This window comes from Aeromonas sp. 11P, assembly GCF_051920165.1.
Classification (GTDB): Bacteria; Pseudomonadota; Gammaproteobacteria; order Enterobacterales; family Aeromonadaceae; genus Aeromonas; species Aeromonas veronii.
Window position 1 is genome coordinate 286,889 of the sequence record NZ_JBQBDJ010000004.1, and the last position, 57,671, is coordinate 344,559.

Below are 57,671 nucleotides of genomic sequence, written 5' to 3' on the forward strand. Positions count from 1 at the left end.
GCCGATAAAGCAGCCGGTGCAGGGGAGGGATCACTGGGCATGACCAGTGGCGGGCACTTTTGGCCAGTCGCCATACCCGGCGGGCCAGTGGCGTCTCCCCCTGTTTGGCCCAGCTTTTCATCCGGTGCAGGTTGATGGTGTTCATGGCGGCCTCTCCCTCTGGTGCAGTCCGTTGCTCGCTATGCAGAAAGCAGGGATCGGGCCAACAGGACGACCCCAGCTAGATCGGGCCAAATGGGGCTAAGAGGAGGGGCAGATTGCGCCGGTCGGTGCAATTTGCAGCCAGCGTTGTGCAAAACGCAAATGCCAGTCTCATTCTGGGCTTGTTCAGGCCGGTTAAGCCGCACAGAGAGGCTATCGCTTCAGGGCGGGAGTGAGTGGCGTGGGCTTTGCATTAGCGGTAGCTGACCCGGAGCAGGATGCTTCGGGTGGCTGGGAGGCCCTATGAAACTTGGTGTGAACCAGATTGCCATGCTCTATTACGCCGGCGGCTTGCTCCTGATGAAGGGGATCTCCCTGCTGATGTTGCCAGTATTGACCCATCAGCTGCTGCCTCGTGAATACGGTCAGCTGGAGGTGCTGCTCACCCTTATCAATCTGGGCTCCCTGATCCTTGGCTTCGGGCTGGTGGATGCCCTCTACCGCTTTGCCGGACTGGCGAAAGATGAGCAGGAGCGCCAGCAGGTGGTGGCCCGCATGTTTGGTCTGGTCTGGCTGATTGCCCTGGCCAGTCTGGTGCTGCTCTGGCTGCTGGCACCTGTGGTGCAAGCCTGGCTACCGGTGGAAACCCGTCTTGCGGATGTGCGCTGGGTGCTCTGCGCCCTGCCGTTTGAAGGGGTGATCGGCGTGCCGCTGGCATGGCTGCGGATGCGCAATCAGGCGCGCCTCTTCTTTGCCGCGACCGCAGGCAAGGCGGTGATCCAGTCCCTGCTGACCGGCTGGTGGCTCTGGCTCGGCTGGGGCGTGAGCGGGGTGCTGGCCTCCGGCACCCTGACCTGCATCGTTCTGGCGCTGCTGCTGAGCCTCTTGCAGTGGCGAGATAGCGGGATCCGCTTTGACTGGCAGCACTATCGGCCGCTGCTGCGCTATGGATTGCCCCTGGTGGTGAGCGGGCTGGCAGGCTTTGCCCTGAGCGGACTGGATCGCTGGCTGCTGGCCGATGTGGTGGGGGAGGCGCTGCTTGCCTACTACGCCGTAGCGGGCAAGCTGGCGCTGGCGGTGGGGTTGTTGCTGCAACCCTTTGCCCTCTGGTGGTATCCCCGCCGTTTCATGCTGCTGCGCGAGCCGGATGGACTGCGACTCAATGCCCACTACAGCGTGATGGGGTCGGTACTGGGGTTTGTCACCGCGGGGATTGTCGGGCTCACCGCTCCCTTGCTCATTCGCTGGTTGACCCCGGAGAGCTATCACGGGGCGATCGCCTATATTCCACTGCTGGTGTTGGGTATGGCGGTGCGCAATGTCTCAGATCTGCTCAATGTTGGCTGCTTTAGCGGTGAGAAGAGCAATGCCCAGATGGTGATCAATCTGGGCTGCAGCGCTCTTGGGGTCGCAGGCTTTCTGCTCGCCATCCCCCCCTTCGGGGTTGCCGGGGTGATCTGGACCCTGCTGCTGGTCTATCTGGTACGGGCGCTGGCCTTTTATCTGGTAAGCCAGCGGTTGCTGCCGCTGCCGTATCGCCTCTCGACCCTCTGGGCCAGTTCGCTCGGGGCGCTGGCGATGGTCTGGCTCGGCCAATGGTGGGCAGGATCATGGCTCGTCTAACGCCAGCCGTCTGGGCAAGCACCATCTGTCTGGTGCTGGCCCTGCTCTGGTGGCTGCTTCCCCATCCCTTGCTGCTGCCGGTGCTCGGCCTTGCCATTCCCGCCATCTGGTTTGCCCTGCGCTGGCCCTTTTTGATGGTGCTGGGGTTTGTCACCTTCTCCTTCTTTCGGCTGCATGAGGTGTTCCCCCAGCTCTATCCCCTCAAGATCCCGCTGCTCTTCTCGCTGGCCGCCATCGGTGCGCTGGGCTGGCACATTTTGTTGACCGGCCGGATCAAGCCCTACTGGAGTCCAGCCCTGAGCTGGCTGACGGCCTTCTTTGTGATGGTCTCCATCGGTGTGCTGTTTGCCAGCAACCGGGGCGAGGCGATCGCCACCTGGACCGGCAGCTACAGCAAGATCTATCTGATGACCCTGGCCACCGCCTGGCTGGTGCGCACCCCGGGGGATTTTGCGCTGGCGGTGCGTACCTTCGTGGTAGCGGGCTGTCTGGTGGCGCTGGTGGCCCTCTACAACAAGGCGAGCGGGATCGGGCTGGTGGAGGGGACCCGGGTGACCATAGGGCGCGAGCTGGGCTCTGTGCTGGGGGATCCCAACGATCTGGCGCTGGTGCTGCTCTTTCCTGCCGGTTTTTCGCTGAGCTTGCTGCTCAATCAGGGCAATGGGGTGGGGGGGCGTTTACTGGGGGGGCTCGGCTTTGCGTTGACTGCCGCCGCCATTATCGCCACCCAGAGCCGCGGTGGCTTGCTTGGCGTGTGTGCGGTCAGCGGCCTGTTTGCCTGGCAGCGGGTGAAATCCAAAGCCTTGCTGATGATGGTGGGCGGGTTGGCGCTCAGTGTGCTGTTTGTTGCGGCCGGGATCAGCGACCGGGCATCTGGCGGTGCCGCCGAGAGCGGGGTCGATGCCTCGGCCATGGGACGGATCTACGCCTGGCAAGCGGCCTGGGGCATGGCACTGGGCCATCCGCTGGTGGGGGTGGGCCTGTCCAATTTCTATTACAACTACTTCTTCTACAGCCCCCATTGGGATGGACTCAATCATGCGGTGCACTCCACCTGGTTCGGGGTGCTGGCTGAAACCGGCTTTGTCGGGTTGGCGTTGTTTATCGGCATGGTGACGGTGACCCTGCGCAGTTGCTGGCGTTGCCAGCTCGCTGGCATGCCTCCTGCAGTGATCACGGCGATGCAGGGGGTGATGGCCAGCATGGTGGGGTTTGTGATTTCGGGATCCTTCCTGACCCAGGGGTTTACCTGGCCCATCTATCTGGAGTTGGCGCTGGCTGTCGCCGCCATCAAGTACGTGCAGCAGGCGGCCACAGAGGTGAAGGCCACCGCTGAGGATCATCAGGAGGCAACCCGGTTGCCGGCAGTGCCACCAAAGGGAGCAAGAGGATGAACGCAACCCCTGTTTTGCTGGTTCACTACGGAGAAGACTGGATCCGCGGCAGCGAACGCTGCCTGCTGGATCTGCTGGCCCACCTCGATCGCAGCCGGTTTACGTCGTTGCTCTGGTGCAATAGCCCGGCTCTGGCTGCAGAGGCGGCCACCCTGGGGGTCGAAACCATGGTCGAGCCGTTCAGCCTGCTGTTGGGATGGCAGGCGCCCCGTTTTGATCTTGCGGCCCATCGGCGCCTCTCCCGGCGAGCCAGAGAGCTCATCACCGAGCGGCAGATTGGGCTGGTGCATGCCAACAGCGCGGCCCCTTGTCAGTGGCTGGCGGGTGTCTGTCGGGCGTTGCAGGTACCGCTGGTGTGCCACCTCCATGCCCGTTACCAGCCCAGAGACAGATTCAGCCTGCGGGTCCATCAGGCAAGCGTACTAATTGGGGTGAGCGAGCCGGTGTTGACCGGCTGGCGCCAGGATGGTTGCGCGGCCGAGCGGTTGATCCGGGTACCCAACGGGGTGGATGCCGCTCGTCTGAATGCGGGGGCTCACTGGCCGGTCGTCGGCATGCTGGGCTTGCCCCCGGGAGATATGATCATCGCAACCGTCGGCTCCCTGATCAAACGCAAGGGGATTGATCTGCTGATCCGCTCGCTGGCTGCCCTGATGGCATCGGGGGAGGAGGCTCAGTTGCTGATCATTGGCAGCGGCCCGGAGCGGGAAGCACTGATGGCGTTGGCTGTCGAGCTCGGGGTGGCCGAGCGTGTCCACTTTTTGGGCGAGCGGCCGGACAGCGCTGCTATCTTGCGGGGCGGGGTGGATCTGCTGGTCTCCGGCGCCCGTGAGGAGGTGTTTGGTCTGACGTTGGCGGAGGCGGGCATGTTGGGGATGCCGGTCAGTGCCTATCGGGTGGGCGGCATCCCCGAAGTGGTGGAGGAGGGGGTGACCGGCTTGCTGGCAACCCCGGGGGATTGGGCCGAGATGGCTGATCACTGGCGGCAATTGAGCAATCCGCAACGCCGATGTGAAATGGGGCGGGCCGCTCAGCTGCGTGCCGCGCAACTGTTCACGGTGGTGCGTTATGTCGACGGAATCACGGTGGTGTGGGACGCCGCTTTGGCTGGTCGTTGGCACGCCACGGCCCCCACATCCTTCCGACCATTCATTCATTGGGCGGGGCAACGACTCCTTGCCAGAGGTCGCAATATGCTGGCGAGTGGGATAGCAAGAGTGGCGCAAAAAGTGCAACTGGGGTTTGGCCGCAGCAAGGTGCCAGAGTAAGGGAGCAGCAAGATGAGCATGCAAACTGAGCCGGTGTTTGGAAAGATCATCGTCGTGGATCCCATCTCGTTTCGCGGGGGCTCCAAGGTTGCGACCGAAGTGCTGCTTGATGAGTTGGCCAAGCGGATGCCCGAGCTCACATGCCATGTGTTGACTCAGGATCCCGACTCCTGGCCCCGTTGCCAGCATCATCCTCTTTGGCTGCCCCACATATTGAAGGGGCGGGAGTCCGGCATCGGCTATCTGCTCAAACAGGGGTGGCAGACCCTGCTGATCCTCTGGCTGGTGTTGCGTCTGGGGCAGGTGAAGTGCCTGGTGGCGGCGTCCGGGCCGGGGGTGGATCTCTGTTGTTACTGGGCGGCCCGCTGGTTGCGGTGCCGGGTAGTTCAGCTGATCCATGGCCCTGTGGGGTGCTCGGGGCTCTCTGCCAGAGCCCTGCAACGGGCGAGTTTTGTATTTTATCTCGAATCGACCCGCAGCTCCCTGGCGGCGTTGCTGGCCCGGCTTGGCGAGACCGAGTTCCCGTCACACTGGCAGCCATTTACCAACGGTTTGAGCGAGATTGATTGGCCCAAAGCGACCCTGGGTGGGCCCCGCATTTTGTGGGCGGCCTCGTTGCTGCGCTGGAAAGGGCTGGAGACCATGCTTGCCGCCCATCAACTGATCCCTGACGCTCGCCCCGAGCTGATGGTGTGCTATCTGCAGCCCAAGGGCACGCTGCAACCCTGCAGCCAGCCTCAGCCACAGCTGCCAGATACACACTGGTATGCCAATCCCGCCAATCTTGGCGAGATCCGATCTCAATGCGGCATTTTTGTCTCCACCAGTCATCAGGAACCGTTTGGCCTCTCCATTCTGGAGGCCATGGCGGCAGGATTATGTGTAGTGATCCCGGCCGATGGCGCCTGGTGGGATCGACACCTCACCGATGATGTGAATTGCCGCAAATATCAGCCAAACGATCCCGGCGATCTGGCGCGGGTGCTGGCCAGCCTCAATGCCATGCCCGACATGGTCAAGCGACTTGGCTATCATGCCCGCCTGCATGCCATGGCCCATTACAACGCGGCGGATACCTACCAAAGCACACTGGATCAGTGGGAAGGTATGTTGCGATGGGATGCGTTGAGCCTTGCCGTGCATGGTTAGCGCGCAGTGGTTCCCCGTGGGGGGGATGGGGCGTATGAGGGACTTATGGGCAGACTGGTTGCGGGAGGCTGGGTGACTCCGCCACTCTGATGCAGTTACGGCCGGATGATTTGGCTGCGTAGAGTGCAGCATCAGCAAGTTTTACCAGTTCAGACGGCTGCCGGTGACTCGATGGTCTGAGGCAGGCAACACCCATGCTAACGGTCACCAGGCCGGTGCCATTCTGTGCGTGTGGCTGCGCGAGTGCAAAAATCAGCCGCTGGATATGTTGGGCAATTTCATAGGCGGATTGACGCTCGACATGTGGCAACAGGATGACAAATTCCTCTCCGCCGTAGCGGGCCACCAACTCTCCCGAGCGGCGCCCGGATTGCGCCAGGGTATGGGCCAGCAATCGAAGGCACTCGTCACCGGCAACGTGGCCATAGAGATCGTTGAACTGCTTGAAATGATCGATGTCGAGCATGATGAGCGCAATTGGCATCTCGGTATGCAGGCACCGCTCCCACGCCTGATGCAATGAGTTGTCGAACAGACGGCGGTTGCCGATATTGGTGAGCCCGTCGGTATTGCTGAGTGCTTCCAGTTTCCGGTTCGCTTCGGCCAGCTCTTTGGTTCTGAGCTCGATAATCAGCTCCAGCTCATGCTGGCGCTCCTCCAGATTGGTCATCGGATAAATTTCGTTCTCGCGAGCCAGACCGTAAGGGATGGAGATGCTGCTGTGAGCAATTTTCCACTCTATGGCTTCATGCCGAAACATCAGCACCAGTCTGGCAGTTTGCCGAGACAGGATAGGTTCTGATTTCGGTAGATGGATATGGAAGAAGGCGGTGACAGCCACCACGTCAGCGGCCAGATCTTGCAGGCTTACATCGAGTATTTCCAGGTGGATTCTGTCCGTGATCTGGGCAAAATCGCGGCGGGTTATCCGGATCCACTCATCCCTATCGGTAACCAGAACATCACTGCTGCCGGCAAAACCGCTGAAATTGTCGCTAAACCGAGTTGTGAGCCGATCATCCCGTGATGAATACATCTCGATGTACTCATCAAACAGTGAGCGGATCAACGGTTCCCGTTCAGTGGTCATTGCGCTGGGCCCATGTGAAGTGGTCACGTTTTTAAAACGTTCGATTGAACTATAGTCAATTATGTCATTTCATTTGGCTATCTATCTTGATTTTTATTGTTTTTTGTTCGATTACCGCACTTGGCAAGTGTCCGTAAGGTCAGTCAGAACAAGGTGCCATGGAGAGGATTAACATGGCTGTCCGGTGCATATCCTCCCCATCTCTATTGCGCATTGGGTTGACCACCGGTGACAAGACGGCGGGTCTGCATGCAGATCCCCAGACTGCAGGCATCAGGTAGCCCAGAGTGCCTCGCGGCGATCAATGGCTGGCGAGATAGGGGCTGATATCCACCTCGTCAATGAGCTCCGGGCTCATGTAACGCTTGGCATAGCGCAGGTAGACGCCAGAGCGGAGAAAGAGCGCAAACAGCTCGGGATCGATATGGTGATCCTGTTGCATGAATCCCATGATGCGGATGGCCTCCGAAAGAGATTTGGCTTTCTTGTAGGGGCGATCGCCGGCCGTCAGCGCCTCGAAGATATCGGCGATGGCCATCATCCGGGCAGGGATGCTCATCTCGTCCCGTTTCAGCCGCTTGGGATAACCGGTGCCATCCATCTTCTCATGGTGTCCCCCTGCGATTTCCGGCACCTGTTTCAGGTTGGCGGGGAAGGGGAGTTTTTCGAGCATGATGATGGTCTGGATCATGTGCTCGTTGATCTTGTAGCGCTCCTCATCTGTGAGGGTGCCCCGGCGGATGGAGAGGTTGTAGAGCTCGCCGCGGTTATAGAGGTATTCGGGCGTGTTGACCTGAAATCCCCAAGGGTTGTCAGGGGCAAGGCGGTCGCGGTTGCTGCGGGTGAAGAGGTGATCCGGGCGATCGGCCAACAAGGGTTCGGTGACCGGCAGCGGTGACTCCGCGGCCCGCTGTTTGCGCGCCAGTTCATCTTGAGAGATCCCAATCCGATCGGAGAGCGTGCGCTGCCAGGTGCGGCCCGCAATCTGCTGCAGTCTTGAAATATCCTCTGTGGCCATAAATTCGCCCCCTTCGTTGCAACGGGCGATAAAGGCAAACTCCTCATCCAGCTGTTGCCACTGCTGTTGCAGCGTGGCCTGTAACGTGGCCTCATCACCCCCGTGGAGACGTGCCTGCCAGTAGGCAATCTCGGCATCCCGTTTCAGCACTTCAAAACGCATCCTGACCTCGTGAATGCGATCGCACAGGGTTTCCAGCTTGGTGGCCTTGTCGACCACAAACTCCGGGGTGGTGACTTTGCCGCAATCGTGCAGCCAGGCCGCGATATGTATTGCTTCCCACTGTTTTTCATCGAGCGAGAAGTGTTGGAAGGGGCCCTCCTTGGCATCACATGCCGCTTCTGCCAGCATCTTGGTCAGTTCGGGGACTCGCTGACAGTGGCCACCGGTATAGGGACTCTTTGCATCGATGGCCCCTGCGATGAGCTGGATAAAGGCTTCCAGCAGATTGCGCTGCTCCTCCAGCAGCCGCTGGGTGGTGAGTGCCACGGCGGCGGTGGAAGAGAGCGCGTTGACAAATGCCATCCGCTGCGGGGTCAGGGACTTCTTCCGTTCATCGATCAAAAACACCAGGGTGCCGAGCAGTTGGCCATCACGGTTTTTCAGGCCAATCGGCCAGAAGGTCAGCGGCGTGTCGCTCTCCTCAATGTAGGGAAACAGGATCTGCAATTCGCTGGTGACCAACGCAACGGGTTCCAGTTCTACTCCTTGCAAGCTCTGGAACAGTGGGTGTTTTGGCTGATTGAGGGTTCCGATACTGTGGATCGGCGTTTGCTCCTGCACCTCGCCATTCCAGCACAACCCTGCCAGAGACAGCGTCTTGTTGCCGCTATCGGAGAGGTAGAGCATGCAGCCTGTTGCACCGGTCAGTTGCTGCATTTCGGTGAGCAGCCGCACCAGCAAGCGGGGGAAACTGGTCTCGCTGGAGAGGGAGGTGGAAAGCTGCAAAAAGCGCTGGATGGTCGATTTCATGTCGCCCATGGCCTGGGAGAGATCGATGATTTCAGCAATATAGGAGTTGACCCTGATCGGATCGTTAAAGTCGAAGTGGGCGATTTTTCCTGCTTCTTCTGTCAGATCATCAAGGGGCCTGGCGGCGGTTCTGGCCAGCTTGATGGCCGCGAACAGGGCAAAGATCAGGAAGATGCCCGACAGAAGGAAGGTCTGATTGCGAATGGTGATGACCTTGGCCAGCAGTTCATCGACAGGCGCCGCAATCCAGAGTGATTGTCGTGACTCATCCGCTTCCGGCAGCTCAATATGCATACCTTGCCAATCTCGACCGTCTGATTGGAACGTCAGTTTATCGATCTTCTGGCGTTGGCTGGCATCGATGAGCCGTGGAAGCATCGGAAGGTCGGCCTCCACTATCTTGGCCAGTCGAAAGGTGCCGTTCTCACCGTGAATGATCATCCCGCCCTTATGGCTGGTCATCAGTTCTCCCCGATCATTGACAATAGCCAGCCGCATATTGGGGGTGATCATGGCGGACTTGAGCAGGCGTTCGATGGAGCGAAGGCTCATATCTACCCCGATGACGCCAGCCCCGTTTTGCATCGGTTTGGCAACACTCACGTTGACTTCCCGGGTATCGAGCGTGATGTAGGGGGGGGTCTGAACCAGTCGCCCGGCCTGCTTGGCCTGAATAAACCAGGGGCGCTCTCTGGCATCAAAGAGCTGCCCTGATACCTGTTGATGCTCGATGACGGTGAGGTTGTCGGCCAGCGCGAAGATATCGGTGAGTGTGGTTGCCTCCTGATGCCGAACGCTTTTGACGATCCAGCGGGTATTGGCAGGGGGAGTCAGATGTTGCACCTCGGTGTCGGCAGGCCAGCGCATCAGCCGGAACACATCGCCGTTGTTGTAACCGGCATAGACCCTGTTGGCCGAGGGCAGCCCTGTTAACAGGGTCGCCATATAGGGGATGTTGGCCATGCGGTCTGCCAGGGTTGTGGCCTTGGTCAAGCGCTGCTGGGCGAGCAGATTGACACTCAGGGCCGAGGAGCTAAACAGCCCTTCCAGCTCCTGGGTCGTGAGTTGGCCAATCAGGCTGAATCTCTCTTCCGCCTCTTTCATCAACATGGTTTTGGTCTGCCGATATTGGTGACCAAGGGTGATCAGGGCAAACACCAGCAGCAAGCCCAGAAACAGGTGGGCAATATGAACATACAAGGGGATAACGCGGCGAATGAGACTCATGTTATCTCCTTAATGGATGGGTTTGTTGAGTGGGGTATAAATGAGATAACCCAACAGGATAATGGGTAGCTTCATGGTGTTCGCCCTTGCTGCTTGCATTAAAGAGACCCCGTTGCGTAAACCACCAGATGACGATAAATGGAAAGGGGTGATAAATCCTTTTTAATTCACCCATCGCAGTAGCCAAAAATGATCCACGGCGATGTTACCGCTGAGTGCTGTGATCGTGATTTTTTTCACTCTGGATATGGATTGAAACCCTCTTTTTGAGGGAAGTGCGCCGAGATATTCAGCAACCTGGTCTCTTCATCCAGCGATACAGTAACGGTGGCGCCATGGGCTTCCAGCATGATTTTGCCATGATAGCCATTGTGACTGTGTGCTTCTTTGTTGTTATTAGAGGATGGGAATCTGTCGAACAGAGAGAGGACATTGTTGATATCCAGCAAGGTCGAGCTATCAATATTTAAAATAATGCTGTCGGGGTATTTCAGACAGACAATTTCCACGCAGGAGGAGGGCGCCGCATGCTCACAAGCGAGCCGTGTCAATATTTGAAACGCGGAATAACAGAGAAATTCGTCACCTGCGATGAATAGCTCGTCATAGAGGTAATTTTTGGGTTTGGTCAGCTTGATATCGAGCTTTTTCCCGGCATAGAGATTTTTGAATTGCACCGAAAGCCGATTGAAAATATTAAAGAGCTGGACTTTACCCGCTTTCAACACAAAGGTGCCGGTTTCAATCTGGTAAATCTCGCTGGCCAGCCGGGTCAACGCCAGCGCATCGCCTACAGATTTTCTGGTGATGGATAGCTGGGTTTTTTGGAGCATGTTGAGCGATGAGTCGGCCGCCAGCTCTTCCAGCAGGTGTAGCGCATTGAGCAGGGGCTCCCGAATTTCATAGCGGATATTGAACTCGAGGCTCTCTTTGAGCGCGTTGAGCTCAAGCATCTGATCGAACTCTTTTTGCAGATCTCTTCTGGCATGCACCAGCCGCATCAGATTGGCAATGCGAAAACGCAGCATCTCGATGTCGATCGGCTTGGTGATAAAATCGACAGCTCCGAGTTTCATCGCCCGTTTACGGGAATAGATATCATCCAGTGCCGTCATAAAGACGATGGGGATGTGCTCTGAGTGGGGATGTTCACGCAAAATTCTGGCGACATCGAATCCGTTCAGGTTGGGCATCATGATATCGAGCAGCACCAGATCGGGTGGATTATCCGATTGGCAGATCCTGATCGCTTTTTCGCCATCCTTGACCAGCTTGAGATGAAACTCTTTGCGAAATACCGAGGTGATCAGCATCAAATTATCTGGAACATCGTCAACCACCAGAATGGTAGGACTATCCTGATTGCTGGCGACCAGATCGCTGTTGGAAAAACGGTGCAAACGACCGAATTCAAATTGTGAAAGTGGGGGCTGCGACTGGCTGGTTGCCAACAGCAGCCGATTGATCCTGGCTTTAAGGGTATCGGGCTTGAGCGGGGTCAAGATAATGTCAGAGACTTTCGCCTGGACAAATTGTTCGATCAATGGGCGATCTGTCCCTGAGGTCAGGGTCAAAAATGGCAGTGTGTGATGAGGTGCCCTACTGCGAATATTTTTCAGCAGCGTGAGCAAGTTTGCCGAATCGAGATCGATATTGCAGATGATCATGGCGGCAGGGCCATCAGCCACGCAACGTTCCAGCGCCTCGACACTCTCCACCACCGTAATCTGGCTTATGCCAATGGCTCGTAACTGATTGCATAGCGCATCGCTGTGCACATTATCTTTTTCCAGTACCAGCGTGGGCCCGGAAATTATTTTTGCTATGTCCATATGGCTTTCTGATGTGCCCATCTGTCGCTGTATCCTGCCAGCTCATTTTGAGCATGATAATATAGGGTGCATGACCCTGGTCAACCGATACCTCTGCTACCTTGCGCTGGAAATATAAATCTGCAAGCTGGCTCATCACCCAACGTGATAAAGAGAGCAATCCGATATCACCATACCGTTGGTGCTGACCCATCTTCTGATGGTGTACAACCGCCATTACCCCATATCCACTTTTTTCTTGTATCCGGTTTATCCCTTGTGAGTTGCTGGCTCCTGTCGGGTTGTGCGCACATTTCAACCGGGTTGTCATGGCTGCCTGTCGGGGGATCCGTTATGGTGTGAGAAAGGTTGGCAAGGGTCGCCATCCTCCATCTTGGCAGGGAGAATCACGAGATATGGAATATCTTGCCCCGAACGCGGCTCATCCTATGGTGCCGCTGGTTGATGATAAGAGTGGCTGCCACAAGTTGATGAATGCGCTGCTCGGTGAGCGCCTTTATTGCCCTTCTTCTCCTGTGAGGCGGTGCTGATGATGGCCAGGCAGAACGATGGAGCATGCTGTCAACCATGAAATCCCGTCTTTGGCACATTACTGCCGTGCTGTTGCTCTCCCTGATGGTTGCCACACTGGTCGATGCCTTCTATCTGGAACTGGAGCGGCAGGAGTATCGCCAGTCGCTGGATACCCGCATTCAGCGCGAGGGCGAGAATTTGCAGCAACTGACCCTATCAAGCAAGGGGATGGGGGCGGTGCAACTGGCTGGCCGCCTAAACCGCGAGATCCAGCAATCGTCACTGCTCGAGCGGGGGGATCTGAGCCCGAGCGAAGCACTGCAGGTGCTGGCGCAGGGGGTGAAGGCCAATCATGCCTTTGTTACCAATAAAGCAGGGGTGATTGTCCGTGATTGGGATGCGCTTGGCCGCCATGTCGTCGGGCAGGATGTGTCGTTTCGCTCCTACTTCAGGCAAGGGCTCAAGGGGCTGGAAACAGTAGATGCCGGGGTTAGCCTCAATACCGGCAAGCGGATGATCTATGTGGCGGCACCAGTCTCTCACGATCGGGCGCAAGGAAGCGACATTACCGGGGTGGTGGTAGCGCGCTACGAGATGGCGCTGCTCGATACCTTTCTGGCCGGGTGGGGCGATACCATCGGTTTGCTGGTCTCGCCCGACGGGGTGGTGATGGCCAGCAACAAGAGCGACTGGCAAATGGCGGTGGTAGGAGCGAACTCTGCCGTCAGGCAACAGCAGCTCTTTGCCTCTCGCCTCTATGGACACTACTTTGCTCCGGATCGCCAACCGGTGATCCTGCCTGCACTCGATGACAGTGAGGTCAGGATTGGGAACGATAGCTATCTGGTGAGTCGCATGCCTCTCGAGTGGAACGATGCCAAAGGGCAGTGGACGCTGCTGCTGTTAGGCAATGTGGATCAGGTCGTGTCAGGATGGCGGCGAGTGGCCTTGTTCGGCACAGCCCTGTTGATCTGTCTGATCTCGGCCCTGCTCTGGCAGGGGCGAATGTTGCGTCGTCGCAGCATTCGCGAGCGCAACGAGCAGTTTGCCTTTCAGCAGGCGTTGATCGATACCCTGCCACATCCTCTCTTCTATACCGACAATCAGGGTCGCCTGCTGGGGGTGAATCGCGCCTTTACCAGCGCATTTGGTGGTGCCCGCCCGATCGAGGGCAAGCGGCTGGCGGAGTTGCCGCAACTGGCCGGACTGGATGCGGTGGATGAGGGCAACACCTTGCAGAGGGTGGCGGGCAGTCAGGCCAGAACGCAGCATGAGGTGCGTCTGCTCTCACCGGATGGCCGTCCTCTGGACATGCTCTATTTTCTCTCGGGGATCGAGCTTGCCGAGAGCGAGCGAAGCGGTGCGGTCGGCAGCCTGGTCGACATCACCCCGATCCGTGCCGCCGAGCAGGCCATGCGGGAGGCCCATGACCGGATAGCGGCAGATCGCCAGCGGCTGCACGAGAGCGAGCAGCGGATCCAGTCCATGGTGCGCAACGTACCGGGTATGGTCTATCGCTGTCTGCCCCATCACCCCTGGACCATGTTGTTCGTCAGCGACGAGGCGGAAAAATTGACCGGCTATCCCGCCAGCGATTTTGTCGGCGTGGGCAACAGCCGCGATTTTGGTGACTTGATCCATCCCGACGACCTCGAACTGAGCAACCGCAACACCATCGAGGCCATTGCCGAACATCGGCAATATATCAACGAGTACCGCATCTTCGATCGCTGGGGTCAGATCCGCTGGGTCTACTCCATCGGGCTCGCTACCTATGATGCCCAGGGCAAGGCCGTCTATCTGGACGGGATCATCTTCGATTTCAGCGACCGCAAGCAGGCGGAGGCCGCCATGCTCGAAGCCCGACAGATCGCCGAAGATGCCACCCGAACCAAGAGCGAATTTTTGGCCAACATGAGCCATGAGATCCGCACGCCGATGAATGCGATCATCGGCATGGCCCATCTGGCGCTGCAAACCAGTCTCTCCCCCGAGCAGCACAACTATGTGAGCAAGATAGACAGAGCGGCGAACAACCTGCTCGGGATCCTCAACGACATCCTCGACTTCTCCAAGATGGAGGCGGGCAAGCTGCAACTGGAACAGGTGGATTTCCGGCTCAACGAGGTGTTCGAGTGGCTGGCGGATCTGACTGCGTTTCGGGCGCGGGAAAAGGGGTTGGCGCTGCTGTTCGATCTGGCCGGTGATCTGCCTGACCGTTTACGCGGCGATCCCCTGCGACTTGGTCAGATCCTGCTCAACCTGACCAGCAATGCCATCAAGTTTACCGAGCAGGGAGAGGTGATTGTCCGGCTGGCACGCAGTAACGAGCGAGATGGCAAGATCTGGCTGCAGGGCAGTGTTCAGGATAGCGGTATAGGCATGACAGCCGAGCAGTGCCAGCGTCTCTTTCACTCCTTTGAGCAGGCTGACAGCTCGACCACCCGCAAATATGGTGGCACCGGTCTTGGTTTGGCCATCACGCACAATCTGGTGCAACTGATGGACGGGGAGATCCGGGTGGAGAGCGCCCCGGGGCAGGGCAGCGAGTTTCACTTCCGTATCTGTCTCGCCACTCTGGCGGATCAGGGTCATGAAGATCAACGTGTGGCGCCGCAGCGTCTGCTGTTGCTGGAGCCGCGCCCTGCTTCGCGAGCGGCCATTCTCCACCAGCTGGCGGCGCTGCCCGTTGAGCTTGTCTGTGCGGACGCTCCCGCCGCAGTGCTGGCACTGCTGCATCAAGGCATCGCGGCGGGCAAACCCTGTGAACGAGTGATGCTGGGCTGGCAGGATGGAGATAGCTGGTTGCCAGAGGTGCTGCAGGAGGTTGGCACGCTGGCAGCGCCGCCTGCGATCTTGCTGATCACCTCGGGCGAGCCCGCACCGCTTGCCAGCCATGTTGCTGCGCTGGGGTTGGCGCCGTGTGATGTGCTTGCCCATCCCTTTACTCCGCAAACACTGCGTCAGGCGCTAGCGGGCGATGCCGTGGGATGGGAGGCGTTATCGGATGCAAGCCCCCATCATCAGGTTGCGTTGCCTGCTCATGGGCTGGCGGGGGCTCGTCTGCTGCTGGTGGATGATAACGACATGAACCGGGAAGTTGCGTTGGCCCTGTTGGGCAAGCAGCAGATCTCCCTGGTCTGTGCTTGCGATGGGGCACAGGCGCTCGCCCTGCTGGCGCAAGATCGCGGGTTTGACGGCATCCTGATGGATTGCCAGATGCCGGTGATGGACGGGTACACCGCGACCCGGTTGGTCCGCGCCGATCCGGCGCTGGCCCGGATCCCCATTATCGCCATGACCGCCAGCACCATGGCCGGGGATAAAGAGAAGGCGCTGGCGGCAGGCATGAATGACCACATCGCCAAACCCTTGAATATGCCGCTGTTGCTGGCGACCCTCTCGCACTGGATCACACCCGCCAGACCGCTAGCTGCCGCCAGCAAGTTGCAGGTGACTGACGATGCGACCCCTTGGCAAGGCGTGCCCGGCCTTGACGTGCAGCGGGGCATGGCCGTGATGGGGGGCGACAGTGCGCTCTACCGCAATATGTTGCAGCGCTTCTGTAACGGGCAGCAGGGGTTTGAAGCCAGTTTCCACTCGGTGTGGGTGTCGGATGACAAAGTCACGGCCCGGCGTCTGGCTCACACCCTCAAGGGTAGTGCCAGCACCATAGGGGCGACTGGTGTGGCGGAGCAGGCGGCGCTGCTCGAGCAAGCCTGTGAAAAGGGGGATGATGCAGGGGTCGCAACCCGCTTGCCATCCCTGATGGCAGAATTGACGCCCCTGCTGTCTGGGCTGGAAGCCGCGCTGGCAGCGTCCCCTGTGACGATGGGCGCTTCCCGGGGCATTGATGCCGGGATGATGGCGGCGCAACTCCAACAGTTGAGGGCCTTGCTGGCACAGAGCGATGCCCAGGCGTTAGCGCTTTGTCAGCAGATTGAGGCTGATCTGGCTGGCAGTGCATTGCCGCTGCGTGCTGCATTTCAAGAGGTGAGCCGGGCGGTCAACGAGTTCGAGTTCGATCAGGCGCTGCAGTTGCTGGAGCCACTGCTTGGGTGATGGTTAACACCCTTATCGATTGTCATGTTCATCGTCATTCTACTAATTTATTTTGGTTGTCACTGAACAAGAATAATTATCATCTCTATCGGTATGGTAGATATTTACGTTCGGGTTAATTACGCTGGGTGACGTAAAGGTAAATAGTGTAAATATGGGCGGTAACATCTGTAACCGGATGAACGAATGTATCGCGAGTTAAATATGACCACTATGTTGCAGACAGCTGACATCCTCACTTTTTCTCTCACCATTAATTTGAATGCAGATTCATGTTGATGCGTAAACATATCCGCGCGCGTGATATTTTACTCATCAGTATGCAAGTCAATAAAGAGTGGAGGAGGTCATAGTGATTCTGCATATCTCGGCGGCATCTTTTTATTAAGCTGTGTTAAACGTCAGGGAGGCCAAGCGGGGTTGTACTATGTAGGCTAGCAGGAGCAATCATCGCCCTGCAGCGCAGGTAAGATGCAAGCAGACACCAAGCGACATGCAGGGATATCGTGCCGTGCCGTGCCGTGCCGTGCCGTGCCGTGCCGTGCCGTGCAGGCTGTGCTTGCTACCGGTGGCAGCTGGCCGTTAGGCCGTTCTGGTGTGGGGAGGCAAGTCAGGTGGTTGTCCCGTGGATGACTGCATGAAATATGCAATGAGGTGAGTAAAGATATATTCAATGGATCATTTATTGGTGGGCATCAGTATTGTTAAAAGAACGGCATAGCCGAGATTTCAGTCATGTTAATTTGGCTCGCAGTGAAAGAGAGGATATGTGGTGATTAATTATTTAATGTCCAATTAAGTTCATAAAATTTACGGGGCTGCAAAATATCTCTTTGGGGGTAATTGATTTCATTTGTGATGTGGCTCGCGATGAAAATAGGGGTAAGCCGGTCGAAATTGATAGAGATCAATACTGCAGGGTGGGTGAGTCCTTAGCATTTCCGCTATTAAGCATTTATCAAACAAGTGCTCACTACGGGAATAAGTAGAATGGTCGAGGATAATTTTTTATCGGCTCATGGGATTAATCGCCGTGATTTTATGAAATTGTGTGCCGGGATGGCCGCAACCCTGGGATTAAGTCAGCATGCCGTGGCCAAGATGGCCACTGCGCTCACCAGCCCCGAACGGCCGCCGGTGATCTGGATTGGGGCGCAGGAGTGTACCGGTTGTACCGAATCGCTGCTGCGCGCCACTCACCCCACCATCGAGAACCTGATCCTCAATACCATTTCGCTGGAGTACCACGAGGTACTCTCGGCGGCCTTTGGTCATCAGGCGGAAGAGAACAAGCACAACGCCATCAAGCGCTATAAAGGCAAGTATGTGCTGGTGGTGGATGGCTCCATTCCGCTCAAAGATGGTGGCGTCTACTGCATGGTGGCCGGTGAGCCCATCGTCGACCATATTCGCCGTGCTGCCGCCGATGCGGCTGCGGTGATCGCCATCGGCTCCTGTGCTGCCTGGGGCGGTGTGCCTGCCAGCGGCGGCAACCCGACCGGCGCCGTCAGCCTTGAAGAAGCGCTCGGCAATATCGGCACCCCGATCATCAATATCCCGGGTTGCCCGCCCAATCCCCACAACTTCCTCACCACGGTTGCCTACTACATCACCTACGGCAAGCTGCCGGCGCTGGATAGCAAGAAGCGTCCGCTGTTTGCCTATGAGCGCCTGATCCACGAGAACTGCGAGCGCCGTCCGCACTTTGACGCAGGGCGTTTTGCCAAGGAGTTTGGTGATGAGGGCCACCGTCAAGGCTGGTGTCTCTACCATCTGGGCTGTAAAGGACCGGAGACCTACGGCAACTGCTCGACTCTGGAGTTCTGCGATGTGGGCGGCGGCATCTGGCCGGTTGGCATCGGTCACCCTTGTTATGGCTGCAACGAGCAGGGGGTGGGTTTCAGCAAGGGGATCTTCCAGCTCGCCAAGGTCGAGAACCCGACCCCGCGAGTGGATAAACCCGATGTGAAAATTCAGGAGGGGGGCTATACCTCGCCCACCGCGACCGGCCTTATCGGTGGCGCCCTCGGGGTGCTGGTGGGGGTGAGTCTGATGACGGTGCGTGAACTCGGTCGCCAGCAGAAGCGCCACGAAGCTGGGCAGCACCCATCACGGGAGGAGTAACCGTGAACAGACGCAACTTCCTCAAATTTGCCTCTGCCAGTGCACTGGCGGCGGGCACAGCCGTACCCGGCAGCGCACTGGCAGCGGCCAAGAACAAGCCGCCCATTCCCGGGGCGCTCGGCATGCTCTACGACTCCACCCTCTGCGTCGGCTGTCAGGCCTGTGTGGCGGAGTGTCAGCGCCTCAACGGCAATCCGGCCAATCCAGCCGGGGCGCAAACCTGGTCCAACAACGACAAGCTGACCCCCTACACCAACAACATCATTCAGGTGTGGAAGAGCGGCACTGGCGAGCACAAGGATCAGCTGGTGGATGGCTATGCCTACATCAAGAAGCAGTGCATGCACTGCGTCGATCCCAACTGCGTCTCGGTCTGCCCGGTGCAGGCTCTTAAAAAAGATCCCAAGACCGGCATCGTTCACTACGACCCGAGCGTCTGCACCGGCTGTCGCTACTGCATGGTGGGCTGCCCGTTCGATGTGCCCAAATATGACTATGACAACCCGCTGGGGGCGATCCACAAGTGCGAGCTCTGCAACCAGCAGGGGCTTGAGCGGATCGATCAGGGCAAGTTGCCTGGGTGTGTCGAGGTGTGCCCCACCGGCGCCGTGATCTTCGGCACCCGCGAGGAGCTGATGGCCGAGGCCAAGCGTCGTCTGCTGGCGACTCCGGGCAGCGAATATGCCTATCCGCGCCAGACCCTCTCTGCCAACGACCCTTACCTGCACGAAGTGCCCAACTACCAGCCTTACGTCTATGGCGAGAAGGAGGGGGGCGGCACCCAGGTGCTGGTGCTGGCCGGGGTGCCCTATACCAAGCTCGACATGCCCGATCTGCCGGAGCTCTCCTCCGGTGCCCGCTCCGAGCATATCCAGCACACCCTCTACAAGGGGATGGTGCTGCCCATGGTGGTGCTGACTGGTCTCTCGGTGCTCATTCGCCGCAACACCAAGAATGGTCACGATCACCATCATGACGATGGTCATGATCAGGGGAGTGCGCAGATCAAGGATCAGGGCACCACAAAGGGAGGCAAGGATCATGAGTAATCACAAGGCGTATCCGCTCGGCGGCAAGCTGGTCAGCTGGCCTGTGCTGGTGCTGGCCCCCTTTGCCGTGCTGTGCGGCATGTTGATCTTGAAACGCCTCGTCTTCGGGCTGGGCTCGGTCACCGATCTGAATGGCGGTTATCCCTGGGGACTCTGGATCTCGTTCGATCTCTTGATTGGTACCGGTTTCGCCTGTGGTGGCTGGGCGCTGGCCTGGGCTGTCTATGTGTTCAACCGGGGCGAGTATCACCCGCTGGTGCGACCGGCCCTGTTGGCGAGCCTGTTTGGCTACTCGCTCGGTGGCCTCTCCATTACCATCGACGTGGGGCGTTACTGGAACCTGCCGTACTTCTACCTGCCCGGTCACTTCAACACCTCCTCGGTGCTGTTCGAGACGGCGGTCTGCATGACCATCTATATCGGGGTGATGGCGCTGGAGTTCGCGCCCGTGCTGCTGGAGAAGTTCGGCTGGAAGGCGTCACTCATTCGCCTCAACAAGATCATGTTCTTCGTGCTGGCGCTGGGGGCTCTGCTGCCTACCATGCACCAATCCTCCATGGGCTCGTTGATGATAGTGGCGGGGGAGAAGATCCATCCGCTCTGGCAAAGCTACGAGCTGCTGCCGGTCTTTTCGCTGCTGACCGCTTTCATCATGGGTTTTTCCATCGTGGTATTTGAGGGCTCTTTGGTGCAGGCCGGATTGGCGGGACGTGGCCCCAACGAGAAGTCGCTCTTCTACAAGCTGACCCAGGTGATCGATATCTTCCTGATCCTGTTTGTGGCGCTGCGCTTTGCCGAGATCGTCATCCACGACAAGTCGGAGTATCTCTCCGAGTTCAATCGCTTCTCCATCATGTTCTGGAGCGAGATTGCGCTGATGATCTTCCCGCTGCTGGTGTTCCACTGGGACAAGAGCCGCCGGGATTCGCGCATGTTGTTCCTGGGGGCCCTCAGCATGCTGCTGGGCGCAGCCCTCTGGCGGCTGGATTACTCCTTGCTCGCCTTCAACCCCGGCAATGGCTACCACTACTTCCCCTCCGCGGAGGAGGTGCTGATCTCCCTGGGCTTTGTTGCCATCGAGGTGTGTGCCTATTTGCTGTTGATCCGGCTGCTGCCGGTACTGCCATCACTTGAACGTGTTCACCAAGATTATCAGGCCCGAGGGAAAGCCAACGTATGAGCCAACGTATCACCATAGACCCCATCACCCGCATTGAGGGGCACCTGCGTATCGACTGCGAAATCGAAGGCGGAAAAGTGACCAAAGCCTGGTCGTCCGGCACCATGTGGCGCGGGATGGAGGAGATCGTCAAGGGCAACGACCCGCGCGATGCCTGGATGATAGTGCAGCGCATCTGCGGGGTATGTACATCCATTCACGCCATCGCCTCGGTGCGGGCGGTGGAGAACGCCATCGGCGCCAAGGTGCCGGTCAACGCCCAGTTTATCCGCAACCTCATCATCGCGGCCCACAACATCCACGATCACATCGTCCACTTCTATCAGCTCTCCGCGCTGGACTGGGTGGACATCACCGCGGCCCTTGAGGCCAATCCGCAAAAAGCGGCGGACATGCTCAGGGGGGTCTCTACCTGGTCCCTCAACAGCGCCGACGAGTTGACCAAGGTGCAGGACAAGATCCGCGCCCTGGTGGCGAGCGGCCAGCTCGGCATCTTTGCCAACGGTTACTGGGGTCACAAGGAGATGAAGCTGAGCCCGGAGGTAAACCTCATCGCCGTGGCCCACTACCTGCAGGCACTGGAGTGCCAGCGCGATGCCAACCGCATTGTCGCCATCCTCGGTGGCAAGAGCCCGCACATCCAGAATCTGGCGGTGGGCGGCGTGGCCAACCCCATCAATCTGGATGCGCCTAGCGTGCTCAACCTGGAGCGGCTGCTCTATGTGAAGAGCTTTATCGACCGGCTCGGCGAGTTTATCGAGCAGGTCTACAAGGTGGATGCCGCCATCATCGCCGCACACTACCCCGAGTGGCTGAACCTGGGGCAGGGTGCCAAGCACTACCTGAGCGTGCCGGAGCTCCCCACCGACGCCAACGGTGGCAGCTTCCTGATGCCGGGCGGCTATATCGAGAATGGCAATCTGGCGGGTTATCGCCCCATCGAGAGCCATCAGGATGGCTGGCTGATGGACGGTATTGCGGAGAGCAACAAGCACGCCTGGTACAAGGATGACGAGCCGCTCAAGCCGTGGGAGGGCAAAACCGAGCCTAACTACACCGGCTGGCAGGATGATGGCAAATACTCCTGGGTCAAATCCCCCACCTTCTACGGCAAGGTGGTGGAGGTGGGGCCGCTCGCAGACTTGCTGGTGAAGCTGGCCGCCAAACATCCGGAGACGGTAGCGCATTTCGATCAGTTGAACGGCATCTACAAGGCGCTCACCGGCTCGGCCATCAAGACTGAACAGCTGCACTCCACCATGGGTCGCATCATCGGTCGCGCGGTGCGCTGCTGTGTGCTCAAAGATACCCTGGCGCACCAGTGGAAGGCGCTGGTGGACAACATCGGCAAGGGGGATACCACCGCCTATATCAAGGCCGAGATCCCGGCGGACAAGGAGTTTCGCGGGGTGGGCTTTGAAGAGGCGCCGCGCGGCATGCTTTCCCACTGGATCGTCATCAAGGGTGGCAAGATCGAGAACTATCAGGCGGTGGTGCCGTCGACCTGGAACTCGGGCCCGCGCAACTTCAATGATGAGCCCGGCCCCTACGAGCAATCTCTGGTGGGCACCCCGGTGGCGGACCCCGCCAAACCGCTGGAGGTGGTGCGCACCATCCACTCGTTCGACCCCTGCATGTCCTGCGCGGTGCACGTGGTGGATACCCAAAATGGCGAAACGACTCAGGTGAAGGTGTTGTGATGAACATCCTGATCCTGGGCGTCGGCAACCTGCTCTTGAGCGATGAGGCGGTGGGGGTTCGCATCGTCGAGGCGCTGGGGCGCAACTACCGTTTCGCCCCCGGCATCGAGCTGCTCGATGGCGGTACCGCCGGCATGGAATTGCTCGAAGCGATGGCCAGTCGCGACCACATCATTCTGGTGGATGCGGTGCGCAGCGGTAATCCGCCGGGCACCGTAGTGACTCTGAAAGATGAGGAGATCCCGACCCTGTTTGGCCGCAAGATCTCCCCGCACCAGCTGGGACTGGCGGATGTGCTCTCGGCACTGCACATGACGGGGGAGTCGCCCAAGCGGCTCACCCTGATCGGGGTCGAGCCCGAATCCCTCGAGCCCCGCATCGGCCTCACCCCCGTGGTGGCTGCTGCCATGGGGGAGGCGACGGATCGGATTTTGACCCTGCTGGCAGCCGTTGGTGCGCCCGCGATTGCGCTCTCTGAGCAGGAGAAAGCTGAACAAGCACGGGAGGGCCTATGGCGCAGTCCCATTTAAGCGAGGTTGAGAGAGTGCTGGAGAGAGTACCGGAGACGGCGCAGGAATTTGCCGGTTTTGCAAGCGATCCTGCACCTCTGATGGTAGCCCAGTACGAGCGGATCGCTCGCGAAGAGATGCAGGCGCTGCCCTTCTATCACGCCACCATGCCCATTGTGGCCGAGTGCACGTTGTTTGAAGGTCAGTGGCTCGGCTGTGTGCTCACCCCCTGGATGTTGAGCGTGGTGGTGCTGCCGGGGCCGGATCAGCTTTGGCCGGTTCGCAGCAGCAGTGAGCGAATCGCTCTGCAGCTCCCCTGCGGCAACATGACCTTTATGGTGGGTGAATTGCCCGAAAGTGGTCAGTTGCTGGCCTGCTCCCTGATGTCGCCGCTCGATCCCCATCTCGGGGCCGGGGCGGGGCGGGCGCTGGTGAGCAGCACCCTCAAGATGCTGCTCTCCTTGCCGGTGCAGCAAGGGGCTGGCGGTGTGGACCTGGGCCGCAGACGGCTATTCGGTGCCCGGCGCGGTCAACCGGCATAGTCGCTAGGTTTCACGCGAAATCAAGTTTAGAATAGGGGGCCATTTTGGCCCCTCACTCCCATGTTAAATCACGCATTCCACCTCTTTTTTGAGTGATGATCCGTGAGTGGTACAAAACAAGAAGGATCCCCATGACTGTTCCACGCAATTACCTTCGCCATTACGCTAGATCCAGCGCTACCGCCCTGTTGACTCTGCTGCTGGGCACTGCCTCCCACGCGGCGCTGGCCGCTGCCCAACCTGTGCCTGCCGAGCTCAAGCTCGCCATCGGAGCCGAACCCACCGAAGGCTTTGACCCTCTGCTTGGCTGGAGCCACGGCAGCTACCTGCTGCTGCATAGCCCGCTGCTCAAACAGAATGCCGATCTCAGCTGGCAGAATGTGCTCACCCAGTCGGTGACCCCGAGCAAGGATGGCAAGGGATGGCTCATTACCCTCAAACCTGACCTGAAATTCTCCAATGGCGCGCCGCTCACCGCCGAGGATGTGGCCTTTACCTACAACAGCGCAGCCAAGGGCGGCGGCAAGATCGACATGGGCAACTTTGTCTCGGCCAAGGTGCTTTCGCCCACCGAGGTGGCCATCACCCTGAGTGCCCCCCAGAGCACCTTCGTCAACGTGCTGGGATCCTTGGGGATAGTGTCGAAGCAGGATTACGACGCAAAAGCGTATGCCCAAAAGCCGGTCGGTGCCGGCCCTTACCGGTTGGTGAGCTTCCTGCCCGGTCAACAGCTGGTGGTAGAGGCGAACCCCTATTACGCCGGTGGCAACAATGACTTCAAGCGGCTGGTGTTTGTCTTTATCGATGAAGAGAGCGCCTACGCCGCGGCCCAGAGCAGCCAGCTCGATGTGGTGCGCATTGCCCCGTCACTGGCGCCCACCGTGCCTGCCTCCCTCAAGCTGTGGGTGCGGTCGAGCGTGGAGAACCGTGGCATCGTCTTCCCTATTCCGCCTGCGGGTGGCAAGGATGCCAAGGGTTATCCCATCGGCAACAACGTGACCTCGGATGTGGCGGTGCGCCGCGCCATCAACTACGCCATCGACCGCAAGCTGCTGGCCGACCAGCTGCTGGAAGGACACGCCATCCCCGCTTACAGCGCGGTGGAAGGGCTGCCATGGCTAAACAAAGCCACCGCCTTCAAGGATGGGGATGTGGCCCACGCCAACGCCCTGCTCGACGAGGCGGGTTGGAAGATGGGCAGTGACGGCATTCGCCGCAAGGGCGACCTGCGCGCCGCCTTTACCCTCTGGTACACCAGCGGTGACAGCACCCGCCGGGATCTGGCGGAAGCGGTGCGCGCCATGCTCAAACCCATCGGCCTTGAGGTGAGCCTCAAGTCCGGCAGCTGGGAGCAGGTGGAGCGGGAGATGCACGCCAATCCGGTGCTGATGGGGTGGGGAAGTCTGGATCCCATGGAGCTCTATCACCACTACCAGAGCGGCTCCGGTGGCGTGGAGTTCTACAATCCGGGCTACTACAGCAACCCTGTGGTGGATGGCCACCTCAAGCAGGCGCTGGATGCCCCCAACTGGCAGGCGGCCGTGCCGTTCTGGCAGCAGGTGGAGTGGGATGGCAAAACCGGCGCCGGGGTACAGGGGGATGCCGCCTGGGCCTGGCTGCTCAACGTGCAGCACACCTATCTCGCCAACCGTTGCATCGATCTTGGCAAGGGGGCGCCGGAAATCCACGGTAGCTGGTCCCTGCTCAACAACCTGCAGGATTGGCGGTGGACGTGCCGTTAAGTTCGCCCTTGAGTCATTCAGGTTATCTGTTGCTAAAAGCCCTGCTGCGTCTGGCAGGGCTGTTATGTCTGGTCTCTGTCGCCACCTTTGTGCTGCTGAGTTACTCCCCCATCGACCCCATCAAGGCCTATATCGGCAACGACCTGCTCCATGTGCCGCCGGAGCAGTACGCCCGCATAGCTGCCCGCTGGGGGCTGGATCAGCCGCTTTGGCTGCGCTACTGGCACTGGTTTACCCAGGTGCTGCGGGGGGATCTCGGTTACTCCATGCTCTACAACGCACCGGTGGGTGAAGTCATAGGCCAGCGCTTTGCCGCCTCCTTCCTGCTGCTGGCGGGCGCATGGCTGCTATCCGGTTTTTTCGGGATTTTGCTGGGCCTCTGCGCCGGTCGCTATCTCAATCGCTGGCCCGATCGCCTGATTTGCCGTTTTGCCTACCTGCTCGCCTCCCTGCCCACCTTCTGGGTCGGCCTCTTGCTGCTGGCGCTGTTTGCGGTGCACTGGCCGTTGCTCCCTGTCTGCTGTGCCTGGACGCCGGGCCTCTCTGCCGATGAGGCTGACTGGGCATTGCGATTGCGTCATCTGCTGCTGCCGGTGACCACCCTGGCGCTGCTCGGGGTGGGCAACATTGCCCTGCATACCCGGGGGCGGGTGGCCGAGGTGCTGGAGAGCGACTTTATCCGTTACGCCCGCGCCCAGGGGGATGGCGGCTGGCCCATGCTGCGTTTTCATGTGCTGCGCCACGCCCTGACCCCGGCGCTTTGCCTGCAGTTTGCCTCCCTCGGTGAGCTGATTGGCGGATCGCTGCTGGCAGAGAAAGTCTTCTCCTATCCGGGGCTCGGCCAGGCCACCGTGGATGCGGGGCTCAGGGGCGATATCCCCCTGCTGATGGGAATCGTGCTCTTCTGCACCCTGCTGGTCTTTATTGGCAATACGGTGGCCAGTTTGCTGCTGGCCCGCATCAATCGGGGCTGGGAGGGCGAGCATGCTGTTTAACCCGCTTCCCTCCATACTGCGGTTGGTTTTTGCCCTGCTCGGATTGGCGCTGCTGGCCGCCTATGGCTGGAGCCTCTCTCATCAGGATGTGCCGATGGATCTGCTGGCGCGCCAGCAAGCCCCCTCGCTGACCCACTGGTTCGGCACCGATCAGATGGGGCGGGATCTCTGGTTGCGCGCCTTTCAGGGTACCCTCACCAGTCTGGAGCTCGGCATCAGCACGGCGCTCTGCAGTGGCCTGCTGGCCATGGTGGCGGCAAGCGTGTCGCTCATTCACCCCAGATGTGATGCGGCGGTACGAATGGTGATCGACGCCATGCTGGCGCTGCCCCATATGCTGCTGTTGATCCTTATCTGCTTTACCGTGGGGGGCGGCATGCGCGGGGTGATCCTGGCGGTGGCGCTCACCCACTGGCCCAAGCTGGCGCTCATTCTCTGCGCAGAAGCGCGGCGGATCGCCTGCAGCGACTATGTGGTGCTGGCCCGCTGTCAGGGGATGGGGGCGCTGCGTCGCTGGCGCACCCACCTGCTACCGGGGCTGTTGCCCCAGTGGTTTATCGGCACCCTGCTGATGTTTCCCCATGCGGTACTGCACAGCGCGGCCTTGAGCTTTCTCGGCTTTGGTCTGGCGGCCCACGAGGCCTCGCTGGGTCTGCTGCTGGCCGATGCCCTGCGTTATCTGGCCGGTGGCGGTTGGTGGCTGGCCCTCTTCCCGGGGCTGATGTTGCTGCTGCTGGTTCTGCTGTTTGATCAGGCTACCCGCGCCTTGCAACAGCTGTTGTGGCACAGGAGTGAACCATGCTGAGTTTTGACCATGTGACCATAGAGGCAGCCCACTACTCCTGGCTGGGGCGGCGCAGCTGGCAGCCTTTGCTGACCGATATCAGCCTGCAACTGGCGCCGGGGGAAATCGTGGCGCTGGTGGGGGGAGCGGCGAGGGCAAGAGCCTGCTGCTGCAAAGCGCCCTGACCCTGCTGCCGGACAACCTGAGGATGCGCGGCACCATCTCCCTCGATGGCACACCTCTGTGCGATGCCAGCCGGGCCAGCCTGCGCGGCCACACCCTCTGCTATGTGCCGCAGGGGGTAAGCGCCCTCAATCCGCTGCTGACGGTGGAGCGCCAGCTGGGGCGTGCGGCACGTCTCTGCGGCCAGAGCGGTTCTCGCGAGCGGCTCGGCGAGCAACTGCTGCGCTACCAGTTGCCTGCTGCCACCCTGGATCGCTATCCGCGCCAGCTCTCCGGCGGCATGGCCAAGCGTATTCTGGCCTGCACCGCGGCGCTCGGCTGTGCCCGCTACATTCTGGCAGACGAGATCACCGCCTGGCTCGACGAGGAGCTGGCCTGTCTGCTGCTCGGCCAGTTGCGTGAATTGGCCAATCAGGGTAGCGGCATCCTCTGGGTGACCCACGATCTGGCGCTGGCGGCCCGTTTTGCCGATCGTATCGTGGCGCTGCATCAGGGACAGGTGAGCGATACCTTGAGCTGCCACCATCTGCGCCAGGGGCAGGGGAGCGAGATGCTCCGTGCCCACTGGCAGGCGCTGCCGGAATTCAACGCGCTCTTCTCTGTGCCGGAGGTTTCCTGATGTTGGAAGTACGAGATCTCACCATCGCCCAGGGGGAGCGCCCCCTCTGGCAGGGACTATCGCTGACGGTGAAAGCGGGGGAGCGGCTCGGCATCTCCGCCCCGAGCGGTTATGGCAAGACCACGCTGGGGCGGGTATTGGCGAGTTGGCAACCGGTTGGGGTCGGCGGGCAGATCCTGCTGGATGGGCAGCCGGTGGCCGAACAGGTGAAGGGTTATAACCCCATCCAGCTGGTGCCCCAGCACCCGGAGCTCACCTTCAATCCCTATCGCACCACAGGGCAGGCGCTCTGGGATGTATGGCGCCCCGATGACGCCATGCTGGCCCGCTTTATGGTCAAGCCTGAGTGGCTCGGTCGTAAACCCGGTCAGCTATCCGGTGGCGAGCTGGCCCGCATCGCGTTGCTGCGCGCCCTCGATCCCCGCACCCGGTTGCTGATTGCCGACGAGGTGACCGCCCAGCTGGATCCGCAAATTCAGTGCCAACTCTGGCGGGAGTTGATGGTTGAATGCGAGCTGCGCGGGCTTGGCATGGTGATATTCAGTCACCAGCAGGCGCTGCTGAGCCAGATCTGCCATCGGGTGCTGCGTTTTGGTGAGGCGCCTACTGAGCAGGGGACGATGGCCCGCAGCGTGGCCTGAAGATTGGCTTCCCCCTCATCCCCAGCCCTTCTCCCGCAAGGGGAGAAGGGAGCAGACGGTGACTCTCCCCAAGCTTGGGGGCACAAGCTGGTTGTTATGCTCGCAGTGCGCGTACTTCGAACTTATTGCCAGCATCCACAAACCGGTTCCCTCTCCCTGGGGAGAGGGTCAGGGTGAGGGGACGTGAGTATGAGGTGCGGGCCATTCGGTATAGAAAGAGAACGCCTGATAAGGTTTGTAGATAAAGAGAGGGAGGAATTAGCCTCCCTCTCTTGTTATCCACCGTTAGCAACGGCGTTTAATCGGTTCAGGTTCAGGCCGTGGCCAGCCAGTTAAGCCATGCATCCATCCCTTCGCCAGTGGTGGCGCTGACCTGGATCACCTGAATATAGGGGTTGACCCGTTTGGCGTTCTCGATGCAGCGTGCCACGTCAAAGCTGACGTAGGGCAGCAGATCAATCTTGTTGATCACCATCAGCTGGGCGGCGGCAAACATGTCCGGGTATTTCAGCGGCTTCTCTTCCCCCTCGGTGACGGAGAGGATCGCTACCTTGTACTTCTCGCCGAGATCGAAGCTGGCGGGGCAGACCAGATTGCCCACGTTCTCGATAAAGAGAATGCCCCCTTGATTGGCGGGCAGCTGGTGGCATGCATCGTGAACCATTTTGGCGTCCAGATGGCAGCCCTTGCCGGTGTTGATCTGCACGGCAGGCACGCCGGTGGCACGGATGCGATCCGCATCGGCGCTGGTCTGCTGATCCCCTTCGATCACGGCGCAGGGGCGTTTTTCGGCCAGCAGGCGCAGGGTTTCGCACAGCAAAGTGGTTTTGCCTGAACCCGGGCTAGAGACCAGGTTAAGCACCAGCTGGTCTGCGGCAGTGAAGTGTTCGCGGTTGTGGGCCGCCAGCGCGTTGTTCTTGGCCAGCACATCCATCTCGATGGCGATCAGCTGGCGCTGCCCCATACCGGGCACCGACAACCCCGCTTCCCCTTTGCCATAGTGCAGATCACCCTGCTGATGGTCATGGTCATGGTCATGGTCATGGTCATGGTCATGGTCATGGTCATGGCAGTGATCATGGGGGTGCGTGTGGGAATGGCCGTGCTCATGAGAGTGGGCATGATCATGATGATGGTCGTGGGGGTGATCATGGTGGTGCTCATGGGGGTGATCATGGTGGTGCTCATGGGGGTGATCATGACCCTCGTGGCTTATGGGAGCTCGCACCCCGTGGTAGTGGTGATGGACATCCCCCTGATGGTGATAGTGGTGGTGAATGATCAGGGTGCACGGCGCACTCTGCTCGTGATCATGATGGTGATGGGCGTCATGACCATGATGGTGGTCGTGCTTATGGCCATGTTCATGGTGGTGCTCGTGAGTGTGTTCATGGTCGTGGGAGTGGTCGTGATCATCTTTATGGCCGGCGATCCGCGCCTGGCCGCATCCGCATACGCTACACATATCAACTTACCTCGATGTCGGTGATGCGCAGGCTATCGCCCTGCGCGACTCGTAATTTGTATCCGCCACACTCGGGACAGGCCTGCCCGCGCTCGGTGAGGGTGACCGTCTGGTTGCAGTCGTAACACCAGGCCTCTGCCGCCTGGTGCTGAAAGTGCAACTGGGCCCCTTCGACGGCGGTGCCCTTGGCGGCAGCCTCAAAACAGAAGGCAATGGTGTCCGGGTCGACACAGGAGAAGCTGCCGACCTCGAGCCAGAGGGCGGTCACCCTGGTAAACCCCCGCTGGGTGGCCTGCTCGGCCGCCAGATCGATGGCGGCCATGGCCAGAGACATTTCGTGCATGGTGGCTCCTTAACCGATATGGGGAGGTGTGACTCCTCCCCCTTATTGGGAAAACGGCATATGGGTGAGCGGCATGGCTGCTCAACAGATCCGCGGCAGCAGCTCCCCTTGTGGCAGCTCCAGATAACGGCGGCTGCCCCAGGGGTTATTGAGGATCACCTTGTGGCGATCGCTCGCCTGCACCACGCCGATCTGGCTGGCTGCTGGGTTGAACTGCCGCAAGATGCCCAGTGCGTCCTGCGCCTGTTCGGCAGGCAGGGCCAGCACCATGGTTCCCTCATTGGCGAGATCATGGGGCTCGAAACCGTAGAGCTCGCAGAGGCCGCGCACCGGATCGCACACCGGAATGGCAGACTCCTCCAGCTCGATGGCAACGCCGGAGGCGCTGCTCCATTCGTTGAGCACGGCGGCAAGGCCACCGCGGGTGGCATCGCGCAGGGCGTGAGGGGTAATACCAGCTTTTAGCAGCGCTTCGACCAGCGGCCAGAGGGTGGTGCAGTCGCTCTTGAGATCGGAGCCCAGTTGCAGGGCGTCGCGGGCCATAAGGATGCAGGCGCCGTGGCTGCCGATATCCCGCGACACCAGAATGGCGTCACCGGCTTTGAGGTTGCGTACCGAGATGCCCCGGCTCTGCTCAGGCAGCGGGAAGGTGCCGACCCCGCTGGTGTTGATAAAGATCTTGTCGGCTGCTCCCTTGGGCACCACCTTGGTGTCGCCGCAGACAATGCGGGCACCGCTCTTGGCAAGCTCGGCCGCCATCGACTCGACGATGCGGGCAAGATCGGCGTAGGGGAAGCCCTCCTCGATGATAAAGCTGCAGCTCAGATACTCGGGCTTGGCCCCCATCATGGCGAGATCATTGACCGTGCCGGCGATGGCCAGCTTGCCGATATCCCCCCCCTCGAAGAAGAGCGGCGAGACGGTAAAGCTGTCGGTGGTGAAGGCAACGGGGCCGTTTACCGGCAGCAGGGCGGCATCTTCACCGCGCAGCAGGATCTCGTTGCCAAAGTGGCGAAAGAAGAGCTGGTTGATCAGCTGATTCATCTCGACGCCGCCGCCGCCGTGGCTTAACTGAATTTCTCTCATTGGATCCCCATATATCGGTAGTAGGCATTGCAGGCCCCTTCGGAGCTGACCATGCAGCTGCCCATGGGCTGGGTCGGGGTGCAGCCCCGGCCAAAGACTTTGCACTGGTTGGGCTTGGCCAGGCCGCGCAGGATATCGGCGCACTGGCACGCCTTGTGGTCATCGATGGGGGTCTGATCAAGCGCAAAGTGGCGCTCCGCATCGCGCTTGGCAAAGGCATCCCGCAGGCGCAGGGCGGAGGCGTTGATATCCCCCAGACCTCGCCAGCGAAAGTGCTCGCGGGTCTCGAAAAAGCGCTCGACCAGCCGCTGGGCGGCTTTATTGCCGCTGGCAGTCACGGCGCGGCTGTACTGCACCTCCAGCGCGTAGCGACCCTCCACCTTCTGGCGCACCATCATCAAGAGCGCCTCCATCACATCCACCGGTTCGAAGCCGCTCACCACCACCGGCACCTGATAGCGATCGACGATGGGCAGGTAGATATCGGCGCCGGTGATGACGCTGACGTGGGAGGGGCCGATAAAGGCGTTCACCTTGGCCACCCCATCGGCCATCACCGCATGAATGGCGGGGGGCACCAGCACATGGTTGATATGAAACAAGAGGTTCTCAATCCCCTCAGCTTCAGCCGCAGCCAGCAAGGCGGCGGTCATCGGGGTAGAGGTCTCGAAACCGATGGCGAAGAAGACCACGGTTTTTTCCGGGTTCTCTTTGGCGATACGCAGGGCATCGAGGGGGTCATAGACCGGACGGATATCGCTCCCCTTGGCCCGCTGCTGGGCCAACGTGCCTTTGGAGCCCGGCACCCGGATCATGTCCCCCAGGGTGACCAGAATGACGTTGGGCTGGCGGGCCAGCTCGATGGCCTGATCGATGCGCTCTTTGGGCATGATGCAGACCGGGCAGCCGGGACCGTGGACAAACTCGATGCTGGCTGGCAGCAGCTGGTGCAGGCCGTACTTCATGATGGTGTGGGTATGGCCGCCGCACACCTCCATCACCCGCAGCGGCTCGGGCAGATCTTTGGCCAGTTCATTGATTTGGGCGGCGAGGGCGCGGATGACGTCGGGCTGGCGAAAGCCCTGAAACAGGTCATTCAAGGTCAGCATGGCAAGATATCCTGCTCTGGCATCAGGGCCACCATCTGGCGGAAGCTCTCGAGGCTGGCCTGCGCCTCCTCTTCGTCAATCTTGCTCATCACAAAGCCGATATGGAGCAGCACATAGTCGCCAATGTTGAGAGGCTCTTCGAGCAGCATGCAGCTGACGCGCCGCTGCACCCCCAGGGTGTCGACGGTGACGCAGTTATCTTCGGGGTGCAGCTGCACCACCTGAGAGGGGATGGATAGACACATGGATTTCAGGACTCCGACAAGGTGGCACTGCCGGCTGTGGTTGGGCGGTGCGTGACAAGATGGTGGATGGCAAACCAGAGCTGACCGGCGGCGATGCCACCGTCATTTAGCGGCAGGGTTTCGCTGGTCAATACCTGCCGGTCGGTTGCTTCGAGAGCGGGCACCAGCTGGTCCATCAGCACCCGGTTTTGAAAGACGCCGCCCCCGAGCGCCACCGGATAGCCGGGGAAGCGCTCGGCCAGAGCGATGACCAGAGCGCTGATGGAGCGGATAAAACCGGCGGCCAGGCTGGCGGTGGCGGTGCCTTTGCGCCGCTCGCTGACAAGGGTATTGATGAGCTCTGCCCACTCGATCTGCAGTGGCCCCTCTGTTGATTGGCTGAGATCAAAGGCGAGGGGGAAGGGCTGCTCATCGGGGGCCAGCTGCAAGGCTGCCGCCTCCAGCAGGAGCCCGGCTTCGCCCTCGTAATCGGGGGTGTCGATCACTCCCAAGAGCGCCGCCACCGCATCGAACAGCCGACCGATGGAGCTGGTGTAGGGGGCGTTGCGACCAAGATGCCAGAGCTGGTGCAGGTTGCTGATCCGCTTAAGGGGTAGTTGCTTGATCAACGGAATATCGAGGGCGCTGATCTCCTCAGGAGTGTGCGATTCAAACAGCAGCCCCAGCAGTTGGCGCACCGGCTCGCGGATGGCCGCCTCGCCGCCAATAAGCTTGAAGGGTTTGAGGTGGGCAACCCGCTCAAATCCCTGAACGTCTGCGATCAGCAGCTCGCCGCCCCAGAGGGTGCCGTCATCGCCAAGGCCGGTGCCATCGAAGGCAACACCCAGTACCGGGCCCGTGATGTTGTGCTCGGCCATCACCCCCAGCAGGTGGGCGTGATGGTGCTGCACCTCGAGGTGGGTTGCATTGTAATCGCGGCAATAGCCCTTGGCCCACTGGTGGCTGAGGTAGCCGGGGTGGCGATCCAACACCAGCAATTCGGGGTTGAGATCGTAGAGATCGCGAAAGGTCGCCAGGGTCTGCTCGAAGTGCTCCTGCATCGGCAGGCTGTGCAGATCGCCGATATAGGGGCTGTAGATGCGCTGGCGGCCGAAGGCGAGCGCCAGCTGGTTCTTCTGTTGCGCCCCGACAGCCAAGAGCGGCGCTTTGACCGCCTCTTGCAGGCTGGGAGTGCAGGGGGCATAGCCCCGGGCCAGCCGCAAAGTCTGGCGTCGCCCACCGGCCCACTGCACCAGACTGTCGTCGCACGGGTGCAGGATGGGGCGGTTGTGATCCAGGATGCCGTCAATCTCGCCCCCGAGTTCCCTGACCACCGCCTCGCACTCGATATGGATCGGGCTGCCGCGACCATTGGCGCTGGTGGCCACCAGCGGCATGGCGCAGGCGTCCAGCAGCAGCTGATGAAGCGGGGTATAGGGGAGCACGACCCCAAGGTAGGGGATGCCGGGGGCGATCCCCTCGGCCAGCGGCGCAGTTGTCAGTCGGGATTCTGACGGCCGATCATCGTTTTTGCGCTTGCGCAGCAAGGTGATGGGTCTGGCCTGAGAGGCGAGCAGTTGCCACTCGTCTTCGCTGCCGGTGACATGCAATTTGGCCTCGGCAAGGGAGCCTATCATCACCGCCAGCGGCTTGCGCGCGCGCCGCTTGAGCGTTCGCAATCTGGCAACACTCTGTTCATTGCGGGCATCACACATCAGGTGATACCCCCCCATCCCCTTGACCGCGATAAGCTTGCCTGCTTGCAGGGCGCGGGCAGCTGCTTGCAGGGCATCCTCGCGCTCGGCCAGCGCATCGCCGCGGCCGGAGCGCCAGCTGAGGTGGGGCCCGCACTCGGGGCAGCTCACCGGCTGGGCGTGGTAGCGTCTATCCAGCGGGTTTTCATAGGCCGCCGCACAGCGCGGGCACATGGCAAAGCCCGCCATGGCGGTATGGGGTCTGTCGTAGGGGAGGCGGCGGATAATGGTGTAGCGCGGGCCGCAGTGGGTGCAGTTGGTAAAGGGGTAGTGGTGGTGGCGATCGTTGGGATTGGCCACGTCCCGGGCGCACGCCTCGCACATTCCCTGATCCGGCGAGATGGCGACCGTGGCGGCGCTCTGCTGCTGGCTGGCTTTAATTCGAAACTGGCCATGAAATTGGCCATCGAAGTCGGGATCATGAGCAAGGGGCAGTTCCCGCTCGCTGAAGTGATCGATGCGGCTAAGCGGCGGCGCCAGTTCCCGCAGCTTGCGGGCAAAGCTGGCGAGCTGCTCAGGCGATCCTTCGGCGCCGATAGTGACGCCGTTGGCATCGTTCAACACATAGCCGGCAAGGCCGTGGCGCAGCGCCAGCCCATAGACGAAGGGGCGAAAGCCGACCCCCTGCACGATACCGTCGATATGAAATTCGCGGCGCAGCCGGTTGGCCACCGGATTGGAAGAGCCAGAGGAGGCGATGGTGGCGCTCATGCCGGCTCCATCTCATCTTGAGCCTGCGGCAAACGCAGCACCCGGCGCTCGTTCTCCTCGCGCCGCACCCAGCCATCCATCTCCATGCGCAGGCTGAACGGAATGGCGTATTTGCGCGACAAGCCGGTGATCTCCTTGAGGGATGCCATGTCGATCAGATCTCCCACCTGCTGGCCCGCCAGCACTTCGGCGACCATCTGGTTGTAAAGGGCGGCGTCGTAGTAGATGGGGCCATCGAGCTGCACCAGATACTTGAGTCGTGCCAGATTGCGCAGCTGCTTTTGCAACGCGCCTTTTTGCAGCAAGCCCTGCTGCAGGGCGGCGGGCAGCTTGCGGGTGATAAAGGGATCCAGCTCCACGCCGCCGGGGCCAAGTTTACCGGGCTCGTAGCCCTCCTTGCCTTGATCTCGCACCACTTTGAGCACCAGCTGCGCCTCTTCCCCCAGATCATCTTCCGACTCGCCGCTGCCCGGTTGCCACTTGTCATGGTGCAGGCGGATCAGCTGCTCGCTTTTGAGCTGCTGGAGCAGGGCCTGAATGACCGGCAGGGCGATGCCAAAGCGGGTTGCCAGCTCGGCGGCGCTAAGCGGTTCGCTGGCCAGGGTAGCGAGCAGTTGATCGCGGCTTTGGGCCAGCCAGCAGTTATCCAGCAGCCACTCACCGAGGGGGGTGATCTGCTCTGGCTGCTGGTCAAAGCGGCTGGCCAGCACATAGCCATTGAGCCCCAGTTGCAGTGTGGCCGGGTTGTAGTGCTCCAAGTCATCCGGCAGCTCGCCCAGCAGGGTGTGCAGCGCCTTGCGTCTGGCGGGATGGATGTCGCCGCACCAGACGATGCGGGCGCCGTGCAGCAGTTCGCTGCTGCCGTGGCGAATGATGGCGAGCGGCTGGCCAAAGAAGCAGGGGATGGGGCTGGTAAAGATCAGCCGTACCAGCCGGGAGTCCTTGATCGGTACAAAACGGGCTCGGCCATGCCAGCTGCCAAGGGCCACTTCGACCTCGCGGTTGCGCTGTTCCCGAATGCTGCCGCCGACCTCGCAGAGCCGCACGATAAGGTGAGTCGCTGCCTCGCACTGGCCGGCAGTGCTGGTAAGGCAGTGGCCGCGGGCCACCTCCTTGTGGGGCACCTTTTTCAGGCCCACCGCCACCCGACAGACGGCGCCAATCTCTAGGGCGCTCTGGTGATAGGCCTGCAGGGTGCGCACCTGCACCTCCCGATCGGCGGGGTAGAGGCGCAGCTTGTCCCCCACCTTGAGGCTGCCCTGCTGCAGGGTGCCGGTGAGCACGGTGCCGGTGCCGTTGGCGGTAAAGACTCTGTCCACATACAGTCGCGGAGCGGCCTGCTCGCGGGGGACATGATGCTCGGCCATATCCCCCAACTGGCGCACGATGGCGGCGTGAAGGGCAGCCATATTCTCGCCGGTTTTGGCGCTGACGCAGACGATATCGGGCACCATGCCGCTCTCGTCCATCACCCGCTCCAGCAGGCTCTCTTCCAACAGCAAAAGCTCGTCGGAGCTGACCAGATCGCACTTGTTGATGCAGACCAAGAGGCGCGGCACCCCCATCGCCTTGAGCAGGCGCAGGTGATCGCCGGTCATCGGCATCCACCCCTCATCGGCGGCAATCACCAGCAGCACCAGATCCAGACTCCAGAGCCCCGCCACCATGTTGCGAATATAGCGCTCGTGGCCGGGCACGTCGATGACGCCTATGGTGTTGCCCTGACCGTCGTCGAAGTGGGCAAAGCCGAGATCCTGGGTCATGCCGATGGCCTGCTCGTGGGCGCGGGCGGTGGTGATGCCGGTGAGGGTCTTGATCAGCAGGGTCTTTCCGTGATCCACGTGGCCGGCAAGACCGATAACGGCGCGATAGGGGGTCATGGGATCAGGGCTCCTCGGTCGCATTTGTTGCATTGAACGGGGCGGGGAGCAGCAACTCCTTGAGTTGGGCGATCAGCAGCTCCATCTCGGTCGGCAGCAGGGTCGCCATATTGAGCAGCACCTTCTGCTGGCGCACGGTGGCGATGACAGGGACGGGGAGTTCGCGCAGAGCATCGAGCAGCTGCTGGGCCGGACGCGGGTCGGTGCACTCGAGCGCGGGCGCCGGATAGAACTCGTCCGGTAATGTGCCACCGCCCACCACCAGCTGGGCGGGGACCGGCACAAAACAGCCGGGCAGGGCTTCCATCAGCCGGGAGGCTCTCGCCTCCATGGCGGCCGGGTTGCTCAAGGTGCGCTGGGCAATACCCTCACCGATGGGGGATTTGTTGAGCTTGTGGACGAGCAGGCGTTCGAGCAGGGAGTAGACGATGCGGCTCGGGCGGAAGGTGCGCATCATGGGGTGTTTTTCCAGCCGCTTGATAAGATCGCTGCGGCCGCTGATGATGCCCGATTGCGGGCCCCCCAAGAGCTTGTCACCTGAGTAGCAGACCAGATCCGCCCCCGCCTTGATGTACTGACGCACCGAGGTTTCATCCGGCGCAAACTCTTCGGTGGTCAAGCCCGACCCCTGATCCACCGCCAGCACCACGTGCTCGGGCAGGGCGCGGGCCACCTCGCCGATATCGGGGGATTCGGTAAAGCCGCGAATGGCGAAATTGGATCTGTGCACCATCAGTACCAGCGCGGTCTGATCGGTGATGGCATCGAGGTAATCTTTGGCGGTAGTGATATTGGTGGTGCCCACCTCTACCAGTTTGGCGCCGGAGAGGGCCAGAATATCGGGGATGCGAAAGCCGCCGCCAATCTGGATCTGCTCGCCGCGCGAGACGATCACCTCGCGCCCCTTGGCCACCTCCTGCAGCAGCAAAAAGAGCGAGGCGGCGTTGTTGTTGACCACCAGCGAATCCTCGGCCTGGGTGAGGCAACGGAGCAGGGGGGCGATCAGCCCCTTGCGCCCGCCGCGCTTGCCGGTGGCAAGATCCAGCTCCAGATTGTTGTACCCGGTGTTGAGGTCACGCACCTCGTCCCACAGCTCGTGACTTAATGGCGAGCGCCCCAGATTGGTATGCACCAGGGTGCCGGTGGCGTTGATCACCCGGGTTTGACGCTGGCGCAACTGCTGTCGGCAGCGCTTGGCAATCAGCGCCTCGATCTGCTCGGGGGCAACGCCATGCTGGCGAAAATCTTCGCTCTGGCGCAGCTCGCTCAGGGTGTCGCGCACCGCCTGAGTCACCAGCGGGCGGCTCAGCGCTTCGATAAAACCGGTGAGAAAGGGTTGCTGCAGCAGCTGCTCCACTTGCGGCAAGCGGCGCGTTTGTTGCTGTGAATCTGGCAGTGAATCGTCGGCAGCCGTACCTGATGCGGGCTGGCGGTGGGGGATGGCTGGCGCGTGAGACGAGTTCGGCATGGGATTACCAGTGCAGTGCGTGGGTTCGGGATGCGCACCGGTTTGCCGATAGAGAGGCCGAGCTGACGGGTTATGGCACTGCTGGCGATTTGCGGATGAGTGCAAACTGGATGCATCAATGAGCGGGTATAAATTAATGCTGCATCGATGCTGATAAATTAATTTTTGGCCAGCGAGATAACCTGAGTTCGGATTATATTGGCAAGCGGCAAGCACCTTTTTTAAGGTATTACTTCAAACATATTGAACAAACAATGGAAATAACATCCAGGCCGAAAAAATCAGCGAGAGAGTATTTGTTCAATAGATGAATTTGGCGGAAGAGGCAGGAATCGAACCTGCCAAAGCCTTCTCGGCTCACATCGGTTTTGAAGACCGAGGAGGCCACCAGACCCCATCAACTTCCGCAACGGCCGCCATTTTGTGGCAAATTTCTGTGACTGGCAACGCTTTTTTTGTCATAAAAAAGCGAGGGTTAGCGATTCTTTGAAAAAATCAAAGAACCTTGTTTTATATCAAGTTCAGCACAATTAGCCCGATGTTTTTAATTTAACATCGGGCCTCGATCACATTGCCGGAACCGTTGGTCAATAACGGTCGTTAACAACTCGATAAATAATCACCGGTTGGCGTTGGAAATATTCCACTGATCCAGTTTATCTATTAACAGACTGGTGTCACTGGCGGCATCAAGATGCTGATAAAGATAATCCATCGCCTCGCTCACCATCTCGGTCATCGGGAAGGAGAACGCCACGATGGCCGGTTGTACCCCGACAAAGATCACCTCGGGGACAAAGGTCTTGAGCTCGTCGATCAGGAAATTGAGCGGCATATTGTGGGTCGAGAAGATAAACATCTCGGCGATGGTCTCGGGGGGGATCACCTGCAGGGTACCCGCCTTCTCGCCGATCTCGGCGGCATCCACCAGCACCACCCGCTCCGGTTGCAGCTCCCGCACCTTGTAGACCACATTTTCCGGCGCGATGCCGCCGTCGATATGGAGCCAGCCGGGCAGGGGGGCGGCTTGCAGTTTTTCCGCCAGATAGGGGCCGGCACCGTCGTCCCCCATCATGGCATTGCCCACGGTCAACACGAGATTGCAGCCCATCAGCGGCTCCTTACCATCAGGTACATATGGGGGTCGTTATAGAGGGCGGTGAGCTGATCCATAAAGGTATTGGTCCAGCCCAGCTCCTGCTCATCGAGTAGATTGTCGGCCTTGCGCAGCCGGTCGAAGGCGCAGGCCAGCATATGGCAGTGCTCGCGATAGATGGTGATCTCGCCAAAGGTGAGAAACCCCTCCATCTTGCGGCGCGCCTCACTCCCCTGTGGCAGCTTGGCTACCCAGTCGCGATAACCGGTCAGCGAGCAGACCAGGTCTGCTCGCAGGCAATCGACGATACCGAGGTGGTGGCCAATGGCGAGGCTGTAGTACATCACCTCTTTGGCCTCTTCCGGCACGTCGAACTGCTCGTCGACGAACTTGCGCGACAGGCGATAGAAGAAAACCTCGTCAGCCATGTACCGCCTCTCCCTTGCCGGCTGCCCGGTTAAGGCAGGCGTTTGCGAGGTTGTTGACGATCTCCGAGAGGCGCGGATCGTCGTGCTGATCGAGGTAGCTCTGGATGCGCAGATCCACATCCTGCTGGGTCGCCCCTTCGAGCAGGGCCATAAACTCGTCGGCGATGATCCGCCCCTGACGGTAACCGGCCATGCGGCGCGCTTCGCGCTCGATCATCACCCGAATTTCGTTGGGGATGCCGGTGTGGCGCAGTTCGACCCGCTCACCCGGTTGCACCTCGTGGCTGGTGGCTTTGAGTTTCTGTTCCAGCAGACCGAGCGCCACGGCAAAGCCGTAGATTGTAGCCGCCGGTGTCGGAGGGCAGCCGGGGATATAGACATCCACCGGCACGATCTTGTCGGTGCCGCCCCAGACGCAGTAGAGGTCGTGGAAGATGCCGCCGTCACAGCCGCAGGCGCCGTAGGCGATGCAGATCTTGGGATCGGGGGCTGCCTCGTAGGCGCGCAGGGCCGGTACCCGCATCGCCCGGGTCACCGCGCCGGTAAAGAGCAGAATGTCGGCGTGGCGGGGGGAGGCGACCACCTTGATGCCGAAACGCTCGGCATCGAACAGCGGGGTGATGGTGGCGAAGATCTCGATTTCGCAGGCGTTGCAGCCGCCGCAATCGACCCGGTAGACATAGGCCGAGCGGCGAATGTCCTTGAGCAGGGTCTTCTTGAGTTTGGTGATCTCGGGATCCTGTGCCAGCGGCACGGCGCGGGTATGGGCATGGCCGACAACCGGTTCTATGCCTTTGATCTTGCTCATCACATCCACTCCTTTTGTGCGGCCGTCGGTGTGGCTATCGGTGTGATCAGGGCCGAGTCAGGCTGGCTCAGCATGCTCTGTTTTCGTTTGCAGTCGGGGCAGTGATGCAGCCGCTCCGGGGTCGCCAGCGGTGTGCCCGCCTGCTTGAGGGTGTCCTCCACCAGCGCCACCAGCTTGCTCGGGGCAAAGTAGGTGCCGCACAGGGTGCAGGGGGCCAGCGCGAAGCGGGCCTCCTCATAGAGATCCGCCTTGTTGGTCACCGCCAGCTCGAACTCGGGTGAGAGGGCGATGGCGCGGGTCGGGCAGACTTCCTCGCAGCGGCCGCAGAAGATGCAGCGAGCCATGGAGATCTCCCAGCGTCGTTCGCCGGTCTCCATATCCACTTCCATCACCAGCGCGTTGGCCGGGCAGGCCTTGGTGCAGGCGGCGCAGGCGATGCACTGATCCGCCTGATATTTCGGTTTGCCGCGAAAATCCCGGTTCACCTCGTAAGGGGCGAAGGGGTACTTGGCGGTCGGGGTGCCAGCCTTGAGGATGGTCTTGAACAGCTTGATCATGATGACCCCTTATTTCAGCGGAGAGTTTTTGCGATCGATGCCGTAGCGCTCGATCTCCTTGTAGGAGACCACGGTGGATTTGCCCTTCTTGGGGTCGACCAGAGTGACCCGGTCGGTACAGGAGTAGCAGGGATCCAGACTGCCGATGATGAGCGGCGCATCCGCCACGGTATTGCCGCGCAGCATGTAACGCAGGGCAGGCCAGTTGGCGTAGGTGGCGGCGCGGCAGCGCCAGCGGAACAGCTTCTGGTTGTCCCCGGTCATGCTCCAGTGGACGTTCTCGCCGCGGGGCGCCTCGGTAAAGCCCAGCGCAAACTTGCCCGGCTGGTAGGTGAAGCCTTCGGTCAGCAGTGGCCCTTCCGGCAGGTGCTCAAGACCGAACTCAATCATGTCGAGGGAGTCGTAGAGCTCGTGGATGCGTACCAGCACCCGGGATTGCACGTCGCAACCCGCCTTGGTCTGGATCTCCATCGGCAGCTCGCGGTAGCCGGCAAAGTCGTGGACCCGACGCACGTCGCGCTTGAAGCCGCTCGCCCGCACCATGGGGCCGACGCAGCTGAAATCGCGGGCAACTTGCGGCTCGAGCTTGCCGATACCGATGAGGCGGGAAGAGATGTTGGCGGTATCAAGCAGCATGGCGACCAGGGGTTTGAGCTCATCACGGAGCTCCCGCACCAGCTGGGCACCCTTGATGCGATCTTCCTTGAAGATGTCGCGGCGTACCCCGCCAATCAGGTTGAGGCCGTAGGTCTTGCGGGCGCCGGTCAGCAGCTCGGCCAGGGTCATGGATTTTTCCCGCACCCGGAAGAACTGCATGAAGCCGGTGTCAAAACCGGTGAAGTGGCTCGACAGACCGATGTTGAGGATATGGCTGTGCAGGCGCTCCACCTCCAGCAGCACGGCGCGGATCATCTTGGCTCGCTCCGGCACCGGAATACCCATGGCGTTCTCCACCGAGGTGGTGTAGGCGACGCTGTGGGTAAAGCCGCAGATGCCGCAGACCCGGTCGGTCAGGAAGGCCACTTCGTTGTAGCCCATCCGGGTTTCCGCCAGCTTCTCCATGCCGCGATGGACATAGAAGAGGCGGTAGTCGGCATCGATGATGTCTTCCCCATCGACGAACAGCCGGAAGTGGCCCGGTTCATCGGAGGTGATGTGCAGCGGGCCAACCGGCAAGATGCGGTTGGCATCACTGCCGAGTTCGTTGACGAAAGGGTAGGTCTCGGTGTCGGTGGTGGGCATAGGGCGCTGGCGGTAATCCATGGCGTCCTTGCGCAGCGGGTGGATATCCTCCGGCCAGTCGTCCGGCAACACCAGACGGCGTTCGTCCGGCAGACCGATGGCGCGCAGGCCGTACATGTCGCGGATCTCCCGCTCGCCCCACACCGCCGCCGGAATGGTCGGGGTGATGGAGGGGTACTCCTGGGTATCGGCATCCACCAGCACCTTGACGGTGATCCAGCACTTGGTGTCGCCCTCCATGGAGAAGACGTGGTAGACGGCGAAGTGGCCGTTGAGGCTGCGCTCGTCATTGGCAAAGGAGAGCGGAAGCCAGCCCCCCAGCTGATGGAAGATCAGGCTGGCCGTTTCGACCAGACTGGTGGGCTTGACGGTGATGGTGGCCTGATCGGCGGTTTGCCACTCCTCGTCGACGATGGCGTGGGGCAGTTGTGCTCGCACCTGCTGGATGTAGTCGCAGCCGATGCGATCCGAAATGGCGATGGTCATGCAGTTCTCACTTTAATGTTCGGGAATGAGCATTCACAAATGATGAAATCGAAAAAAGGTGCTGTGCTGGCGGGCATGGCTCAGATCCCGACCAGATAGGCGAGCAGCGCCAGCAGAGCCAGCCCCAACCCGTAGCGGGTGAGCTTGTGGGTGCGCACGAACTGGGTACGGGCCATGGCGTTTTCGATGATGCCGGCTAGCAAAAATGCCACCAGCAGCTTGCAGGCGAGGATCAGCGCCGCGCCGATGAGCGCAGGCAGACTCCAGTTGGCCGCCTTGCCGAAGGGGAGGAAAATCACCAGAAAGAGCTGCACCACCACCAGTTGCTTGAGGCCGATGGAGAGCTTGAGCAAGGCCAGCCCCGCACCGGAGTACTCGGTAAGCGGCCCCTCCTGCAGCTCCTGCTCGGCTTCGGCGCAGTCAAAGGGCAGCTTGCCCATCTCGACAAACACCGCGAAGGCGCAGGCGGCACCGGCCAGCAGGGTGGCAATAGGCGCGGCCAGCGGCTGGGTCGCCACATAGCTGCTGATGTTGCCCAGATCCGAGCTGCCCACCATCATCGCCATGATGAAGCAGGCGAGCACCAGAATGGGCTCCACCAGAATGCCGAGAGTCAGTTCGCGGCGGGCGCCGATCCCTGCAAACATGCTGCCGCTGTCGAGCCCCGAGAGGGAGAAGAAGAAGCGGAAGATGGCGAACAGATAGATGTCGGTGATGAGATCCCCGGCGATGGGGAAGGGGGACTCGTGAGTCAGGGTCGGCAGTGCCATCCCCACCAGCAAGAGGGCGGCGATGAGCAACGCAGGCATCAGGTTGAAGATGATGCCGGCAGGCTCGGGGGTCACCTCCTGACGGCGCAGGAGCTTGGCGATATCCCGGTAATCCTGCAGCAGGCCCGGCCCCTGACGGGAGTGCATCTTGGCCCGCAGCACCCGGTTGAAACCGGTAGCGAGCGGCGCCAGCGCCAGCATGGCGATGGCCTGGGTCAGGGCGAGGGCAACCATGCCCCAGCTCGGCATTTCAAGAACAGGCATATCAGACTCCTACAGCCATCAGGATAAAGAGCGCCAGCACCACACCGTGCAGCAGCCAGCCGGTCGTCCCGCTGGTATCGCTCACCCCGTGCAGGGCGCTGGCCAGATCCAGCTGCGGCTGCTTGCGATAGAGCGGCGCGCAGAGTTGGCGCAAGGTGTGGGTGACACCGCCGGAGGTAAGGCTCATGCGCTCCTCATAGGCGTAACCACAGGCCCACGGGGTGCCAGCGTGACGACGACCCAGCTTGGTCCCCTTGAAGATGGCCAATACCAGCAACGGGATGAGGAACAGACCCAGCAGGGTGATGGCGATAACGGGTGGTGAGAGGATCGCCTGTGAGCTGTCGAGTGGCAGCAGGGTGGCGCCAGTGGCCACGTTCATTTGGCCGCTTACCAAGGCTTGGCCATAGCTGGCGATATGGGGGGCAATCCAGGGGGCGCCCAGACCCAGTACCAGACAGACCGCGGCCAGCAGCAGGGTGCCAGCCACCATGGCGCCCGGCACTTCTCGGGCGTGGCTCGCCTTCTCGCTGCGCGGGGCGCCGCAGAAGCAGATGCCGTACACCTTGACGAAACACATCACCGCCATGGCGCCGGTCACCGCCAGCATTACTACCGCGAGCGGCGCGACGACGGAGGTGCCGAGTTTGGTCATGGAGAGCAGGGAATGGTAGATAAACCACTCGCTGACAAAGCCGTTGAGCGGCGGCAGCGCCGAGATGGCCATGGCGCCGATGAGGAACGCCAGCGCAGTCCAGGGCATCAGCTTGGCCAGCCCCCCCATCTTGTCCATATCACGGGTGTGCAGGCGGAACATCACCGAGCCGGTGCCCATAAAGAGCAGGCTCTTGAAGATGGCGTGGTTGAGCAGGTGGTAGAGGGCACCGAGCAGCCCCAGCACCACCAGCGCCGGTTGCTGGTTGGCGATGCCGATCATGCCGATCCCCATCCCCATCAGGATGATGCCGATGTTCTCCACCGTGTGGTAGGCGAGCAGCCGCTTGAGATCGTGCTCGGCCAGCGCAAACAGCACCCCGAGCACTGCCGAGCAGGCGCCGAAGATCAGCACCACATAGCCCCACCAGAGCTGGCTGGCGCCGAGAAAATCGATGCTGACCCGCAAGATGCCGAAGAGACCCAGCTTCACCATCACGCCAGACATCAGCGCCGAGATATGGGACGGCGCAACGGGCTCGGCCACCGGCAGCCAGCCGTGCAGCGGCACGAAACCGGCGCGCAGGCCAAAGCCGCAGAAGCTGAGCAGGAAAACCAGAGAGGCCAATCCGCCCGCCAGATGGTGCTGACGCAGCGCGGCGAACTCCAGCGAGCCGCTTTCGCGGCAGAGCAGCCAGAAGGCGATCAGCACCAGTGCCATGCCGATATGGTTCATCACCAAGTAAAGCCGGCTCTGTTTGGCGGCTTCCGGGTTGGTTTTGACCAGCCAGTAGGTGGTGAGGGTCACCAGCTCGTAGCAGAGCAAGAAACCGAGCGCGTTGTCGGCCAGCACCATGCCCACCATGGCAAAGAGGAAGAGGTTCATCAGCGCGCCGATGGCCACATCCCCCTTGCCCTGATATTCGCGGATATAGGCAAAGGAGTAGAGGGCGACGGCGACGCCGACGGTGCTAATCACCAGCAGCATCAGCGCGGCCAGCATGTCGAGGTGCACCGAACCCAGCAGCCAGAGCTGGCCGTCGACGGGGGCGCCCTGGGCAAAGATCTGGATGGCGGCGACCAGACCCGCGAGTGAGCCCAGCAGGGCAAAGCCGCTGTTGAGGCGGTTGGCCAGTGCGGGCAGCTTTTGCAGGAGCAAACCGGCGGCAGCGCCCAGCAAAAAGAGCAGGAGCGTGGCCATAACAAGGGGGGACAACATCAGCGAACTCCCTCTGTGGTAGATAAATCGGAGGCAGGGATCGCCGTGGCAGGCGCCGAGAAGGCGGAGGCCCCTTGCGGGTTGGTGTCGGCCGCTTGCTGGCGACGGATACGGGCGGCGCGTTCGGTGTCGCCGTCATTGACCAGCTTCAGTGCCTGGGAGGGGCAGGCTCCGACACAGGCCGGGCCATCGGCGCGAAACTCGCACAGGTCGCACTTGACCGCGATGCTGCGCACCCCCGGCTCCCAGCTCAACAGATCCTCGCCAAAGCAGCGCAGGCCAGCGGAAGTGGAGGGGTTGCTGGAGCGGATGGAGCAGGGGATATAGGTGTCGTAACTGGTGGCCACGGCCACCGGACGGCTGCCGCCGCTCTGGACGGCGCCAAAGGGACAGGCCACGGCGCAGAGATTGCAGCCGATGCAGAGCGACTCGTTGAGTTGCACGCAATCGCCGGTCTGGCGAATTGCCTCGACCGGGCACACCTTGATGCAGGGGGCATCGTCACAGTGACGGCACTGAACCGGCATGGTCGCCTGCTCGTGTCGCATAACGGTTAAACGGGGGGCTTGCTGCAAACCTTGCGCCTTGTGTACCTCGCTGCAGGCCGCCATACAGGTGCCACAGCCGATACAAAGCTTGGGGTCAGCGATAACGAAGCGGTTCATAGCCTACCTTGTCGTGTCGCGAACGGAGAAAGTAGGGGCAGGTTGGCAAGATACGGGCCAGAATGGTTATTACAGATAAATTGGTTTTAAGTGGCTGTTTTTAAAAGAATAAAAATCTTCATGGGATTGGGTGAAAGGGCTGGTATGGCTGTCGAACTGTGACGTTCGTCACTTGTGACGAAGCCGCTGGGAGGGTTCGTCACCTTGGAAAACGCAGCATGAGTAGGGTGCAAAGAACGAAGTGAATTGCACCTCTCCGACATATGTTCGCGGTGCACGGCGCTGCGCTTATTGCACCCTACGGCTGTTGTGTGAGGGGAAATGAGCTGGTTCGATTTGCCGTGTTTTGCTCCCTTCTCCCCTTGCGGGAGAAGGGTTGGGGATGAGGGGGCCGGTAATCGGAGTTAACGGAAACAAGAGAGGGAGGCCAATGCCTCCCTCTCTATTTGCTGATGTTTTCTATGTCTTTAAGAGGCCATCAACCCGCCATCAGATATCCACCTGCGAACCCAGCTCGATGACCCGGTTGGGCGGGATCTCGAACTGATCCGGGGCGCGCAGGGCGTTGCGCTGCAGCAGCATAAAGAGCTTGCCGCGCAGGTAGAGATACCAGGGGCGCTCCTTCATGATCAGCGACTCGTGGGCCATGAAGAAGGAGGTCTCCATCATCCGGCAGCTCAGCCCCTCGGCGTTGCAGCGGTGGAAGATCTCCTCCACGTTCGGGGTCTCGCGCCAGCCGTAGCTTGCTACCACCCGCCAGAAGGTGGGGGAGAGCTGCTCGATGCAGACCCGGCGCACATTGTGGACGTAGGGCACATCCTCCACCCGTAGGGTGAGCAGGATGATCCGCTCGTGCAGCACCTTGTTGTGCTTGAGGTTATGCAAGAGCGCATGGGGGATCACATTGACCACCCGCGACATATAGACCGCAGTGCCGGCCACCCGGGTCGGCGGGGATTTTTCCAGCGAGGCGATCATCGGCTCAAGGGAGTTGCCGTGCTCGTTCAGGCGACGAATAAGCTGAAATCGCTCGCTCTTCCAGCTGGTCATCACGGTGAACATCACCGCGCCCAGGGTGAGCGGCAGCCAGCCACCGGAGAAGATCTTGGCGAGGTTGGCGGCAAACAGCGGCACGTCGATACAGAGCAGCGCGGCAAACAGGATGGCCACCAGATACTTGTTCCAGTGCCAGCTGTTCTTGGCCACCGAGCAGGAGAGGATGGAGGTGAGCACCATGGTGCCGGTCACCGCGATGCCGTAGGCCGCCGCCAGATTGCTGGAGTGCTCGAAGCTCATGATGACGATCACCACCGAGATATAGAGCATCCAGTTGATGACCGGAATATAGATCTGGCCGGACTCCTGCTCGGAGGTGTGAACGATGCGAATGGGGGAGAGATAACCGAGCCGCACCGCCTGCCGGGTCAGCGAAAAGACCCCGGAGATCACCGCCTGCGAGGCGATCACCGTCGCCATGGTTGCCAGCAGCAGCAGTGGCACCAGCGCCCATTTCGGCGCGAGCAGGAAGAAGGGGTTGGTAATGGCGGCGGGGTTACTCAGCAGCAGCGCCCCCTGCCCGAAGTAGTTGAGCACCAGGGAGGGCAGCACCACGATAAACCAGGCGAGGCGAATGGGGTTTTTGCCAAAATGGCCCATATCCGCGTAGAGCGCCTCCACCCCTGTGATGGCCAGCACCACGGCGCCGAGGGCAAAGAAGGAGGTGGTCTGGTACTGGACAAAGAAGCGCACCGCCCAAATGGGGTTGAGCGCCCCCAGCACCTCGGGGTTGTGGATGATGCCGCGCAGCCCCAGCACTGCCAGCGTCATAAACCAGATCAGCATGATGGGGGCAAACAGCTTGCCCACCATGGCGGTGCCATGTTTCTGGATGGCGAACAGCAGGGTCAGCACCAGCACCGATAGAGTGACGATATAGGGGTCAAGGGCGGGGGTGAGAATGCTCAGACCCTCGATGGCCGACATCACCGACATCGCCGGGGTGATCACCACCTCGCCATAGAAGAAGCTGCCGCCAATCAGGCCGAGGATGATCAGCAGTGGCGTCCAGCGGGTGGAGGCGTTGCGGGTCGCCAGCGACATCAGGGTGAGAATGCCACCCTCACCGGCGTTGTCGGCCCGCATCACAAAGGAGAGGTACTTGACCGACACCACCAGGATCAGCAGCCAGAAGATCAGCGAGAGAAAGCCGAGAATGGAGGCCGGCTCGACGCCGAACCCGAATTGACCTGACAGGCACTCGCGCAAGGTATAGAGCGGGCTGGTGCCGATATCGCCATAGACTACGCCAATCGCCGCCAGCATAACGCCGGGAGTGGCTTGTTGTTTATCACAGTTCATGAGTTCATCTTGTCAGTTTGATGTTTACACGTTTGCCAACGCACAGCTGCCCGACCTACCAGGAGAGTCGTGATATTTAATCGGGAGAGAATTAATGGATTGCGATGGGAAAGGGCGCTAACGGAATAGTGATCTGCTTGTCATGGAACACAGTCTGTTCATCTGTCATTAAGCTTATAATGACACACACTCTGCGGGACTATGCTCAGTTATAAATAATCAAAAGTTCAATTTGAGTAAGAGAATTAATTATCCGGCGATTGAAATAGGCCGCGACAATGCAGGCAACAGTTTGTTTTATCTAGCGAAGTGGTTTGGCTACTCTCTTTTACCAAAAAGGATAATAAATAGACGATAAAGTAATCACTAATTAATTGCTGGCAGGATGGCAAAGGGGATGCAGTTGAGCTGCGATGGAGTCTTTATGTACCAGAGGGGAAAGGTAGGGTGCAATGAACGAAGTGAATGGCACCAAGTATTAAAAGAGGTAAGAGGTGCAATGCGCTGCGCTTATTGCACCCTACAGTGATATTTTTATAAACTCATTTCAGCACATTTTCTGGTGTGATACTTGGCCACCCTTATTAATTCAGCTGTATGCTCAGGGTATTGCTGCTGTAAGAGGCTGAGGGCATCAGCCAAGGTAATCTGATGCAGATTAAAGCAGGTATCAAAAATCAACGACCATATTTGTTCTTTGAACCCATCAATATCATTATGGGTGGCGCAGGAGTTCCACAAGTTTAAATCCAGTTCGTCATCAGGATCTTCAAGGGGACTGACGGCTTGTAAATTGAGATTGCCTAGCATGGCATTATATTGAGCATCAGATAACGATGTTTTGCAGCGAACTATCCAGGCCAGGGTGATAAGGTTATGGCCAAAAAAACCTGGCTGCTGCAAACAGGAATGCAATACATCCTCTAATGTTACCGGCAGTCCTGTTGTGATCGCCTCACAGCGCTCTCTATTTTCTTCATTAGGGAAGGTAGCAGTGACAAACTCCGTGACCCGATTTAAAAATGCAGGTACCCACTCGGGAGGAAGGGCGCTGTATACCTTATTAAGCGCAAGCAAAATGGTGACGTTATGGGATAAATATTCGGGCTTATTGGCTGCCTTGGCGATATAGAATTCAAAGATATCGTGAAAGCCGTACTCGGCATGCCATTGGGAAATAGCTTGGTAGGCAGCGGGATAGATACCACGTGCCAGAATACGATGTCTGCGTAAATCGGAGAAAGCGACAGGCTGCACACTATCGGTAAGTACCGTTGACACCTGTAATCCATCCTTGGCAATCAATTTGGCGGTTTGTTGCGACAAGGCTTCCGGCTGCCCAAGGTGTTTGGCAAGAAATTGAGCTGATAAATAGGCTTTTAGCGCATGAGGCTGATGAATAATAGCGCTGCTATGTACAGCTTGCTCAAGTAGTTCCCGAGATGTCATTTATCCTCCATAAATTTAACGTGCTCCTTAAAGGGTTGGCAAAACATAACCCGCAAACTCCACTGTCGTAGGGTGCAATGGAAATTACTTGCACTCTGAGGTGAGCATAAATGCGATTTCTCTTATGTTTTATATGATTGGCATCATATAAGTCCATATTCATTAGATATATTCTTAGCAATGCCCTCAATTCCGGGGAACATAGATTTATCATCTACACCATAAATTGACGCCATAATGTCAAGTTCAATTTTTACATGCTCACCTATTATCCATTTTTCCATGTTGGCATTTAAATAAGGAGTGGTTAAATTACTATGAACAGTAAACAAACCTGATTGCGCAGTAATTCTCTGTGTTACATGACTTGGTTCAAAAATACATGCATCTTGGATTGAAAAAGGACTTTCAGTTTTATCAGCACTCTGAATGCCATATATGTCTTTAATTACATAAATTGCTGAGTTAATGTTGGACAGGTTTTTGTGGCATGAAAAATATACTGCTACAAGTGGATTTAAAGTCCAATCCAGTAGCCTTGTAGGTAGCCCATGATGTTGGGCTAAAGCCAATAATTCCCAATCATCATGAAATTGGTTGCTTAAGTAAGGCCTGATATGACGTTTGAAACTTTCAAAAGCTGCTATTTCAGTATTGTTGTTTACTTCATAAGTTAGTGCATATTTTTCCCTATCATCTATGTTTTTAATTAATGCTCTGCCCATGGTCGAAATAAGCTGGTAATTAGCGTTTTGAACGCCACGATACATTGGATGGTACTCGTGCATTGACTCAACAAGTTTATGGAAGTCATATGTGTTTTTAATATGTTTTATATCCATGACAATCTCATTGTTAGATAATTTTTTAAATCAATAATTTGAAATGTCGGATCTAACTGGCATTAAAAGCATATTGATGATGGGGTGGTATAACTGTCATCCTACGTTCCAGCACAGATGTGCTCTTTACCAGCAGTTGTTCATTGCCCATCGCTATTAAAACGACCCCAACGGAGCTGGTTGCCAACTGGCACATATTAACCGGATGGATAGAAAACTGAAGGGGCAGGGGCCTAAAACCGGCTCTGGCTCAACAAATCAGTCAATAAGTGGCCTATTTTTGTTCGGTTTGGCTTGCTGCACAACCCATTTTTGTCCCTTGGTATGGCTTTTCTCCCCCGATTCTCCTTCCTCCACTTGTCCGGTTTGGGGCGGCCGATCTTGGCAGCAAACTCCTTCGAACGGTTCCGTTATATGGCTGGGGCAGGGCTGGTCAGCCGGTGTCGAGCTCGTCACTTTTGTCGTATCGATCACACTTCCCACCCGTCGTCACTCTCGTCAGTTGTGGCATCCAGCAAGCATCTCTTTCTGATTATTCCTTTATTTTCAGTTGCTTGTGAATTTTTATCGCGCCATTCTCCCGTTTTGGTCTGATAAATGCTTTGTAGGGGGCTGGCCGCCTTTTTGCCTGTCGGCGGGCGGCCCGGTGTAACGAACCATTTAGGATCCCTCTCTATGAACAGCTTCGTGATTGCAGATCCCAGTCTCTGTATTGGGTGTCGTACCTGTGAGGTGGCCTGCGCCGTTTCACACCAGTCAGGGTCTTGCAGCGGGACCCTTGAGCGGGAGGGCGGCCTGCATCTTGCCATCGAGGATGGACATCTGGTCTCCAAGGACAGCTACTTTCAGCCGCGCCTGAAGGTGATCGTGGGCAGCAAGGTGACCACGCCGGTGCTCTGCCGCCAGTGTGAAGACAAGCCGTGCGCCATGGCCTGCCCGAACAATGCCATCGTCAGCGAGGATGGTTGCGTCAAGGTGTTGCAGGAGCGCTGCATCGGCTGCAAGTCCTGCGTGGTGGCCTGTCCTTACGGCGCCATGGCGGTGGTGCTCAAAGAGGTGGCACCCGCTGCCGATCCGCTCTTCAAGCGTCCGCAGACCAAGGCGCAGGCGCTCAAGTGCGATCTCTGCCGTCACCGCGAGGCGGGCCCGGCCTGTGTCGAGGTGTGTCCGACCCAGGCGCTGCGGCTGGTCACGCCGGAGCATCTTGAAACCCTGAACCGGCAGAAGCAGCTGGCCAGTGCCGAGGCACTGCTGGCGATGCCAGCGCGGGTGTGAGCGGGCTTGCCGAGCCGTTTTTCGTTAACAAACAAGAGTGTGAGTCATGAAAAAAGTCATTACCGTGTGCCCCTATTGCGGCACCGGTTGCAAAATCAACCTGCTGGTTGAAAACGACAAGGTGGTGGGGGCCGAAGGCGCCAACGGCCGGACCAACGAGGGGCAGCTCTGCCTCAAGGGCTATTACGGTTGGGATTTTTTGAACGACACCAACCTGCTGACCCCCCGTCTCAAGAGCCCGATGATCCGCCGCGAACGCGGTGGCAAGTTCGAGGCCGTCTCCTGGGATGAGGCGATCGAGTTCGCCAGCAGCCGTCTCTCTGCCATCAAGGCGAAATATGGCCCGGACGCCATCATGACCACTGGCTCTGCCCGCGGCCCCGGCAATGAAGCCAACTATGTGATGCAGAAATTTGCCCGTGCGGTGATTGGGACGAACAACGTCGACCACTGCGCGAGGGTGTGACACGCACCCTCAGTCTCCGGTCTGGAGACAACTGTAGGCAACGGCGCCATGAGCAACGCCATTCCCGAAATTCAAGAGACCAAGTGCCTGCTGGTGTTTGGTTACAACGCTGCTGACTCTCACCCCATCGTCGCCCGCCATATCCTCAAGGCGAAGGCAAACGGGGCCAAGGTGATTGTGTGCGATCCCCGTATGGTGGAGACCGCCCGCATCGCCGATCAGTGGCTGCCGCTCAAAAACGGTTCCAACATGGCGCTGGTTAACGCCTTCGCCAACGTGTTGATCAATGAAGGGCTATACAACAAGGCCTTTGTCGCCAGTTATACCGAAGGGTTCGAGACCTTCAAGGCGACGGTGGCCAAGTACACCCCGGAATATGTGGAGGGGATCACTGGCCTCAAAGCCGCCGATATCCGCGCCGCCATTCGCACCTACGCCGAGTCGCCTGCGTCCATGATCCTGTGGGGCATGGGGGTGACCCAGTACGGTCAGGCGGTGGATGTGGTCAAGGGGCTGGCGGGTCTGGCGCTGCTGACCGGCAACTTCGGTCGCCGTGGCACCGGTTGCGGGCCGGTACGTGGTCAGAACAATGTGCAGGGCACCTGTGACATGGGGATGCTGCCGCACCAGTTCCCGGGTTATCAGTCGGTGGCCGATCCCGAGATCAGCGCCAAGTTCGCCAAGGCGTGGGGGGTGGCGTCGCTTTCCCAAAAACCCGGCTATCGCCTGACCGAGCTTGGCCACAAGGTGGAGGAGGGCAAGTGCAAGGCCTTCTACATCTTCGGTGAAGATCCGGCCCAGACCGAAGCTGACTTGGGTCAGTTCCGCCGCACTCTGGCGGGGATGGAGCTGGTGATCGTGCAGGATATCTTCATGACCCAGACCGCCGAGATGGCCGACGTCATTCTGCCCGCCACCAGCTGGGGTGAGCACGAGGGGGTCTACAGCTCGGCAGATCGCGGCTTCCAGCGTTTCTACAAGGCGGTGACGCCCCCCGAGAACGTGAAACCGGACTGGGCCATCTTCTCGTTGATGGCGACCGCCATGGGTTATCCCATGGAGTATCGCGACACCCAACAGATCTGGGACGAGATGCGTGCGCTCTGCCCGCTCTATGCCGGGGTCAGCTACGACAAGATGGCCGATCTCAAGAGCGTGCAGTGGCCTTGCCCGACCGAGGATCACCCGGGCACCAGCACTCTGTTCGAGGGGAATGTGTTCACCACCCCGAGCGGCAAGGGTCAGCTGATCGCCTCCGAGTGGCGGCCGCCGCTGGAGCAGCCCTGTGCAGAGTACCCGCTGGTGCTCTCCACCGTGCGCGAGGTAGGTCACTACTCCTGCCGCTCCATGACCGGCAACTGCTCGGCGCTGCAAACCCTGGCCGATGAGCCGGGTTATGTGCAGATCCACCCGAGCGATGCCAAAAAGCTTGGGGTGAAGGATCAGGCGCTGGTCTGGATCTCGTCGCGCCGTGGCAAGGTGATCACCCGGGCCAACTACAACGACCGGGTCAACGCCGGGGTGGTCTACATGACCTACCAGTGGTGGATCGGGGCCTGCAACGAGCTCACCATCGAGCACGTCGATCCCGTCTCCCACACGCCGGAGTACAAGTACTGCGCGGTGAAGATCGAGCGCATCGACAATCAGCCTGAGGCGGAAGTGTACGTCCAGACTGAATACAGCGCGCTCAAGGCGAAATTGCGCAGCGCAGCCAAAGGCTGACCCGCCCTAAAAAAGGACGTTCTGCACAAATAAGGGAACCCGACTCGGATTTATCGAGTCGGGCACCCTTTTATTACCCAAAAACAGGGGATAAATGATGCAACATGAAATTGGTCGCTTATTCGGAATTTTCTATATTGGCACCTATCTGGCGGCGATATTGCTGGGAATAGGTTGCTATATTTGGCGCGACGAGATGATATTTCTGCTCGGCTTCGGTTTTTTCGGCTGTTTTATGGCAGCACGGCTCGCCATGGGCAGCGTATTTTCCGCCTTGAGTATTTCCAGTGCCTGGCTGATCGGGTTTATCTCCACCACCTTGATCAACTGCCTGCTGCTGGGGGTGATCACCCTGCTGGTCTACCTCACTCACCAGTGCGTATCGGTTGAGCTTGCCGACAACGCCAGCTGGCTGTTGATGGCCTTCCAGAGCCTGTCGGCCCTCTTTATCTTCGGTGGCCTGAAGTGCTGCCACAGCCGGATCATCACCTCATAAACTGCCGATGAATGGGCAGCAAACGCCATCTTGAAACCCGCAGCCAGCGAAGAGGAGAGGCAGATCTGACAGTTGACGGCGGCCCACTTTTCGGGCGCCTTAATTGAGATCAAGAACTGATGAAATAACCGGTTAAATATGGCCATCAGATATATTAAATCGGATTGTAATGAAATTTGAGCTCATCTATGATGAGTCGCCATTCCAATATATCCCCCGATAACGATGTTACTTTTTGTTGTCGTTCGTTAATAACAACTCTGGAATTGCAACATGCGACAATTTTCGTCACCGCTTTTCTTATTGGCAGCCGTTTTTACGGGCTGCGGCTATTTATTTCGGTGACGGGTGTTTGTCGTGATGCGATGGCATGGACAGCCTGACTGGTGACTAAATCGATATAACGTGAGGCCGCAATGCTAAATGTGAGTGCCATCCCCCTGGACGAGATCTCTCCCATCTGGGACGACGGTTTCCTCCTGCTCTCCAAATCCCTCCTGTCGGCCGTGACGCTCGATGATTTTATCCACAAACTCAACAAGATAGATGCCAGCTTCGGCGGCGTGACCCGGGTCAATCTGATCCTCAACATGGGTGCAGACGAGGAGGCCATCTTCTATTTCATGGGACATTCCGGCCCAAAGCATCTGGTCTGCCCCAAGGCAGAGCTGCACCTCTCCCCCCGTCCTACCAAAGAGACCCCGGAACAGGCTATCATTCTCGCTGCCGCCCGCTTTGAGAATCGCTGCCCGGCTCTGGATCGCAAAGGGGTCTACGGGGGGCTGCGCTCCTACTGCCAGCTCCCCATCACCACTGCCCGCAGCCATCTGGGCGGGGTCGAGTTTATCAACACCCAGCTCGACAGCTTCACCATGGAGACGCTCGCCAAGCTGACCCAGCTGGCGGCCATTATCGCCATTGCGCTGGAGAACGTGCTCGACAAGGAGCGCACTCTGGAGCAGGCCAACTCCCTGCGTCTTGAGCGCGACAGCTGCAAAATTCTGGTGGATGTGACCAATGCGGTGATCAAACTGGTGCGCATCGCCGAGCTGCCCAAGAGCCTGTTTGCCATCCTGCACCATCACTTTGGCATCAGCAGCTTGTGTCTGGCGGAGTACAACGCCACCTCCGACAGTTTCAAGAGCTATCTGGTCAATCAGCACCAGAGCGAGCAGCCGGGCATCATCGATCACTCCTGTTTCGAAAAGAAGTGCCTGCAGGGGGCCCTTGGCCATAGCGAGCCGTTTTTTGTCTATCGTGAACATGGCCACGGCTGCAGCAATCGCTGCCGCTTTACCTCCCAGATCCTGCCGCCCGAGGCCGACAGCTCCTGCATTTTGCCGCTGCGCTATCGGGGGAACCTGCTGGGGGTGTTGATCCTCTCGCACCCCAACGCCGACTTCTTTGCCGATATCGATATCTCCCTGCTAGAGCAGGTGGCGGCACGCACGGCAATTGCCATGAACAACGTGCAGGCGCAGCAGGAGATCTCCAACACCACGGGGGCCCGCGAGAAGACCATTCGCATCAACGAGCCGCAGATGCAGGGGGAGTTCCCCCACATCATCTACCAGAGCGCGGTGATGGAGAGCGTGCTGGAGAAGGTGCGGCTGGTGGCCGAGAGCGACAGTACCGTGCTGATCCTCGGCGAGACCGGCACCGGCAAGGAGCTGATCGCCCAGGCCATTCACGCCCTGAGTGCCCGCCACGATCACGAGATGGTGAAGGTGAACTGCGCCGCCATCCCGACCGGCCTTATCGAAAGCGATCTCTTTGGCCACGAGAAGGGGGCCTTTACCGGCGCCCTGACCCAGCGGATCGGCCGTTTCGAGCGGGCCCACAAGGGCACCCTGTTCCTCGACGAAGTGGGGGATATGCCGCTGGACTTGCAGCCCAAACTCTTGCGGGTATTGCAGGAGCACGAGCTGGAGCGGGTGGGCAACAGCAACCCCATCGCAGTGGATGTGCGCCTGGTGGCCGCCACCAACTGCGATCTGCTCTCCATGGTCAAGAACAAGCGCTTTCGCAGTGACCTCTATTACCGCCTCAATGTCTTTCCCATCGAGCTACCGCCCCTGCGCGAGCGGCGCGAGGACATTCCGCTCTTGGTCAATTTCTTTATCAAGAAGATCGCCAAGCGGATGCGCCGCACCATCACCTCTATCCCCGCCGATGCGATGAAGATGCTGGTGTCGCTGCCGTGGTACGGCAATATCCGCGAGCTGGAGAACGTCATCGAACGCGCCGTGGTGATGACCCGCGGCCATGTGCTCAACCTCTCGCCCGATGAGCTGATGCCGCTCAAGGGTTACCACAAGATTGAGACCCTGGTGTATGACGAGCCCGCCACGCCGCTCTTTGCCGAGGAGGGGCCGATTGATGAGCGCGAAGCGATCATCGCCGCCCTGCGTGACAGCAACGGCATCGTCGCTGGCGAGCGGGGGGCGGCCAACCGCCTCGGCATGAAGCGCACC

42 protein-coding genes, 1 tRNA gene and 2 pseudogenes (2 of these 45 running past the window's edge) are annotated in these 57,671 nt (G+C 59.6%); 21 read left to right on the forward strand and 24 right to left on the reverse strand.

Features of this window, described 5'->3' with window-relative positions; genetic code table 11:
- Positions 1-145: the start of an acyltransferase gene (locus ACTG1P_RS01600; protein WP_157160895.1), read on the reverse strand. 611 nt of this gene lie to the left of the window's left edge; only the first 145 of its 756 coding nucleotides appear in the window; it begins with the start codon at positions 143-145; the stop codon falls past the left edge of the window.
- Between the two features lie 299 nt (positions 146-444).
- On the opposite strand from ACTG1P_RS01600, the gene ACTG1P_RS01605 reads away from it, so the two are divergent.
- From ACTG1P_RS01605 to ACTG1P_RS01620, 4 genes are read left to right on the forward strand one after another with little or no spacing between them, the layout of a single operon-like run.
- A complete protein-coding gene (locus ACTG1P_RS01605) occupies positions 445-1,764 on the forward strand; it encodes a lipopolysaccharide biosynthesis protein (RefSeq protein ID WP_440000291.1) in 1,320 nt (439 codons plus the stop codon).
- Positions 1,752-3,158 (forward strand): O-antigen ligase family protein, encoded by a 1,407-nt coding sequence (locus tag ACTG1P_RS01610; protein ID WP_440000292.1) that lies wholly within the window; start codon positions 1,752-1,754, stop codon positions 3,156-3,158. Before ACTG1P_RS01605 ends, ACTG1P_RS01610 begins: the two co-directional genes overlap by 13 nt.
- Complete coding sequence (locus ACTG1P_RS01615; protein WP_440000293.1) at positions 3,155-4,426, forward strand: glycosyltransferase family 4 protein; 1,272 nt, start codon at positions 3,155-3,157, stop codon at positions 4,424-4,426. The genes ACTG1P_RS01610 and ACTG1P_RS01615 overlap by 4 nt, the downstream gene beginning before the upstream one ends.
- 12 nt (positions 4,427-4,438) lie before the next feature.
- Positions 4,439-5,575 (forward strand): glycosyltransferase family 4 protein, encoded by a 1,137-nt coding sequence (locus ACTG1P_RS01620; RefSeq protein WP_440000294.1) that lies wholly within the window; start codon positions 4,439-4,441, stop codon positions 5,573-5,575.
- Positions 5,576-5,618: 43 nt separating this feature from the next.
- Here the strand turns inward: ACTG1P_RS01620 and ACTG1P_RS01625 are convergent, their stop codons facing one another.
- The 3 genes from ACTG1P_RS01625 to ACTG1P_RS01635 all read right to left on the reverse strand — a co-directional run bounded on the left by ACTG1P_RS01625 (position 5,619) and on the right by ACTG1P_RS01635 (position 11,735).
- On the reverse strand, positions 5,619-6,665 hold the full coding sequence (locus tag ACTG1P_RS01625; protein ID WP_440000295.1) for a diguanylate cyclase domain-containing protein: 1,047 nt from the start codon (positions 6,663-6,665) through the stop codon (positions 5,619-5,621).
- 301 nt (positions 6,666-6,966) lie between these two features.
- The gene (locus ACTG1P_RS01630) at positions 6,967-9,882 is read right to left on the reverse strand and encodes an HD domain-containing phosphohydrolase (RefSeq protein WP_440000296.1); all 2,916 of its coding nucleotides are present in this window, start codon (positions 9,880-9,882) and stop codon (positions 6,967-6,969) included.
- Between the two features lie 236 nt (positions 9,883-10,118).
- Positions 10,119-11,735, reverse strand: coding sequence for a response regulator (locus tag ACTG1P_RS01635; protein WP_440000297.1), 1,617 nt, complete (start codon positions 11,733-11,735; stop codon positions 10,119-10,121).
- A 546-nt stretch (positions 11,736-12,281) separates the two neighbouring features.
- Between ACTG1P_RS01635 and ACTG1P_RS01640 the strand changes: the two genes are divergently transcribed.
- The 12 genes and pseudogenes from ACTG1P_RS01640 (at position 12,282) to ACTG1P_RS01695 (ending at position 28,357) form a co-directional block, all read left to right on the forward strand.
- A complete protein-coding gene (locus ACTG1P_RS01640; protein WP_440000298.1) occupies positions 12,282-16,289 on the forward strand; it encodes an ATP-binding protein in 4,008 nt (1,335 codons plus the stop codon).
- Between the two features lie 990 nt (positions 16,290-17,279).
- Complete coding sequence (hybO, locus tag ACTG1P_RS01645; protein WP_005345182.1) at positions 17,280-18,413, forward strand: hydrogenase 2 small subunit; 1,134 nt, start codon at positions 17,280-17,282, stop codon at positions 18,411-18,413.
- 2 nt (positions 18,414-18,415) lie between these two features.
- The gene (gene hybA / locus ACTG1P_RS01650; RefSeq protein WP_440000299.1) at positions 18,416-19,462 is read left to right on the forward strand and encodes a hydrogenase 2 operon protein HybA; all 1,047 of its coding nucleotides are present in this window, start codon (positions 18,416-18,418) and stop codon (positions 19,460-19,462) included.
- Positions 19,455-20,642: a Ni/Fe-hydrogenase cytochrome b subunit gene (gene hybB, locus ACTG1P_RS01655; protein WP_021230238.1), complete on the forward strand. Its 1,188-nt coding sequence runs from the start codon at positions 19,455-19,457 to the stop codon at positions 20,640-20,642. Before hybA ends, hybB begins: the two co-directional genes overlap by 8 nt.
- On the forward strand, positions 20,639-22,342 hold the full coding sequence (gene hybC, locus ACTG1P_RS01660) for a hydrogenase 2 large subunit (RefSeq protein ID WP_440000300.1): 1,704 nt from the start codon (positions 20,639-20,641) through the stop codon (positions 22,340-22,342). Before hybB ends, hybC begins: the two co-directional genes overlap by 4 nt.
- A complete protein-coding gene (locus ACTG1P_RS01665; protein WP_434471309.1) occupies positions 22,342-22,872 on the forward strand; it encodes a HyaD/HybD family hydrogenase maturation endopeptidase in 531 nt (176 codons plus the stop codon). The genes hybC and ACTG1P_RS01665 overlap by 1 nt, the downstream gene beginning before the upstream one ends.
- Positions 22,854-23,393, forward strand: a complete 540-nt coding sequence (gene hybE, locus ACTG1P_RS01670; RefSeq protein ID WP_440000301.1) for a hydrogenase-2 assembly chaperone — start codon at positions 22,854-22,856, stop codon at positions 23,391-23,393. The genes ACTG1P_RS01665 and hybE overlap by 19 nt, the downstream gene beginning before the upstream one ends.
- 131 nt (positions 23,394-23,524) lie before the next feature.
- Positions 23,525-25,135, forward strand: a complete 1,611-nt coding sequence (locus tag ACTG1P_RS01675) for an ABC transporter substrate-binding protein (RefSeq protein WP_440000302.1) — start codon at positions 23,525-23,527, stop codon at positions 25,133-25,135.
- A complete protein-coding gene (locus ACTG1P_RS01680) occupies positions 25,120-26,130 on the forward strand; it encodes an ABC transporter permease (RefSeq protein WP_440000303.1) in 1,011 nt (336 codons plus the stop codon). The genes ACTG1P_RS01675 and ACTG1P_RS01680 overlap by 16 nt, the downstream gene beginning before the upstream one ends.
- Entirely contained in the window at positions 26,120-26,935 is an 816-nt protein-coding gene (locus ACTG1P_RS01685) for an ABC transporter permease (RefSeq protein ID WP_440000304.1), read from the forward strand. The genes ACTG1P_RS01680 and ACTG1P_RS01685 overlap by 11 nt, the downstream gene beginning before the upstream one ends.
- Positions 26,929-27,716, forward strand: a pseudogene (locus ACTG1P_RS01690) (ATP-binding cassette domain-containing protein). The gene ACTG1P_RS01685 and the pseudogene ACTG1P_RS01690 overlap by 7 nt, the downstream one beginning before the upstream one ends.
- Positions 27,716-28,357 (forward strand): ATP-binding cassette domain-containing protein, encoded by a 642-nt coding sequence (locus tag ACTG1P_RS01695; protein WP_440000305.1) that lies wholly within the window; start codon positions 27,716-27,718, stop codon positions 28,355-28,357. The pseudogene ACTG1P_RS01690 and the gene ACTG1P_RS01695 overlap by 1 nt, the downstream one beginning before the upstream one ends.
- 313 nt (positions 28,358-28,670) lie before the next feature.
- Here ACTG1P_RS01695 and hypB read toward each other — a convergent pair.
- Positions 28,671-29,429, reverse strand: a pseudogene (gene hypB, locus ACTG1P_RS01700) (hydrogenase nickel incorporation protein HypB); the annotation flags it as partial.
- On the opposite strand from hypB, the gene ACTG1P_RS01705 reads away from it, so the two are divergent.
- Positions 29,382-29,846, forward strand: coding sequence for a hypothetical protein (locus ACTG1P_RS01705; RefSeq protein WP_440000306.1), 465 nt, complete (start codon positions 29,382-29,384; stop codon positions 29,844-29,846). The pseudogene hypB and the gene ACTG1P_RS01705 sit on opposite strands and share 48 nt — an antisense overlap.
- Here the strand turns inward: ACTG1P_RS01705 and hypA are convergent.
- From hypA to ACTG1P_RS01800, 19 genes are all read right to left on the reverse strand, one after another.
- Positions 29,824-30,165: a hydrogenase maturation nickel metallochaperone HypA gene (hypA, locus tag ACTG1P_RS01710; RefSeq protein WP_045526958.1), complete on the reverse strand. Its 342-nt coding sequence runs from the start codon at positions 30,163-30,165 to the stop codon at positions 29,824-29,826. The genes ACTG1P_RS01705 and hypA overlap by 23 nt on opposite strands.
- An 81-nt stretch (positions 30,166-30,246) precedes the next feature.
- Positions 30,247-31,251 carry a hydrogenase expression/formation protein HypE gene (gene hypE, locus ACTG1P_RS01715; protein WP_362799870.1) on the reverse strand — a complete coding sequence of 335 codons (1,005 nt, stop codon included), beginning with the start codon at positions 31,249-31,251 and terminating at the stop codon, positions 30,247-30,249.
- Positions 31,248-32,360, reverse strand: a complete 1,113-nt coding sequence (gene hypD, locus ACTG1P_RS01720; RefSeq protein WP_440000307.1) for a hydrogenase formation protein HypD — start codon at positions 32,358-32,360, stop codon at positions 31,248-31,250. The genes hypE and hypD overlap by 4 nt, the downstream gene beginning before the upstream one ends.
- A complete protein-coding gene (locus tag ACTG1P_RS01725) occupies positions 32,354-32,605 on the reverse strand; it encodes a HypC/HybG/HupF family hydrogenase formation chaperone (protein ID WP_021230224.1) in 252 nt (83 codons plus the stop codon). Before ACTG1P_RS01725 ends, hypD begins: the two co-directional genes overlap by 7 nt.
- Before the next feature lie 5 nt (positions 32,606-32,610).
- Positions 32,611-35,049, reverse strand: coding sequence for a carbamoyltransferase HypF (hypF, locus tag ACTG1P_RS01730; RefSeq protein WP_440000308.1), 2,439 nt, complete (start codon positions 35,047-35,049; stop codon positions 32,611-32,613).
- Positions 35,046-36,929: a selenocysteine-specific translation elongation factor gene (gene selB / locus ACTG1P_RS01735; protein WP_440000309.1), complete on the reverse strand. Its 1,884-nt coding sequence runs from the start codon at positions 36,927-36,929 to the stop codon at positions 35,046-35,048. Before selB ends, hypF begins: the two co-directional genes overlap by 4 nt.
- Before the next feature lie 4 nt (positions 36,930-36,933).
- Positions 36,934-38,397, reverse strand: coding sequence for an L-seryl-tRNA(Sec) selenium transferase (gene selA, locus ACTG1P_RS01740; RefSeq protein WP_440000310.1), 1,464 nt, complete (start codon positions 38,395-38,397; stop codon positions 36,934-36,936).
- Positions 38,398-38,711: 314 nt separating this feature from the next.
- A tRNA-Sec gene (locus ACTG1P_RS01745) sits at positions 38,712-38,803 on the reverse strand.
- Between the two features lie 213 nt (positions 38,804-39,016).
- The gene (gene hycI, locus ACTG1P_RS01750) at positions 39,017-39,508 is read right to left on the reverse strand and encodes a hydrogenase maturation peptidase HycI (RefSeq protein ID WP_440000311.1); all 492 of its coding nucleotides are present in this window, start codon (positions 39,506-39,508) and stop codon (positions 39,017-39,019) included.
- Entirely contained in the window at positions 39,508-39,921 is a 414-nt protein-coding gene (locus ACTG1P_RS01755; protein ID WP_270905735.1) for a formate hydrogenlyase maturation HycH family protein, read from the reverse strand. The genes hycI and ACTG1P_RS01755 overlap by 1 nt, the downstream gene beginning before the upstream one ends.
- Positions 39,914-40,729 (reverse strand): NADH-quinone oxidoreductase subunit B family protein, encoded by an 816-nt coding sequence (locus ACTG1P_RS01760; RefSeq protein WP_005333324.1) that lies wholly within the window; start codon positions 40,727-40,729, stop codon positions 39,914-39,916. Before ACTG1P_RS01760 ends, ACTG1P_RS01755 begins: the two co-directional genes overlap by 8 nt.
- The gene (locus tag ACTG1P_RS01765) at positions 40,729-41,286 is read right to left on the reverse strand and encodes a formate hydrogenlyase complex iron-sulfur subunit (protein WP_124929559.1); all 558 of its coding nucleotides are present in this window, start codon (positions 41,284-41,286) and stop codon (positions 40,729-40,731) included. The genes ACTG1P_RS01760 and ACTG1P_RS01765 overlap by 1 nt, the downstream gene beginning before the upstream one ends.
- A 9-nt stretch (positions 41,287-41,295) precedes the next feature.
- Positions 41,296-43,014: a hydrogenase large subunit gene (locus ACTG1P_RS01770; protein ID WP_440000312.1), complete on the reverse strand. Its 1,719-nt coding sequence runs from the start codon at positions 43,012-43,014 to the stop codon at positions 41,296-41,298.
- Between the two features lie 80 nt (positions 43,015-43,094).
- Entirely contained in the window at positions 43,095-44,048 is a 954-nt protein-coding gene (locus ACTG1P_RS01775) for a respiratory chain complex I subunit 1 family protein (protein ID WP_005345231.1), read from the reverse strand.
- Between the two features lies 1 nt (position 44,049).
- A complete protein-coding gene (gene hyfB / locus ACTG1P_RS01780) occupies positions 44,050-45,921 on the reverse strand; it encodes a hydrogenase 4 subunit B (protein WP_440000313.1) in 1,872 nt (623 codons plus the stop codon).
- On the reverse strand, positions 45,921-46,586 hold the full coding sequence (locus tag ACTG1P_RS01785; RefSeq protein ID WP_421301751.1) for a 4Fe-4S dicluster domain-containing protein: 666 nt from the start codon (positions 46,584-46,586) through the stop codon (positions 45,921-45,923). The genes hyfB and ACTG1P_RS01785 overlap by 1 nt, the downstream gene beginning before the upstream one ends.
- Positions 46,587-47,075: 489 nt before the next feature.
- Entirely contained in the window at positions 47,076-48,944 is a 1,869-nt protein-coding gene (gene kup / locus ACTG1P_RS01790; RefSeq protein WP_440000314.1) for a low affinity potassium transporter Kup, read from the reverse strand.
- A 534-nt stretch (positions 48,945-49,478) separates the two neighbouring features.
- Positions 49,479-50,393, reverse strand: coding sequence for a hypothetical protein (locus ACTG1P_RS01795; protein WP_440000315.1), 915 nt, complete (start codon positions 50,391-50,393; stop codon positions 49,479-49,481).
- Positions 50,394-50,536: 143 nt separating this feature from the next.
- Entirely contained in the window at positions 50,537-51,235 is a 699-nt protein-coding gene (locus ACTG1P_RS01800; protein WP_440000316.1) for an FRG domain-containing protein, read from the reverse strand.
- Between the two features lie 675 nt (positions 51,236-51,910).
- On the opposite strand from ACTG1P_RS01800, the gene ACTG1P_RS01805 reads away from it, so the two are divergent.
- From ACTG1P_RS01805 to ACTG1P_RS01820, 4 genes are all read left to right on the forward strand, one after another.
- Complete coding sequence (locus tag ACTG1P_RS01805) at positions 51,911-52,510, forward strand: 4Fe-4S binding protein (protein ID WP_440000317.1); 600 nt, start codon at positions 51,911-51,913, stop codon at positions 52,508-52,510.
- Between the two features lie 46 nt (positions 52,511-52,556).
- Complete coding sequence (gene fdhF, locus ACTG1P_RS01810) at positions 52,557-54,701, forward strand: formate dehydrogenase subunit alpha (RefSeq protein WP_440000318.1); 2,145 nt, start codon at positions 52,557-52,559, stop codon at positions 54,699-54,701.
- A gap of 97 nt (positions 54,702-54,798) precedes the next feature.
- On the forward strand, positions 54,799-55,197 hold the full coding sequence (locus ACTG1P_RS01815) for a hypothetical protein (protein WP_040065706.1): 399 nt from the start codon (positions 54,799-54,801) through the stop codon (positions 55,195-55,197).
- A 416-nt stretch (positions 55,198-55,613) separates the two neighbouring features.
- Positions 55,614-57,671, forward strand: the 5' portion of a protein-coding gene (locus tag ACTG1P_RS01820) for a sigma 54-interacting transcriptional regulator (RefSeq protein WP_440000319.1). Its footprint extends 75 nt past the window's final position; 2,058 of the gene's 2,133 nt are visible here — the first part of the coding sequence; it begins with the start codon at positions 55,614-55,616; its stop codon lies off the right edge, out of view.

Excerpts from the sequence above, each read along its gene's own strand:
- ACTG1P_RS01605 (WP_440000291.1), top strand. The coding sequence starts at position 445 with ATGAAACTTGGTGTGAACCAGATTGCCATGCTCTATTACGCCGGCGGC.
- ACTG1P_RS01610 (WP_440000292.1), top strand. The coding sequence starts at position 1,752 with ATGGCTCGTCTAACGCCAGCCGTCTGGGCAAGCACCATCTGTCTGGTG.
- ACTG1P_RS01615 (WP_440000293.1), top strand. The coding sequence starts at position 3,155 with ATGAACGCAACCCCTGTTTTGCTGGTTCACTACGGAGAAGACTGGATC.
- ACTG1P_RS01620 (WP_440000294.1), top strand. The coding sequence starts at position 4,439 with ATGAGCATGCAAACTGAGCCGGTGTTTGGAAAGATCATCGTCGTGGAT.
- ACTG1P_RS01625 (WP_440000295.1), bottom strand. The coding sequence starts at position 6,665 with ATGACCACTGAACGGGAACCGTTGATCCGCTCACTGTTTGATGAGTAC.
- ACTG1P_RS01630 (WP_440000296.1), bottom strand. The coding sequence starts at position 9,882 with ATGAGTCTCATTCGCCGCGTTATCCCCTTGTATGTTCATATTGCCCAC.
- ACTG1P_RS01635 (WP_440000297.1), bottom strand. The coding sequence starts at position 11,735 with ATGGGCACATCAGAAAGCCATATGGACATAGCAAAAATAATTTCCGGG.
- ACTG1P_RS01640 (WP_440000298.1), top strand. The coding sequence starts at position 12,282 with ATGAAATCCCGTCTTTGGCACATTACTGCCGTGCTGTTGCTCTCCCTG.
- hybO (WP_005345182.1), top strand. The coding sequence starts at position 17,280 with ATGGTCGAGGATAATTTTTTATCGGCTCATGGGATTAATCGCCGTGAT.
- hybB (WP_021230238.1), top strand. The coding sequence starts at position 19,455 with ATGAGTAATCACAAGGCGTATCCGCTCGGCGGCAAGCTGGTCAGCTGG.
- hybC (WP_440000300.1), top strand. The coding sequence starts at position 20,639 with ATGAGCCAACGTATCACCATAGACCCCATCACCCGCATTGAGGGGCAC.
- ACTG1P_RS01665 (WP_434471309.1), top strand. The coding sequence starts at position 22,342 with ATGAACATCCTGATCCTGGGCGTCGGCAACCTGCTCTTGAGCGATGAG.
- hybE (WP_440000301.1), top strand. The coding sequence starts at position 22,854 with ATGGCGCAGTCCCATTTAAGCGAGGTTGAGAGAGTGCTGGAGAGAGTA.
- ACTG1P_RS01675 (WP_440000302.1), top strand. The coding sequence starts at position 23,525 with ATGACTGTTCCACGCAATTACCTTCGCCATTACGCTAGATCCAGCGCT.
- ACTG1P_RS01685 (WP_440000304.1), top strand. The coding sequence starts at position 26,120 with ATGCTGTTTAACCCGCTTCCCTCCATACTGCGGTTGGTTTTTGCCCTG.
- ACTG1P_RS01695 (WP_440000305.1), top strand. The coding sequence starts at position 27,716 with ATGTTGGAAGTACGAGATCTCACCATCGCCCAGGGGGAGCGCCCCCTC.
- ACTG1P_RS01705 (WP_440000306.1), top strand. The coding sequence starts at position 29,382 with ATGGTCATGGTCATGGTCATGGTCATGGTCATGGTCATGGTCATGGCA.
- hypA (WP_045526958.1), bottom strand. The coding sequence starts at position 30,165 with ATGCACGAAATGTCTCTGGCCATGGCCGCCATCGATCTGGCGGCCGAG.
- hypE (WP_362799870.1), bottom strand. The coding sequence starts at position 31,251 with ATGAGAGAAATTCAGTTAAGCCACGGCGGCGGCGGCGTCGAGATGAAT.
- hypD (WP_440000307.1), bottom strand. The coding sequence starts at position 32,360 with ATGCTGACCTTGAATGACCTGTTTCAGGGCTTTCGCCAGCCCGACGTC.
- ACTG1P_RS01725 (WP_021230224.1), bottom strand. The coding sequence starts at position 32,605 with ATGTGTCTATCCATCCCCTCTCAGGTGGTGCAGCTGCACCCCGAAGAT.
- hypF (WP_440000308.1), bottom strand. The coding sequence starts at position 35,049 with ATGAGCGCCACCATCGCCTCCTCTGGCTCTTCCAATCCGGTGGCCAAC.
- selB (WP_440000309.1), bottom strand. The coding sequence starts at position 36,929 with ATGACCCCCTATCGCGCCGTTATCGGTCTTGCCGGCCACGTGGATCAC.
- selA (WP_440000310.1), bottom strand. The coding sequence starts at position 38,397 with ATGCCGAACTCGTCTCACGCGCCAGCCATCCCCCACCGCCAGCCCGCA.
- hycI (WP_440000311.1), bottom strand. The coding sequence starts at position 39,508 with ATGGGCTGCAATCTCGTGTTGACCGTGGGCAATGCCATGATGGGGGAC.
- ACTG1P_RS01755 (WP_270905735.1), bottom strand. The coding sequence starts at position 39,921 with ATGGCTGACGAGGTTTTCTTCTATCGCCTGTCGCGCAAGTTCGTCGAC.
- ACTG1P_RS01760 (WP_005333324.1), bottom strand. The coding sequence starts at position 40,729 with ATGAGCAAGATCAAAGGCATAGAACCGGTTGTCGGCCATGCCCATACC.
- ACTG1P_RS01765 (WP_124929559.1), bottom strand. The coding sequence starts at position 41,286 with ATGATCAAGCTGTTCAAGACCATCCTCAAGGCTGGCACCCCGACCGCC.
- ACTG1P_RS01770 (WP_440000312.1), bottom strand. The coding sequence starts at position 43,014 with ATGACCATCGCCATTTCGGATCGCATCGGCTGCGACTACATCCAGCAG.
- ACTG1P_RS01775 (WP_005345231.1), bottom strand. The coding sequence starts at position 44,048 with ATGCCTGTTCTTGAAATGCCGAGCTGGGGCATGGTTGCCCTCGCCCTG.
- hyfB (WP_440000313.1), bottom strand. The coding sequence starts at position 45,921 with ATGTTGTCCCCCCTTGTTATGGCCACGCTCCTGCTCTTTTTGCTGGGC.
- ACTG1P_RS01785 (WP_421301751.1), bottom strand. The coding sequence starts at position 46,586 with ATGAACCGCTTCGTTATCGCTGACCCCAAGCTTTGTATCGGCTGTGGC.
- kup (WP_440000314.1), bottom strand. The coding sequence starts at position 48,944 with ATGAACTGTGATAAACAACAAGCCACTCCCGGCGTTATGCTGGCGGCG.
- ACTG1P_RS01795 (WP_440000315.1), bottom strand. The coding sequence starts at position 50,393 with ATGACATCTCGGGAACTACTTGAGCAAGCTGTACATAGCAGCGCTATT.
- ACTG1P_RS01800 (WP_440000316.1), bottom strand. The coding sequence starts at position 51,235 with ATGGATATAAAACATATTAAAAACACATATGACTTCCATAAACTTGTT.
- ACTG1P_RS01805 (WP_440000317.1), top strand. The coding sequence starts at position 51,911 with ATGAACAGCTTCGTGATTGCAGATCCCAGTCTCTGTATTGGGTGTCGT.
- ACTG1P_RS01815 (WP_040065706.1), top strand. The coding sequence starts at position 54,799 with ATGCAACATGAAATTGGTCGCTTATTCGGAATTTTCTATATTGGCACC.